Raw genomic sequence first — 57671 nt, 5'->3', positions numbered from 1 at the left:
GTCGCTTCGTCAAGGTGGTGACTTGCTCGGTAACTTTTTCGATGATCTGCGCCTTGGTCATATCCACTCCCCCTTACGCCACGAGAACAACCGTACCTTTATTGACCGAGCTAGAAGGCCATCAGGTATTTCAAGCTCACGCCCGGTTGCATATCAAACTTCGGAAACATCATGCTGAGTTTCGAGTCCAGAATTTCGCGGAGAGAAAACCGACGCCTTGGCTCGACGACCTTTGGTTCCCCCTCAATTCCGACCACCTCCGCAGCCAACTGAATGGCGTCTTCCAAGTCGCCCAGTTCATCGACCAGCTTCGCTTCCTTGGCCTGGCGTCCGGTAAAGATTCGACCGTCGGCCAACGCTTGGGCAGCTCGAATCTCGAGGGAACGGCCCTCGGCCACCGCCTCGATAAACTGCTTATGGACATCATCCATCACGGCTTGCAACAAACCTCTTTCGTCCGCGCTCATTTTCCGGAGTGGAGAGCCCACATCCTTATATCTCCCGCTCTTAATGACGACCCCTTCCACCCCGATGTTCTGAAGCAATCCCTCCCGGTTGGCCGTTTCCATGATGACTCCGATGCTTCCAGTCAGCGTCCCGGGATTGGCCACGATCCGATCTGCTGCAGCCGCGATGTAATACCCTCCCGATGCGGCAAGGCTCCCCATCGATGCGATAACCGCCTTGTTGTTCTTGCTTCTGACCCGCTAGACGGCATCGTAAATCTCTCGCGATGGCACGCCGCCGCCCCCGGGACTCTCGATTCTTATCACGATGGCTTTGACGGAAGGATTCTCGCTGAATCGCTTCAGATCCTCAATGGTCGTCTGAGAATCCAAAATGACCCCTTCGACTCGAACCAGGGCGATTCGGTCTCCGGTCGATAGATCAAGGTCGGGGACAAAGAGATTGATTAGGACCAAGACACCCAGTCCCATCGCAAAAAACCACAAGGTCTTCCGCAACAGATGACGTTTTCGCGGACGTTCCGCCTGTGTTGCTTCATCCGCCATCGCTCCTCTCCCGCACCCTCCCTCAACCAAGCCGGCTTAGCTTTGATCTTCCGATTGCGACCGTTTCCGGCTCTGTTTCGCGGCCCGTCCTAGACTCTGGTCAAGCACGCCCTGTGTCGAGTGATAATCATCAACCTGCTTGCGTTCCCAATCCAGCTGATGGTCACGCAGGCTAAGGGCGATTTTGCGTTCCTCTCGATCGACTTTGATTATCTTCGCCGTGACATCATCCTGCAACTTAAACTTTTCTTCGAGCTTCGCGGGAGGTTCAACACCGGATTCGCTGACATGGATCAAACCTTCCACCTCACCGTCCAGTTCGATGAAGATCCCAAAATCGGCGACTTTCGACACCTTGCCGGTCACCGAGTCACCAACGTGATACCGTGCGGGGATCGCCTCATCCCAGGGATCACGGGCCAGCTGTTTGTATCCCAACGAGAGCCGCTCTTTCTCTTTGTCGATGCGCAACACGACCGCTTCCACTTTTTGTCCTTTTTTAAACAGCTCAGAGGGATGCTTGATATGCCTCGTCCAGGACATATCCGAAATATGGATGAGTCCATCGATCCCCTCTTCAAGTCCGACAAAGGCGCCGAAATCGGTCAGGCTCTTCACCTTCCCCTCGATACGGGTCCCGATCGGATATTTGCCCTCAATCATGTCCCAGGGATTCGGAGCCGTCTGTTTCATGCCCAATGAGATTTTGCGGCTCGCGGGATCGACGTTGAGCACCGCGGCTTCCACTTGATCACCGACCGCCACGACTCTGGACGGATGTCGGACTTCGTGCGTCCACGACATCTCAGACACATGCACCAATCCCTCAACTCCCGGCTCAAGTTCCACGAACGCTCCATAGTCGGTCAGGCTGACCACACGACCACGAACCCTGGTCCCAATGGGATACTTGCCGGCGACATTGGTCCAGGGATCCGCACTCTTCTGCTTGAGCCCCAGAGAAATGCGACCCGTTTCACGATCATATTTCAACACCGCGACTTCAACCTTGTCTCCCACAGTAAACAGCTCCGAGGGGTGTCCGACTCGACCCCAGGACATGTCGGTAATGTGCAGCAACCCGTCAATACCACCGAGGTCGATAAACGATCCGTAATCGGTGATGTTCTTGACCGTGCCCTGGATGAGCTGACCTTCCTTGAGATTGGCCAGCGTCGTCTGCCGTTTCTTATCCCTGGTTTCTTCCAACAACACGCGGCGCGACACGACCACATTGCCGCGCCTGTGGTTGATCTTGATGATCTTGAGTGGAAAGGTCTTTCCAATCAGACCATCCAGATCCCGGACCGGATGAAGATCGATCTGCGAGCCGGGCAAGAACGCCTTGACGCCGATATCGACCATCATGCCGCCTTTGATCCGTGAGACAACCTTCCCTTCGATACTCTTCTCTTCTTTGTAGAGCCTTTCCAGTTCTTCCCAAATCTTCATCTTGTCCGCTTTTTCCTTGGAAAGAACGAGATTGCCGTCCGCATCTTCACATTCTTCGATATAGACTTGGAGTCGGTCGCCGACCTTGAGGTTGTGAAGTTCCTCGGAAGCAAACTGATCACTCGGGATCATGCCCTCTGATTTGTAACCGATATCAACGATGACCTTGTCCTTGGTCAAGGCCACCACACGGCCTTCCGTAATCGTGCCTTCTTCCAGGTTACGAAAGGTTTCTTCGTACAATGCCGCCAAGGCATTGCGGTCTAACTGAGCATCGCTGCCGTTGGATACCGTACCCATATGAACATCCTACTCTTCCGACTCTCGTCGGGTGCTGATGGTGAAGTCGCCGGGCTCACTCAGCGTTGTGAGCGTCGGCGGTCGGCCTGTTCGGTGTTTCGGAGGCCAGGTCATCGCTCCCCTTTGGGATGGGAACTTGACCTAAGGCTGCAATGTGCTCGATCACCGTACGACTGACCTGTTGATAGAACTGTCTCGTTTCTGCCTTCTCAGTCTGTTTCCTCGTTTCGAACTGAATAGGAGCTCCGAATCGCACCGTGACCTGACGTAACCGAGGCCAACGAGCCCCCGTGGGAAGTACGTCGAAGGTTCCCCGCAGATATGCAGGAACGACCGGGCATCCCGTCTGCGACACAATCACTCCGATACCAGCCTTCGGAGGCCGAAGGTGGCCATCGCGGCTGCGTCCTCCTTCAGGGAAAATGACCACCACGTTACCTGCCCGAATCAGGTTGATCGCCTTCCCAAAGGCCTCTCGGTCCAGACGTCCCAACCTTACCGGGATCCAGCCCAACGCCTGCAAAATACCGTGCAATACTGGGATCGGAAATAAGTCATTCCGTCCCAAGTACCAGGCCCTTCGACGCATCCCGCAGCCGAGCAGCGGAATGTCGAAGTAGCTGGCATGGTTTGCGGCGATCAGCAGACCTCCGGTCCGAGGAATCTCCCCTTCAACACGATATCGAAAACAAATCCACGCGACGACTCGTGCCAGGCTCCACAAAAATACGTAGAGAATCCCGCTCACGATCCGGTCGACACTGTCGCAATCATCTGCTCCACCACTTGGTCAGGACTGAGAGTAGAGGTATCGATTAACCGTGCATCACCCGCTGGAATCAATGGGGCGATCGACCGGGTCCGATCCCGCCTATCTCGGTCGGATAGATCACCAGATGTTGACTCAACCGTCCCAGCACGACCCGCAGCGACCAGTTCACGATGTCGCCGCGCGACTCGAACGTCTGCATCCGCCTCCAAGAAGAATTTATAGGGAGCGGTCGGAAAGACCTTTGTGCCGACGTCGCGCCCTTCTGCAACCACCGAACCTCTCTGGCCGATCTGACGCTGGATCGGCAGCAGCCATTCACGGACGGCTGGAATGGCCGACACGATGGAGGCCGTTGCCGTGACTTCGGGTGTCCTGAGCTCCCCGGTGACGTCGCTGCCATCGACCGATACCTGCATCGCGCCATTGAGAAACTGCATGTGAATCACGGTGGTCGGCAATAATGTGGCCACCGACTCATGATCCGTCGGACGTATCCCTGATTGCAAGGTTTTCCACGCGACGGCTCGGTATAACGCTCCTGTATCAAGATACAGGTAACCAAGTCGAGCGGCCAATAATCTCGCTACTGTACTCTTGCCCACTCCGGCCGGCCCATCAATCGCAATAATCACTCAACCCCCACACTTCTCGAACCCTCCTATCGGTTGCACGGTTCTCACGCAAGTGGTGTCAACAAATCGACGAGTGTCTGCTCAAAGTTTGGAAATGACGTATCCACGCAGCCCGTGTCGGCAATCGTCATGCTTTGCTCCGCCGTAAGGCCACCGATGGCGAGAGACATGGCCACACGATGGTCTCCATGACTGCGGGCCTTGTCCGCAGCTCTCAACTTGCCGTTCTCTCCACCTCGGCCTAATCCATGGATGATCATCCCGTCCGGCCGTTCCTCAACTACAGCTCCCATGGCCCTCAACTCTCCGCTCATGGTCGCAATACGATCGCTCTCTTTGATTCGGAGTTCCGCTGCTCCGGAAATCACGGTATCCCCCTCCGCCACGGCGGCAGCCACACACAATACGGGAAATTCATCGATCGTTTTCGGAATGAGGTCGTGACCGATCGTCACACCTTTCAGTGCGGATGCCTTCACACGAAGGTCCCCGGTCGGTTCACCGGCCGCTTCTCGCAAGCCCAGAACCTGAATGTCGGCTCCCATCTTCCTCATCACCTCGATGAGGCCGGTTCTCGTCGGATTCATCCCGACATTGTGAATGGTGATGTCGGATCCCTGCACGATCGTTGCTCCGACGATGAAGAATGCGGCCGCCGAGAAATCGCCTGGAATGGTCACATGCACGCCTCCCCAACCGCTCGAAGGTCGCCCTTGTAAGACCAGGGTCCCTGCTTCTTTTGCGAGAGGAATCCCAAAGAACTGGAACATCCGCTCGGTATGGTCTCGTGACAGACTTGGCTCCTTATACCGAGTCTTCCCTTGAGCAAAGAGGCCGGCGAGCAGGAGGGACGACTTGATCTGCGCGCTGGACACGGTCGAGGTGTACTCGATGCCGTGAAGGCCAGCTCCTGTAATCGCCAGGGGAGCCAGTTCTCCGCCTTTACGCCCTCCGATAACCGCGCCCATCTCACGCAGTGGCTTGACGACCCGCCCCATAGGACGCCGTCTGATCGATTCGTCGCCGGTGAGCACTGAGAAGAAATCTTGTCCGGCCAAGAGGCCTGTAAGCAGACGCATCCCGGTTCCAGAGTTGCCGCAGTCGATCGGAGCGATTGGTTCGGATAACCCCCAAAACCCCTTCCCGCAGACGGTTAATTCGGTCGGAGTCTGCGTGATGGGAATTCCCAGTCCCCGAAAAGCCCTCATCGTGTTCAGACAGTCCTCTCCCTGGCAATAGTTCACTATCGTGCTCGTTCCTTCTGCCAGTGCGGTAAGGATGATCGCCCGATGGGTAAGAGACTTGTCGCCAGGAACTGTCGTCATTCCTTTGAGTGGCCGGCCCGGTGTGATCGTCAATGATGTCATGAGTTGCTCGGAGAGGAACTGTTCAATTTTTCACGCTCATCTTTCGCACGTTCAAGCAACTTCTCAATTGCGGCTGCATCCCCACGTTTGATCGCTTGCTTCAATTCTTCCAGGGCCTGTGCATACCGGTCGATATAAGCCACTACATTATCCCGATTCCACAAGAAAATGTCTCGCCACATTTCAGGAGAACTCGCGGCGATCCTGGTGGTATCCCGCAATCCTCCCCCAGAATGGCCGGCAAGGTCCAAGGAAGGCACCTGCTGATCACGAAGCTCGGCCAGGGCATTCATAAGTGCAAAGGCAGCCACATGGGGTAGATGACTGACCGCACCCAGGATTTGGTCATGCAGATGAGGATCCATTGTTAAGACAATCGAACCGGCCTGTTCCCACAGTTGCCGGATTCGCTCCAGTGCCGTGGGATCCGTTCGGTTCGTCGGGGTCAGAATGCAGCGCGCGCCCGTGAACAGCTGATCCGACCCGGCAGCGACTCCTGTTTTTTCCTTTCCTGCGATCGGATGGGCCCCCACGAAGTGCACGCTTGTCGGCAAAGCCGATTCCGACCGTTCGACCAAGGTTCCTTTCACACTGCCCACATCGCTGACGATCGCACCAGGAGCCAGACAGTGCGCCCATTCATGGAGGTGCCGCTCATAGGTATCGACAGGTGTCGCAAGGACCACCAAATCCGCACCACGCACACCCTCTTGCGGATCGGCAACGTACCGATCAATGGCTCCGAGCGCGACCGCTGTCTTGAGATTCTCGATACGCCGTCCGACGCCGACAACGCGACCTGCCAAGGCTTTTCGCCGAAGGATCATGCCGAGCGATCCCCCGATCAACCCCACTCCAATGATGGCAACCTGCTTGAAATGAACGGACATACCTGCTTTACAGCTCTCTGCCTACAGCCTTCGCGATATTTTTGAGATCAGTCATCAAGGCTTTGAACTTTGAGGGCTTGATGGACTCTTCACCGTCACACAGTGCGCATTCTGGGTTCGAATGAACTTCGATGAGCAGGCCGTCGGCCCCGGCTGCAACTGCGGCCTTTGACATCGGAGCGACGAGATCCCACTTCCCAGTGGCATGGCTGGGGTCAACGATAACCGGCAGATGCGATAGCTCTTTTAATGTGGGAATGGCCGCGAGATCCAGTGTATTGCGATATTGAGTTTCGAACGTGCGAATGCCCCGCTCGCACAGCATGACGTTCTGGTTACCGCGTGACATGATGTACTCGGCCGACAGGAGAAACTCTTTGATCGTCGCCGACAGGCCCCGTTTCAGGAGTACCGGCTTGTCGTACGCGCCGACTTCCTTGAGGAGCTCGAAGTTCTGCATGTTCCGAGCGCCGATCTGAATGATGTCCGCCTTTTCGAGAAAGAGTTCGATATCCCTCGTGTCCAAGATCTCACTGACGACCGGCAACCCGGTTTGTTTTCTTGCTTCGACTAAGTAATCCAACCCCTCGCGACCCAACCCTTGAAAGGAATAGGGCGACGTTCTGGGCTTATAGGCCCCTCCACGAAGAATTGTGGCTCCGGAAGCCTTCACTTCATGTGCAATCCCCACCGTAAGCTCAAGTCGCTCGACCGCGCAGGGTCCCGCCATGATGGCCAGTTTTTTGGCCCCGATCTTAACCCCGCTGACGTCGATGATAGTGGCTTCCTTTTTAAACTCACGACTGACCAGTTTCCAGGGCGCAAGGATCGGCAGGACACTTTCCACGCCGGGAAGCGCCGTCAAGGGCTGATTGTGCAGGATGCGGTCGTCTCCGATGACACCGATAATGGTACGCTCCTGCCCGGTGGAGATCTGCGATTTCAAGCCGAGATCTCTCAATCGGTCGATAATATGGTCAACTTCGCTTTCCGATGCTTCTGGCTTCAACACGATAATCATAATGTCCTCGCTAGTTCTTCTCCTTCTCCATGCAAGACTTTCTCGAGGGCTTGGAGAAAGGCGGCATTTTCGTCGGGCTGACCGATGGTGACACGAAGCATGGTTCCATCGATATGGCGCACAATAATCCCCTCTCGCAGCAATGCTTCAAACACCGGTCGCCCACTTTGCTTTGCATCAAAATAGAGAAAATTCGTCTCGCTCGGGACCGAAGTGATGCCCAGCGCACCCAACCCCCGTTCCAGCTGTTCCATCCCAGCCACGTTAACCGTCCGGCTCTTGGCCACATGTTCGTCATCTTCCAACGCAGCCAGCGCGGCTCTCTGGGCGAGACTGTTGGCATTGAACGGAGGGCGAACTCTATTGAGAAGGTCGATGATCTCTAACGTGCTGATGCCATACCCGACGCGCAATCCCGCCAACCCATAGATTTTAGAGAATGTTCTTAACACGATCGCGTTCCGCCCCTGTTTCACGTAGGCCATCGCATCGGGAAATCGAGGACTACGGACATACTCAAAGTACGCTTCGTCAAACACGACGACGACATCTTCAGGCAATTTTGCCATGAGTCGATCGACCGCTTCTGCGGATACGATGGTCCCGGTCGGATTATTTGGATTGCAGAGAAAGAGCACCCGCGTTCGTGGCGTGACAGCCCGGGCCATCGACTCAAGATCATGGGTCCAATCGACAAGAGGCACGACCACCGGCTTTCCATGGACGGCAGTAACCTCCATTTTATAGATGACGAACGTGTGATCGGCCATGATGGCTTCATCACCCGGAGTCAAGAACGTCCTCGCCAACAAGCCAAGGATCTCATCGGACCCGTTGCCTAGAATCACCTGCTCTCTTGCCACTTTCCAACGATCGGCGATCGCCTGTCGAAGTCGATAGGCACCCCCGTCCGGATATCGATGCAGCAGATCCTGCGCACCACTCAGCGCTGCCAATGCTTTGGGTGAAGGCCCGAGTGGATTTTCGTTGGAGGCAAGCTTGATGACCCGGGTAAGCCCAAGCTCTCGTTGAAGTTCATCGATCGGTTTACCTGGGACGTACGGATTGAGCGAGAGGATATCTGGATGAACCTGGAGCGCCATGGTCAGTTATGGATTGGGTAGGAACCCAAAATCTTCATGAAGAGACAACGTCCCTTTACTTCCTCCACCGCTCTATGGACGCGCTCCTCATTGATATGGCCTTCGACATCCACGAAAAAAATATACTCCCAAACCTTTCGCTGGGAGGGACGAGATTCGATCTTGGTCATGTTGATTCCGTGAGAAGCAAACGGGCGGAGGAGATCATACAGGGCACCGACTTTATCCTTGACCGACAACAATAACGACGTTTTATCTTTCCCCGTTCGTTCGGACGGCTTCTGCGACAGAATCAGGAAACGAGTAAAGTTGTTGAGGTTATCTTCGATGCGGGCCTTAATGACTTTGAGGCCGTAGAGCTGGCCTGCTAATTCCGACGCAATTGCAGTCGAGGCTGGTTCATCGATGCACAGTTCGGCTGCCCGAGCGGTACTTGCCACTTCAACCGCCGGCACATGAGGAAGATTGGTCTCCAACCAATTCCGACATTGTGCAAGGGCATGGGGATGAGAATAGATTTTCTTCACATCCTCGATGAGTCCGGATTTCGAGAGAAGGTGATGTGAGACCTCTTGAAGGACCTCCCCATAGATCGTCAAATTGGAATCGATAAACATGTCGAGCGTGTGATTCACCACGCCCTCCGTGGTGTTTTCAATCGGCACCACGCCGAAATTGGCTCGACCGCGCTCAACCTCGCTGAACACCTCTTTAATACTATGAACGGCCATATATTGGACCGACGAACCGAACTTCTGCATGCAAGCCATGTGGGTAAAGGTCGCTCGCGGTCCCAGATACGCGACCTTCTGCGGCGCCTCCAGCGACAAGGAAGCCGACATGATTTCACGATATACCGATCGGATGGCCTCGCTAGGAAACGGGCCCCTGTTGAGCTTCGTTAATCGTTCGGTAATTTCAGCTTCTCGGCCCGCAGTATGGAAGTTGGCTGCTGGATCCTTTTCTTTCTTCAGCTTGCCGATTTCGATGACGCTCTTCGATCGTTCATTGAGCAACCGAACGATTTCGTCATCGATCCTGTCGATCTCTTTGCGATGTTCAAACATATCTCTTGGCATGGTGAGCCAAACCTCTGACGCCAGATCCGGGAGGACTACCTCATCCCTGTGACGGGAGGGGGGTCACATCGGCAAGTGGAGAATTCTACAGGAACGGTGGAATCTAATGCAAGGATAGCGCTTGGATATCAGGAGCTTCCAAGCATTCGAACAGACAGCGCTTACATCAGCAAGGGAGAGGGCCGTTTAAAGTGATCGTAGGCTAAGCGAGTTACTTGTCGTCCACGGCCGGTACGATCCAGGAAACCGGCTTGGATGAGGTAGGGTTCATACACATCCTCGATGGTCCCCTTGTCCTCCTGGACTGCGGCAGCCAAGGACTCCACACCGACGGGTCCCCCATGGAACTTCTCGATGACGGTCAGCAGGATTTTGCGGTCCATCTCGTCAAAACCTGCCTCATCGATGCCAACCCAGGCCAATCCCTCCTTTGCCACCTGTTCGGTAATATACCCATCGGCCTTGATTTGGGCATAGTCCCTGATCCTTTTAATCAGCCTGTTCACGATCCGCGGTGTTCCGCGCGCTCGACGCGAGATTTCCTCCGCACCAGCCCGATCAATCCCAATACCTAAGACCCCGGCTGAGCGCGTCACAATCGCCTCTAGTTCGGTCGGCCTATAAAACTCCAGCCGATAGACTAAGCCGAATCGATCCCGCAGCGGGGACGTCAGAGAACCGGCCCTGGTCGTCGCCCCCACAAGCGTGAAAGGAGGCAAATCAAGCTTGACCGTTCTCGCGGCGGGTCCTTGTCCGATCACCAGGTCCAACTGAAAATCCTCCATGGCTGGATACAGGGCTTCCTCAACGGACGCGGGCAGCCGGTGAATCTCATCGATAAAGAGCACATCATGTTCCTGAAGATTGGTCAGAATCGCCGCCATATCGCCGGCATGGGCTAGGACCAACCCTGACGTCGACCGCAACGTCGACCCCATTTCCTTAGCGATAATATGGGCGATGGTCGTCTTCCCGAGACCGGGTGGTCCGTAGAAGATGGCATGGTCGAGTGCCTCTTCCCGCTGCTTGGCTGCTTCGATACAAATTCGAAGCGATGCCTTCATTTTGTCTTGGCCGACGTATTGATCGAGCGTCTGCGGTCGAAGAACATTCTCCTGACCCCGCTCTTCGTCCGTAGCACGATTGGTTACGAACCGTTCAGTCATGCTGCGAGCCTCTGTCTACTTGCTCTCCTGCATCCGTTGATACTTTGGGGGAGGCGGCAGAGCCCCCTGTCCAGGCTGGGCTGTGCTACCGCAATCAGGAGGACATCTTTTATATCCCTGAGTCGAGTCGGGAAAATTCTGCTCCATTGTTTTCAACTGACATTGTGCCAGCCGGCCACCGTCTTTGCTCCCGCACCGAACAGGAACTGAGGAACTCCCGATTTCGGCATACCCATCAGGGCAGGATCCGCACACGCCCAGCATGTTTGCTCCCAGCGGCACACATTGTACGAGCGTCGGATCGCTGTCTTTGCAGATTTCCGGGGATTGGGTGACGCCGGTCGTCGCATAACCATCCGGGCAGGCTCCGCAGGTCATTCTGATACTTTTCGGCTCCGTGGCCTCCTGCGCGATACTCCGAAATGGGAACACGACCACGAGAATGGCCCCGATCGAGACGCCGTGCACGAGCATCTTGCCGATGTTCTTCACGCTGAGCGGCATAGACTTACCCCCTTGCTAGCTCCATAAGCCCTTTGCGGATGAGCTCTTTCAGCGTTAATGACCCTGTCGCCGCCTTTGTCACCCGCTTCAAAGCTTCCTTGGTATCCTGGGAACGATAGCCCAAGTTTACCAGAGCAGAGAATGCGTCCTCGTACAGGCCATCCCCTTCAGGGGCATCAGGGGCAGTGGTTTGGAGCCGAACACCCTGGATTTTGTCCAGCTTGTCTTTCAGCTCAAGTGCAATACGCCCCGCCGATTTCTTCCCGATCCCGGGAACAGTCGCAAGCTTTTCGACATCCTCAGACTGGATCGCATGAACAAGATCCGTGATCGACAGACTCGAAAGCACACTGAGGGCAAGTTTCGGACCGATGCCCGACACGCTCGTCAACAACAGGAACGATTGCTTCTCACTTTGGGAGAGAAAGCCGAAGAGCTGAATCGCATCTTCGCGGAGATGCGTATGAATATTCAGCGCCGTGACTTCGTCAAGATTCGGCAGGGAATAATAGGTGCTGAGTGGAATATGAACTTCGTACCCGACCCCCTGCACATCGAGCGTGAGGTGGGTAGGTGCCTTGAATGCCAACCGCCCCGTGAGAAAGGCGATCATATGGTTTCGTTATCCGATGGCAAGAACCATGGTGGTGAGCTGGGTTATCCCGCCGCAGCTGCAGCGACTTTCTCCATGACCTCATCCGGAATATCGAAGTTTGCGTGGACCTTCTGGACATCATCATGCTCGTCCAACACTTCCATCAACTTCAGCATTTGCTCAGCAGACTTCTCTTCCAGTCTGATCGTATTCTGAGGAAGATACGTAATTTCCGCAAGCGTCGCTTCGATCTTGGCATCGACCAACGCTTTCTTCACCGCCTCAAAATCTTGAGGACTGGTGAGCACCTCATAGCTCTTCTCACCGACCTTCACGTCCTCCGCCCCGGCGTCGAGAGCCAACGAAAGAAGCCCATCCTCATCAACCTTCCCCTTCTCAATCGCGACGAGCCCCTTCTTATGGAACTGCCAGGCGACGGCGCCCGCCTCCGCCATATTTCCGTGATTTTTCGTCAGAAGACTCCGAACCTCCGCCACTGTCCTGTTCCGGTTGTCGCTGGTGATTTCCAGCAGGAGTGCCGTCCCGCCGGGCCCATATCCCTCTAACGAAAATTCCTCATAGGTCACACCAGGTAGTTCACCGGTCCCCCGCTGGACGGCTTTCTTCATGGTGTCGCCCGGCATGTTGGCTTCCTTGGCCTTGGCAATCGCCAGACGCAGCCGGGGATTCCCGTCGGGGTCACCACCGGACCGAGCCGCAATGGTAAGCTCCCGGATGATTCGCGTGAAGATCTTTCCGCGCTTTGCGTCCTGGGCCCCCTTGTGCCGTTTGATCGTAGCCCAGTGACTATGTCCACCCATATACTTCCTCCTCTACCGGCCCGATCTTCTAGGCTGGTTAGAGATGTCTGGTGCATCTACAATGACTGTGAAGGTGTAGACGTAGCACAGGCTTCGGAAAGGTGTCAATTATGTCGGAAGCCGATCCGATCCATCTACTCAAAATACAAGAGAAGCTGAATGCCGATTGCGATCACAAATCCCCCCCAAGCCATTTCCCACCTCTTCACATGATGATGCGAGGCGTCGGAAGTCCACGAGACCATCGCATTCGATACGGCAGCCCCGACACCGAGGCTTCCGAGAAGTGCATGGTGCAGCTCGATCGTGTGATTCCCCGGGTGATTCCCATGTGAGTGGGCAAAGAGCATCAGCGCTCCGGTCAGGCCAAAGAATAGCATTGGAGCCGCCCAGGCCGGATGGCGAGCCCAACCGATTCGGCGAAGCGTCTCACTCACCGCAGCAGTTGAGGCAAACACTCCATAGAATTTATGCTGGAGAATTTCCGGGTCTTGTCCGGAAAACGTCTGCACAAAACTCAGCGGCCCGATCGGCCAGGCCTGATGGTCACTCCAGACCAGCAGATAGGCTCCGATAACCCCGAGTGCGCTTGGCAGAATGAGACGAGTCCAGAAAGGCAGCTGGTACCGCAACGCATGCCCTAGCTCAGCCAGCCCAAACAGCAGTACGAATAGCCCGGCAAAGTGATGGTTGAACTCAGAATAGGCAACGCCTTGCGCAGACCCCTCCCATCCTCCCTCGGCATGTTCGCCGTGCGGATTGTTCGTTGTACCAGGGGCGATGGAGATTTGATGATGCTCCGGCGAGGATTGGGCGCGCACATCTGCCCTCCAGGGAGACTGCACGACCATGAGTACCAGAACAAACAGCAAACAAGTCCACTGCTTCATGCGAGAACTACCGAACGAATGCACGCAAACAATCCGAAGGCCCATCCGGGAGGCCGAATGGGCCTTCACGATACCTGATTCATGCAGCTCTCGACTACATGAATTTCATGAACTTGTCCTTGGCCTCGTCCATCACCTGCGCGGTGATGGACGACATCCCTCGTTCCTTTGCCAGCCGCTCGATTTCTTTTCGCGCCATGGGACGGATGAAGTCTGGGATATTGTCGAGCCGTTGTTCAGCCTCCCGTGACCAGGTCATCCCGTTCGGCGAATCGTTCTTCGAATCATCCATGACTTGCAGCGTGATGGTCTTAAATCCATGCTTGCGCGCATAGGCCTCCACACTGCCCTGGACCATCGGTTTCACGAAGGCGGGAAGCCGGTCAAGCTTCTCCTTGGCATCTACGGTCCAGGTGAACTCGGAGGAACCTGCGCTCGTGCCGTTCCCCGGCTTGCCGCCGGCCGTCAGCCCCATCTCGGCTACCATCGCCGAGAACGGACAGCCGCTCGTTTTTTCCCCACCTTTGGCCGGAGATGCCGCTGCGGCGACAGGCTGGCCGCCCTGAATCTTCTCGTTGAGATAGGCCCCCATCTGGTTCGCATCGGCCGATGCCTCATCCTTCAGCCTCCCGCGAGTCATCTCGAAGGGTTCAGCTGCAGCAGTCCGTCCGCCGAGGCTCACACCGAGCGAGCTGACCATCTGCGTTTCTCCTGGGTTGGTGATCATGGAGAATTTGGCGCCGCAGGATGGACAGCCAAAAAACACACCGAGCGATCCTTCGCCTGGTTTCTCAACCTTCTCGAAGGTCATGTAGGTTTCACAGTTGAGGCAAACAAATTTCATAGTGACTCCTCTCTCACAGCCGCACAACGATCACAGTTTCTCTGCCAACACCTTCTTGTAGTCCAGCAACGTCCTGATGCGACCGGCAATTTCCTGGTACCGTTGAATCGTGGGATAGGTTTCGTCAAGCAACGGGGCTCCCTTATCGAACGTGCGGGCAAGTGTGCGATCAAACGGAATCCGCCCGAGGAGTGGGAGATCGAGCACCTCGCACATCGCTTCGGTATTGCCCTCAAATAATTCATTCAACTCGCCGCAGGACGGACAGCGGTATTCGCTCATGTTTTCGACAATCCCGAGCACCTTGATGCCCATATCGCGCGCATAGGTGACGGACTTCTGCACGACATCGGAGGCGACCTCTGAGGGTGTCGTCACCACAATTGCGCCGGCCAAGTCGGGAATGAACCCCGCGATGACCGGAGGCTTGTCCGCTGCGGCACCTGGAGGCAAATCAGCGAGCAAAAAATCCAGCTCGCCCCACAGGGCATCGGCCAGAAACTCTCGGATGACGTTCATTTCCATAAGACCGAGCCAGACCGGGCTGACATCCATCGGCCCTTTCCACCGGACGGGGGAAGCGTCGTCCAAGAAGAAATCCATTGAAGCGACCTTTACCCCGAGAGGTCCCACAGGAGGAATGGCTCCTTCCGGCGTCATGGTCAATGATTGCCCATGAAGCCCCAACATGCGCGGCACACAAGGACCGTTCAGGTCCACATCGAGCACCCCCACTTTGGCGCCTTGACGGGCGAAGGCCAGTGCGAGATTCACGGTGGTCATGCTTTTCCCGACGCCGCCCTTCCCGCTCATGACCACGAGCTTGTGCTTAATACCGGCCATCCGTGCACGGACCTGCTCGGTCTGCTCGGTCATCTGCTGAATGACCTTGGCATCGTCCGAATATTTCAATTTCCCAAGGATGGCTTTCAGGTCCTTCTCAGGCGCCATATCCCCACCGCTTAAGATCGTCTAAAATTGCAATTAACCTACGCTATCACAAGGATTTTCGGTGAGTCAAACGCGGAGGACGGAGAGGCAAAGGCGAGCGCATGGAGTACGAATCGCGGACGATAAAGTCTTCGATGTCCTGAAGATCGTTCCCGACGGTCAGCGACCAACGGAGTTGCGCCATCGGCCGATTCTTTCTTTCAGCTCGTTGTGGGTGAGGACCCGGCCCTCGGCGACATCCCCGAAGCCTCGCTCCACCTGTTGTTTGAAGAACGGATGGATGTGCTTTGTGATTGACAGAGGGGAACGTCAACCGTAGGCTGTCCACCCATCAGGAGTGCGAAATGCGAGCGATCTCCTTGCGGGGCACCTCACGTTCGACCACCGGTTCGAGGCGACGACTGCTGCGGCACATGGCCGTGCTGCGTCGGCAGTTGCCGATCCTCCAGACCAAATATCATGTACAGACGCTTGGTGTATTCGGCTCGTATGTTCGCGGCACTTCTCGGAAGGGAAGCGACCTGGATCTGCTCGTCGAATTCACCCAGACGCCGAGCTTGTTTGAATTCGTAGAGCTAGAGCAGCGGTTGTCGAGATTGCTAGGCGTCAAAGTCGATCTAGTGATGAGAGACACCCTCAAGCCCTTGATCGGCCAACGGATACTCAAAGAGCTTGTGGGCCTGTGACCGCGAAGCGAGAGCACCTTGACTACCTGTCAGACATTCAGGAAGCGGTGAGCAGCATCCTCGCGTTTACCGAGGGGATGACTTGGGAGCAGTTCGCGAGGGATCAGAAGACGCTCTATGCGGTGGTGCGGGCCTTCGAGATGATCGGTGAAGCGGCTAAGAAGATTCCCGTGCGCCATCGCCCAATTCTTTCTTTCACCTCGTTGTGGGAGAGGACTCGGCCCTGGGCGACATCCTTGAGGCCTCGCTCCACCTGTTCTTTGAAGCACAACTCTTCCGTGGTTGTGCCAGTGCACATATCATCCGGTAGTTTTCTGATCAGTTCCAACGCTTCGGCTTTGGCCTTGGTCATGTGATTCCTCCCTCATCGCCAGTATTGATCAGGCTATGCCCGGCTGCGCGAAAAAGCAGGCATGCCGAGACGTGAGACATGGCAAGCGAGAGAGACCGTGGTCATAGGGGCAAACAAGTAAGAGCGCACCGGAAACTTGAGGCCGAGATCGTCCTCCTCATTATTTATAAGTCGGTAGTCATACAAGACCGCATATGCATAGGATCTCGGGGGCTTCATCGGATGCCGTGGCCTCACGGGATAGAAACAGCATATGCGGGAGCCTAGCAGAGCACGGACTCGACGGAGATCGTCGTTCGTAGACCGATTGTAGGGGGCAATTTTTCACGGGTGAATCACAAAACACCCAGTTTGGCTCTTGGCAGCCAAGACAGTTGCTGACCACATTCATTGACCACAAAGAGTTGCGAGTGCGAACGAGACTCCTTAACAGTGCCTCCCCTTTTGTCGGCCCCTTCTGGTTACTTAGAGTGTAATCCCAACATGATAATGTCCGGTTTCACCACAGTAGAAATGTCCTCTTCATTGATAGACTGCCCGTTCTCACAAGGAGGACGGGATGGTCGGAGAGGACAGAGTACTTATGAGTGGGAAGGAACTGCGGCGGGTCCATGTGATCCGCCAAGCGTTGGAGAAGCAGATCACCCAGGAGAAGGCGGGGGAGCTATTGGGGCTGACGGAGCGTCAGATCCGGCGCCTCCTGCGACGAGTGGAGCAGGAAGGCGACCAGGGGCTCGTCCATCGCGGACGCGGGCAGCCGTCGAACCGGCGGATTCCCGAGCAGAGGAAGGCGAAGATCTTGAAGCTGTACGAAGAGCGGTATGGGGATTTTGGGCCGACGTTGGCGACGGAGAAGCTAGCGGAACGGCACCGACTCGAGGTCAGCGCCGAGACGCTGCGGGGCTGGCTGATGGCGAAGGGGGTGACGCACTTTCGGCGGCGGAAGCGCCCGCATCGGGCCTGGCGGGCGCGGAAGGCGCATGTTGGGGAACTGGTGCAACTGGATGGCTCCCATCATGATTGGTTGGAGGGGCGCGGCCCGCAGTGTGTCCTGATGGCGTACATCGACGATGCGAGCAGTCGCGTGTTTGCCCGGTTCTATGAGTACGAGGGCACGATCCCGGCGATGGACAGCTTTCAGCGCTACGGGCGGCGCTATGGGTTGCCACTGGCGCTCTATGCGGACAAGCATACGACCTACCAGTCGCCGGCTGAGCCCACGGTGGCGGAGCAACTGGCCGGGGAGGAACCTCTGAGTCAGTTCGGACGGGCGCTGGACGAGCTGGGGGTTGAGCTGATCGCGGCGCACTCCCCCCAGGCCAAGGGGAGGGTGGAACGGCTCTTCAAAACCTTTCAAGATCGACTGGTTAAAGAGCTGCGCCTGGCCGGGATCGCGACCATTGAGGACGCCAATCGCTTCGTGGAGGGGTATCTGCCCATCTACAACCGGCGCTTTGCCGTGGCACCGGCGCAGTCCGCCGATCTGCATCGACCGACGCCACCGGCCCGAGAGCTGGACGGGAGCGTGTGTCTCAAGACCACTCGATGTGTGCGCAAGGACTTCACGATTGCGCATGAGAGGCAACTCTATCAAATTCACGGCACGATTCGGGCGCGGCACGTCCTGGTGGAACAATGGCTCGATGGGACGATGCGGCTCACGCACCAGGGGCGGGCGCTCGATTTTCATGCGATCGCGGTGCGGCCCTCGGCCCCCGGAGTGGACGTCAACGCGGTTCGGCGACCCCGGCGCCCGGTCGCGCCGAAGCTGGACCATCCGTGGAGGAAGCGGCTGTTGCCGAAACGAGGAGAACACGCGGCGGTGGTCGGAACATAAACCGGACATTTCTACTTTGGGAAGAAGAGGACATTTCTAAATTGGGTTGACATTCTGGTTACTTAGAGTTGACACCCCCTGCCCACTAAGTTAGCCTCCTCCCAAGTTCTTTCCTCAACGACCTCCATGGTCACTGTCGAGAAAGAAACTCTCCGGTCCATCCCAAACTCAAAATACCGCTTCGCTCGCCAGTTCTTCCGGAATTTGAGGAAGCTGGATCTTGCCTCATTTGCTCAGAACACGATCGTACTCTTGAGCATGGCTGGGTGCGCGAGTCTTGGGACTCTGAATACCCTGCAGAGTTCGCTTGGTCAAGTTCAAGACGGGAACGCCAAACCACCCGTCGATAGTGATGCCACGTTCCGCCAGGGTGAGAATAGGGGCTTCGCGGACGAACGCCCCTATCCCAGCGGGAGAGACATTCCTGCGCGTTGTCTAGCCCTCTCTGGAGGTGGGGTTCGCGCTGCCGCATATGGGCTGGGCGTCATGAAGGCGCTAGGTGAACATGATCAACTTGATACTCTGGATATTATTTCAGGGGTCTCCGGTGGAGCCTATGCTGTAGCTTGGTACTATTCACACCTACGTGCTTCAGAGGAGAAAGCTTCCAGTAAGGATGCATTTACAAAGGAGAAGTTGAGACCCATCTACAGATCTGCAAGGTCATTCAACCTCATAGCGTTATTAAGTGTTGAACCTATATCCTGGGCAATGCTTCCCGCACTTTACGGGGCAAGCGTACCCTTCATGATACTGCACACGTGGTTTAGACCAGGCGCAAGGCCCCCCTTGAGTGAATTTTACGAATCAACGTTTCTACAGGAGTACTCGCCAGTGGGCCTTCATCACATGCCATTGGACGAACTCAGGCCGTATGTGGTTGGACATAAGCTGCCACGACCAATCTTTAACTTAACAATCCAGGACAGAAATACGTCTTGGAAATCTGCTCGTGGTCAAATATTTGAGGTGACACCCTTTGATTTTGGCACCCCCCTGGATGGATATGCGTCGGATCTCGAGGACAAGGTTACTTTAGGAAAGTCTTTCAATCAATGGAACCTTAAAGAGGTAGTAGCAATATCGGGTGCTGCCACCGCTACACCTCTGTTTCGGTGCGATGACGAAACTTCGGGGTTGAGGTGTTTTTTCCAAAGAGTCTGGGCCTACGCTCGAATGTACTCGGGACTGACTTTAGGAAGAACTATTTGGTCACTGGATCCGAAAAAATATAACGAGTGGAACTACTTCCTTCTTTCTGATGGAGGTCATAGTGAAAATCTGGCGGCATATGGGTTGTTCCGTCGACATTGCCGTGACATCACAATCGTGGACGCTGAGGAAGATTCCTCCTATCAATTTGAAGGATACAGCGTTCTTCAGCAAGTGATTCGAGAAAGGCTAGGTGAGGGCTTCAGCATCTCGGAGATAGACCAGCGCCTAGATAACCTCAAAAAGCCCGAAAGCATCCCACAAAATGGCTGGGAAACCCCAATCATGAGATCGACAAGCGTAGATGGGAGATCAGTCCTCTATCTCAAGCTTTCGTATCAGGAACGGCCAGACAGAGAAGTCCGCGACGACTCTAACAAGCTTGCAAATGGTTGCATTCCTGGTACGACGACGCAGAGCTCTGACTTCTACTCTACCAAGCGCTTGGTTGCCCATGCCCGCAATGACAGAGTGTTTCCTATGTATTCCACGTGGAATCAGTATCTCGACAGTGACCAGCGAGAAGCTCTGATGGATCTGGGGTATGCGCATATGAAGGCAGTCCGCTGCGAGGGCTGGCAGGACAAAACACCGGCAGCTTCCGGTTTCCCGCTGCGATGAAAGTTGATCGAGCACAACATAAGTGGGTCAGATCTTGATCTGTGCATCACCAGTTTCCGTGGATGCACGATGCGACTGCTCGTCGAATAGTGTAGGCGTCCGACGCGCTTGACCTCACGCAGGCTATCGTAGCTGCGTCGAAATCCGTCGGGCCTGCGAGGACGACATCGATGTTCGGCGGCGGTTTTTCTTCGGTCTTGCTCATATGGATGGCGATGATAGGAGTCGGGTGGACGAGAATCAGTGACGAGGTGCCCATCGAACACTTCACCCCACTACGCAACATCCGGTTAGGCCGATTCTCTTGCACCGTCAGGTGACAGTCAGTTACGCTAGGAACATGCTGCTCGATCGGATTCGGATTGATCCACGTGTCTGCGGTGGGAAAGCCACTGTTCGAGAAGATGAATTGGGGTCTGATCTTGAATCGTGCATGCGTGTATCTCTCCATAGTCCCCCTCACCGGCGGTTACACATGGCTCCGAACATCCATACGCTGGTGCAGCACTCGAACGATCCGAATACCCTGTCCGCAGGCATGTAAAAGATGATGTGGGAGTGATACTCCCACCGCCGGAGTCCTCGCGCGAGTGCATCGGCCTGACGTCCCTGCGCCGGCTGCTCCGCTAAGATCTGAAACTGTTTCTGCAGGCCCAAGAGATAGACCTGCGCTTGGTCCAGTCCGAATCGGAGGATCGTGTATTCGTAGATGGCATCAAGATCCGACGCGGCTTTTGCGGAGAGACTATAGACGGCCATTCGCTCTCAACCGCGCTTCGACGTCCTTCATGATCTGCGGTACGCTTCGGTCACTGACGCCGCTGTCCAGCCCTTCCTGAACCGCGTGCTTCAATGCCTGGAATTTTGCGCGGTCCTGATCGCGCCGGATGAGATCGCGGATGTACTCGCTGTCGTTCGTGAAGTGGCCGCGCTTGATCAGTGCCTTGATCCATTTATCCTGTTGTTCTGTCACCGTGATCGTCTTTCGTGTGGTTCCCATATCGGTACCTCCGCTCATGTCATACTATTGGTGCAGTATAGCACTGCTTCGCATACAGGAGAAACCACTCCGGGTCGCTACCGTGTCCAATGTTCCCCTGTGACGCTGGATCACGGATTCCCTAACTGGGATCAGAGCTTGATACGTGCATCAATAGGGTTTTGGAACGTTCATGAGGCCGCTGATCGTCGAGTAGTGCAGGCGTCCAGCGCGCTTGATCTCAGACAGGCTACCGTGGCTGCATCGAAATCCGTCAGGCCTGCGAGGACGACTTCGGTATTCGGCGCTGGTGCTACTTCGGTCTTGCTCATATGGACGGCGAGGACCGGATGGGGTGGCCAACCTACTAGATGACCAGAAACGCCCCTTCTCGGTCGGCGGCAAATTGAAGAAGGTCGCTGTGGCGGAGTCGCAGAAGTTGTTCAATGGTGGCAGTCGAGCAATTCCCGCAGCGGACCCAGATCACTTTGGGTGGATGGCCGAAAACGAAGCTGCGTTGATGGAAGTCTGCATCTTTGGTGAGGAGCATGAAGCCATGTTGGGCGGCATACTGCCAGATAGCCTCGTCACTGGCCTCAGCCAACCCGACGTTTCTGACGTGCTGCGATTCCGGGTATTCCTTTTGAAGCGCGTGCAAGAGCCGGTGGGACAGGTTTTGATCGAAGAGCAGTTTCACCGTGACGGGAACGACACGAGTTTGCGTTCGCGATCGGCAGCGAATTCAAGACATGCGCGAATGTCTTCCCGCGTAAGGTCTGGAAAATCGACGAGGATTTCGGCCTCGGTCATGCCGGAAGCCAGGTATTCCAGGACATCATATACTGTGATGCGCAATCCACGGATACAAGGCTTGCCGCCCCGCTTTGCCGGATCAAGGGTGATACGTTCTTGGTAAGACATGGAAGGCAGCGTACTCCAGGGGTGCCGAAAGATCAAGGAACGGACCGGACCACGCCAATAGGCCAGCAGTTCTTCCACATTACGCCGCTCGAGCTGGAGCCTCAGAAGTGACAGACGTTCGATTCGCTGGCTTCGCTAGATCGACTACTGGAAGATCGACCTGGCCTCGAGGGCCTGAGCCAGGACGCCCCGGCGCTTCACTTCGTCGAGGATGGGAGAGTAAAATATCAAACCCTGACCCTTATCTCATTGACTTATCTCATTGACTCTTATCTCATCGACCGGATCACCATTGCGCACCCCGATGCCGAAGCCAGGGCTTGTACGGATGTCGCGAGAAGGAGATTATCCATGACACATGAGGACGCACCTGTGGGATGTCTCCTTTCCCGCCGCGAGGCTGTGGCCCTACTGGGCATCACGGGCGTGCTGTGGCTCACGGGCGGCCTGCACCTCCGGCGAGCGCTTGCCGATACCGGCGGATTGGCTTGCGTCGTCCGGCCGGAGCAAACCGAAGGGCCGTATTTCGTTGACGAGCGCTTGCATCGGTCCGACATCCGCTCGGATCCCGCTGATGGATTGGTCAGGCCCGGGACTCCATTGGCTCTCACCCTTGTAGTCTCTCGCGTCAATGCCGCAGGCTGTCAACCTCTCCCGGGGGCTCAAGTCGATATTTGGCACTGCGATGCGATGGGCCTCTACTCCGACGTGCGTGATCCGGGGTTCAATACGATCGGCCGGAAGTTCTTCCGCGGCTACCAGATCACCGATGAGCTCGGCGAGGTCCGATTCGTCACCATATACCCCGGTTGGTATGAAGGCCGGACGGTGCATATCCATTTCAAGATACGGACCGCCCCAGCAGCTCCACGAGCCTTTGAGTTCACGTCGCAAATGTATTTCGAAGACGGAGTGACGGATCGCGTCCATGCTGATCCGCCCTATGCCGCGAGAGGAATGCGTACCGCGCGAAACCTGCATGATCGGATCTTCCGGCGTGGCGGCGATCAACTCATGCTGGCTCCGGCAGCAGCGGCCGATGGCTATCAGGCAACGTTTGCCGTCGGCCTCCAGTTCCCGTGAACAGCAGCGCGGACGGCTGAACGTCTCACGTCGCCTCATGCGCTGGGATTGCTTGTTCCGACACAAAACCCTGCGAGAGGCCTTGACGGCAAAGGCGGGTTGATTGGTACATTCTGTCCGACCGATGGCGTGAGTTCACATGAAGGCCTGATCCCCACTATTTGTTCATGGAAATCCCTGGTTTCATCGTCTTGCACGCTCAGGCTCGTTGGTATTGCGTCGTGCTTCTTGCTTGCCAGCTTGTGGGATGCACGACGACCGACCGGCCGACCTCGGCGCAGCCGCCACAAGTGCAGATAGTCGAAGGGCTGACTCTGAAGCTGTGGAGCGAACCCTCGCCGGCACGTGTGGGCACGAATCAGATTTTTTTGGAAGTCAACGCACCTACAAGGAAGGCCACGGTCAAGAGCGATGTCCTGCTCACCTTTCAATCGGCAGAAGGGACGAAGGCCACAGTCCGAATGCGGCCTGTCCCGGGGAGTTCGATATCTTCAGTGCCATGGTCGAATTCGATTCCGCCGGCAAGAGAACCTTCACGGCCATGGTGCAGAGTGCAACCCAACGGCCTGCGATTGCCCATTTTCAGTTGCCGGTGATCGCCTCGGACGAGGCTCCATAAGCACATATTATTCTGGAGCGCTCCTAAGTGTACCGGCCCATTCGACCGATCAGAGAGCAAGAGTCCGCCCGAGGTGGAATAACGCGGGCTACTTATCGAATGAACAGATCAGTGACAGAAGCACGAGCTGTTGGCCACGTGCGAGTCCGATGACCCCAGGGGCGACTTCCCCTCCCTTGAAGAAACCTCCACCTGGTCCCGTCGATTCGTCGTAACGGTATTCCAAACGGAGGAGCGCGCTGGTCCATTCCCGCACAAACTGGTATTCCAACGTCGTCGTGATCGCCCTGAGCAGTTGTTGCGACCCGGTGATCCGGCCGTCGGGATCCCAATAGACTTCAGGCCGGAGCGCCACACTCCAGGTCCCTGCACGTTCCACCGAGCATTAAAGGCTGCACCTGTCCAGAATGTTCGAGGGTGGCCGACTTGCTCGGCGGCATTCTCGGTGCCGATGTCATAGCTGATCGCCGGGACGACTGGTTTTCGTTGCCATTCCAGGATGCTGTCGGAGAAGAAGCGCCAGAACTCGAGCGCAGTGTTGGCTTGATCTGGACCATAGTACAGGTTTTGGGTGAACGTGAGATCGGGGCGCTATTTCCAGGCGACCTGGGTCCCGTAGCTCAATTGATCATTGATATGGGAGAGGTAGTTATACCCATTGATCGCATAGAAGCCAACGTTCACTGTGTCACTCACAGGATACCGAACCCGGAGTCCAAACATAAAATAGGGAGCGTTGTCCGCTATGTAGGGGCGCGTATAATTCAAGTTGTATTTCGCATAGATGGATTCGTACCCGATGTAACTGTTGAATCCTCCCGCTGTGACCACCAGACCTTTTCCCATGGGGATCAAATACGACACATTGGCACGAGAGAAGTCCCGCAGGGTATCCGCGCCGGAGATCGGTTTGTCCCGTTCAGGGACCGGTTGAGGGACCAGCCCATCCGTGTCATATCCTGCTTGGACCGCCAACTCCATGCCCCATGGGGACGACAGAGAGATGTTCTTCTTGACGTAGGCTAAGGCCATATTGGGAGCAAACTCATTGACCCGCGACGTGGTGGTCTTGCTGCGCCATTGGTGATTTTCTGGAAAATTGAAGTCCACGGCATAGCCGAGATCGAGGAAGCCCCCATAGTGCCAGCCGGAACTGACAGGTCCGGTATCCTGACTCTGAGCCAGGAGTGGGATGCAAAGAAGAGTGCAGAAGAACAGCCAGATCCACGCTGCTTTCTGTAACCACGTCACAATGAGAAGTTCCCCCGAGCAGGTTCCCGATCAGAGCGGGCGTCAGGATTGGTCAACGATGAACCACTGGAGATCGACGATTGGGGGAGGTATAGACCAGGACTCGTCGGATGAGTGTGGTTGAATAGGGTATCAACGATCCAAACCAAGGAGAAGGCTGGGAGAATGAATTTCGTGGTCGGTCGCAACGACAATCCCCCGACTAACAGTGGGAGGACTTAGCTTCGCGAGGAATTACCACAGTTTCATTATGTCCGACAAGTTACGAGTCCTATTCATGAACTCTCACCAAGCATCCTCGGTTTCGAAGCCATCGCGACGTTCACCCGGACCTTGGACGACTTCGGAATATGGGCGGTATCGTTCGTGATGCCGGTCTGACCGTTGACGAGTTCAGGGCGTTGCTACAAGGGATCAACGATTCAGAGAGAAGCGGCCGTGGCGCAGAAGAAGCCGGTCTGATCGTGAGGTTAGATCGAATACTGGAAGATCGGCTTGGCCCCGATGGCCTGAGCGAGAACGCCCCGGCGTTTCAACTCGTCGATGATGCGAGTGGTCGCGGCGTCGAAATCCGTGGGGCCGGTGAGGACGACATCGGTACTCGGCGGGGACTCTTCTTCGGACTTGCTCATGTGGACGGCGATGACCGGTGCGGGATGCACGAGAGTCCTGATCGCCTGGGAGGCCTCTCGATAGACAGGACCGAAGGGATTCGTGGTGGAGACGACGATGAGGCCCGTGTCGGTGAGAAGGCGTGCTACTTCGCCGTAGCGCCGTGCCATCTCCGCCGTCTGCCCTCGTTCTTCTTCGCTGAGATCGGCATCCAAACCGCGGCGCAGATTTTCTCCATCCAATAAATAAGCATGGCGTCCGTCCGCCACGAGGCGGCCTTCGAGCTTTCTGGCCAAGAACGATTTGCCGGTGTGTCGTCCACCGGTAATCAGAACGACTGCCGCCCGATGGCCGTACTGTTGCGCACGATCCTCAACCGTGACTTCGCCCTTCACCCAGGCAAAGTCGCGCCGTCTGGCTTCTTCACGGAGAAATTCCTGATCGTCGTGAACCAGCTCTGTGATGATCCCGCCGCCGGCGATATCGTATTCGTCGACCAGGACAAAACGCCCAGTAGCTTCGAACGACGCAGACAGATCGAACGCGACCGGCGCTTTGGTGCGCAAGGTCAATTCCGCCACTTGGTTCTTGCCGATGCTGTTGCTGCCCTGTTGCTGAGCGAGGTCCATCGTGTCGATGATTCGATGGATGGCTGCGACCTCGCAGTCCACTTCTTTGGTCGCCACTCGCAAGAGATATTTACGCCCTTTTTCCAACGGCCTCTTGCCGAGCCAAAACAGGTTGGCACGAAAGGCCGTGGAGACGAGGGGCAAATGCTCCTGGTGCGAGGCGACTTCGCCGCGTTCGACAAAGATCTGTTCATCGAGCGTCACGCCGATCGATTGGCCGGCCTGGCCTTCAGTCGGTTGCGGCTCGACATTGAAGGCCTCCACCGTTCGAATATTGGCCCGCTTGTTGGAGGGCGAAAAGACAAGGTGATCGCCCACTTTTAGACGTCCGGCTGTAATGCGTCCGGTGATGATTCGGCGCGCATCGAACTTATAGACGTCCTGCACGGGCAGTCGAAGGGGCTGTTCCGAACGAGCCGCTTCCTTCTTGAACGCACCGAGCGTTTCCAGGACGGTGGGACCGCCGTACCACGACATCTGCTCACTGCGGTTGGCGATGTTATCGCCGAGCTTGGCACTCACTGGAATGAACTGCGACGGCACGGCTTTGAACTGTCTGAGAAATTCTCGGTACTCTTTCTCAATCCCATCGAACACGTCCTGTCGGTAGGCGACCAGATCCATCTTGTTGACCACCACTGCAAACTGCCGGACGCCCAGCAGCGACAGGAGATAGCCGTGTTTCTTCGACTGCTCCCTGACGCCTTCCAAGGCGTCGATGAGCAGCAGGGCAGCCTCGGCACGCGCAGCGCCGGATATCATGTTCTTGAGGAACTCCTTATGCCCCGGCGCATCGATGATGATATATTGCCGGCCCTTCCACATGAAAAAGGTGCGAGCCGTATCGATCGTAATCCCCTGCTCTTGCTCTTCGAGGAAGGCGTCGAAGAGGAAGGCATATTCGAATTCCTTCCCCTGTTGCTTGCAGATAGCCTGTACTTTTTCCAACTTGCCGTCGGGCAGCGAGCCTGTGTCGGCGTAGAGCCTGCCCAGTAGGGTGGACTTTCCGTGATCTACATGGCCGACGATCACGATGTTCAAGTTCTCAGATGGTTTGGTATCGGGGGTCGTCATACTCATTCCATTTCGCAGAATGCTCAAACGAGCAGACCAGCGAGGCCGCAAGGGAGAAACAACCGGAGGCGTATTCTCTAGAATACGTTGAGGATTGTTTCGATCTGAGAACGAAGCTGGACGCTTGTTTCAGCGTTCTGCCTACATGTATCCATCTTTTCGCAGTAGCTCCATTCCTCGTCCTTCGTCCTGTGCCCGTCCTGACCGCTCGGCCACCGTGGTATGGCGGAGTTCTTCGATAATGTCGTCAACGCTCTTGGCGGTGGATCTGATCGGCGAAGTACAGGGCGCGCAACCCAGGCTGCGATAGCGCGTGCCGCCGCCCTTGTCGAGATATAGGTCGATGAAGGGAATCTGTTCGAGCTTGATGTATTCCCAGATATTGATCTCGGTCCAATCCAGCAGCGGATGGATGCGAATGTGCGTGCCGGGCGGAAAGGTTATCTTGTATTGATCCCACAGCTCCGGTGGTTGATCGCGGAAATCCCAGTCCCCATGTTTGTCTCGGGGAGAGAAATAGCGCTCTTTGGCCCTCGTTCCCTCTTCATCGGCGCGGACGCCGAGGATCACGCCGGTGTAGCCCTTATTTTCAAGCAGTTGCTTGAGGCCGTTTGTCTTCAGCGCTGTGCAGCAGACCACGCGACCCATCATGTGGTTCATCCCCGCCGCCAAGGCTTCCTTGTTCTGGCCGACGACCAAATTCAATCCCCACTCCCGAGCGAGACGGTCGCGGTACTCGATCATCGCCGGGATCTTGTAGCTGGTATCGACATGGAGGAGCGGAAAGGGCACGTGCCCGAAGAAGGCCTTGCGGGCCAGCCAGAGCAGGACGGTTGAATCCTTGCCCATCGACCAGAGCATGGCAAGGTTGTCGAAATGTTTATAGGCTTCTCGAAGGATGTAGACGCTTTGATCTTCAAGTTGCCGAAGGTGTTTCATAGGCTTCTTCCGTAGGCCCTACACTGCGACCGGCTGTCGCACCAATTCATCAAGTTTACGAGCCGCCGCTCCTCCATCAAGAGCGGCGCGTACAACCGGGAAGCAGGTCGACAGAGACGCCCCTTTGCCCGCCGCATAGAGCAACATAGCCGCATTCATGAGCACCCAATTTCGCGGCCCACCCTGCACCTGATTCTGAAGAATACGCCTGAGCAGATCTGCCTCTTTCTCGCGTTGATTAGGTGGAAATCCTGCCATCTCCCCTGATGGGACAAACGCCAGCCCAAAATCTTTCGGAGCCACTCCCAGCGGAGTGATGCGGTCATCGCGCAATTCCAGCACTCTCGTCGCCATCGATGCCGACAACTCCGGATCGCCCTCGACACCACGGATCACCAGGGCGCGTGGGCATCCAAGGATTCGCAAGGCTTCGGCTGTCTTTTCAAAATGCGGCGGATGCGTCAATCCCACGACCTGCACCGCTGCCCGCGCCGGGTTCAGAAGCCTGGCGATCGGATGGAACACATTCCTGACCCCCAGCTCTTGACGCATTTCTAGGAACCGATAGAGGGGCGGATGGTACAGTCCGATATCCAGATAGGCAAAGCCTTTCTTGTTCACGTCTTCGGAGACCAGCCTAAGATCGGCATCAACCGGAATGCCCAAGGCTTTCAGCACTCCGGCACTGCCGGGTCGGCCGGGAATGCCGTCATAGCCGTGCATCATGACCGCAGCGCCCGCTGCAACTGCCACAATGGACGCGGCAATAATCGCGTGAAACGTGTCCTGCTTCCCGGCATAGGTCGGAACATCCACCAAGGCCAAGTCCCGTGAGACAACGAGAGGCGGCACGTACTGTCGAGCAGCGGACGTCAGTGCCGCCAATTCGGTAACCGACTCCATCTTGAATCGCATGGCAATGAGAAAGGCACCCACTTGCGCCGGCGAGGCCTCACCTTCAATCAAAGCCTTCATCGCCTGTTTGCACTCATCCCACGTGAGGTCCTTGGAAGCTTTCGGGCCCTTTGCAATCTTGGCGAGGAGATCTTGAATCGGCATGTTACGACTTATGCAGTCCGCACTCGGTCTTGACAAAATTCTTCCAGCGACCGGCCCGCGGATCATCGCCGGGTTCCACTGGTGCGGTGCAGTGAGTGCAGCCGATGCTGGGATAATGCTGATCGTGCAGCGGGTTGTAGGGAACTTCGTAGACCTTGATGTAGGTCCAGACATCGGCCAAGGTCCATCGGGCCAGGGGGTTGACCTTGACCAATCCAAATCTCTGGTCCCACTCGATCAATCCGGCATTCGCACGAGACGGGGCTTGATCACGCCTGATTCCGGTAATCCATGCGTCGTATCCCCGCAGAACACGGGTCAGCGGTTCGACTTTGCGCAGTCCGCAGCACTGGTCCGGATCTCGCGCCCACAAGGCTTCGCCGTACGATTCTGCTTGCTTTTGTGGTGTGAGCAATGACTTTACCTGGATGACCTGCGGCGACCGAAGACCGTACTGCTCAATCACTCGGTCCCTTGTGGCATAGGTTTCAGGAAATAAGAAATCGGTATCGAGGTAAAACAACGGCACCGAGGGATTGATCCGATGCACCAAATCGACAAGCACGACATCCTCAGCCCCGAAACTGCAGGCCAGAACAATCTTCTCGTATCGTTCAATGGCAGCAGTCAATATATCTTGAGGCTGCTTCGTCTCAAACGAAGCGCTCCATGCTTTGAGCTCTGCGTCCAGTTCGGAATGTCCATTACCAGTCATGGCAAATCAGATCCCCTTACCCTTCGACCTTCTCGACCAGAATCCGATAATGCGATGCTTCCGGTTCCAACGCTTCCTGTATCAGCAGCTTATGTCCGTCATTCTTAAGACTCATCGGCACGTTCTTGATCGGTTCACCCGCATCGAGCCACACTTCCAACTGTTCGCCGGCGTCCATCATCTCCAGTTTCAACTTCGTTTTGACATAGTTCATCGGGCATGCGACACCGCGCAAATCGTAAACAGGCGCACCCGTTACAATTGGAATAGCTGGTTTGGTTTCAACTGGCGCAGGCGCAACGGGAGGCTTTTCTTCTGTTACCGCCGACAGCTTCAGATCCTTCCCCATCTGATCAGTCGCCGCACGGCACGCCTCAACGAAACCCTTGGCAAATGTCATCTTCTCCCCGGCTGATTCGACCGACGTCTCTTTCGGACCTAGATCGCCGACCTTCTTGCTCAGATCTCGATAGACGAATGGCACAACACCTTTCTGTGCAATCCTGCTGTCGAACTCGATGAACGTTTCGGAGTCCGTCGAGGGCTCCAGTCCTTCTGTCACCAGCATTGCCTTAGCGGCAGCCAGTACGGCTCGATAGGATTTGTTCACCGATACCGAATATTGATGCTTCTCAATGAGTAGCTTCGCCTGGTAGAGCTCTTGATCGGCCTCCAGAATGCCGTTTTCGATCATGTCCAGCGCACCGCCAGCACATTCGCCGGGACCGAGATCCTCAAGGATAAATTCTTCTTCTCCCTCCCAATCATAATAGAAGGTTGGATCCTCTTTATAAGACGGCACGATGGTGTACGGAATCAATTCGTCTTTCAGCTTGCTCTTCCCGACGCGCGTGATGAACTTCGGTAAATTCTCGTTCACTTGCCGATCACGCCGGTACAGGTCGATCAAATGAGAGATCGCCGCCGGCACGGCTTTTGCCGGCAACTTCACGGTCATCTGGCCGATCTTTGCAGTGCCGTTCACCGAACCACCGAGATGCAATTCATAATGCGGCGCGACGTGGTCACCGAGGCGTTTTCCGACTCCATGCAGGCCGATCGTTGAAATGTGATGTTGTGCGCAGGAATTATGGCATCCGCTGATTTTGACATCGACCCCTGCCAGATCTTCCGGCACACGACCGGCCGGAAACACCTCGGCCAGCGCTCGCGCAAGGCCTTTGGAGGACGTGATCCCGAGCCCGCATGTATCTGTGCCGGGGCAGGCAATAATGTCTTCGACCAGCTCGGCTCCGGGATCTGCCAATCCATGTGACGTTAGATCATCGTATAAGTGCTGGATCTGATCGGTAGGAACCCATCGGATGACCAGGTTTTGATTGATCGTTGTGCGAAGATTGCCGTTCGAATAACGTTCAGCCAGGTCAGCGACGAATAGCATCTGTTCGGCCGTAATATCTCCCATGAACAGCTTGATGGCGGCTGTGACATACCCATCCTGCTTCTGTTTCACAACGTTGGTCCGGTTCCACATCTCGAAGGGCGTCTCGTGGCCATTCCCATGAGATCCGTTCCGATTCCCGTCGCCGTTCCCAGCTCCATTGATCAAACCTTTGCGGGTCGGCATGATGAGTTTTGGCTCGTCCTGATGCTGAAGAAGAGTCAAAGATCCGTTTTTTGGGAGCGAATGACCCATAGCCACGTAGGCTGTTTCCCAGCGTCGTTTGAACTCCTCGAAGCCCAGCTTGTCGATCACGAACTTCATCCGGGCCTTGTTGCGGTTTTTTCGATTGCCGAGGGTATCGAAGACTTTGATGACGGCCTCAATACTAGGAATCAGTTCCTCCATTGGAGTGAACTCACGGAGCAGTTGTGCAATCCGTGGAGTAGAGCCCAGTCCTCCACCAACCACCATCCGAAAGCCGATCACTCCGTCCGCTTGTTTCACCGCCAACAAGCCGATGTCATGGATCGGCGTCAGGGCGCAATCGCGCGCACAGCCAGAGAAAGCGATTTTGAACTTTCGCGGCAGACTTTGATTCAAAGGATTCCGCAGTAAGTGATAGGCGACTGTCTTCGCATAAGGAGTCACATCGAATACTTCTCCCTGGCACACTCCGGCGAGGTGACATGCCGTCACATTCCGCACGGTATTGGCACAGGCCTCCCTGGTGGTCAGACCAACTTCAGCAAGTCCTCGCATGACACTCGGCACATCCTTCAGCTCGACAAAGTGCATCTGAATATCTTGTCTCGTCGTGACGTGGCCGACTCCGGTCGCATATCGGTCGGCGAGCTCCGCCACACGTCGCAGCTGATTCGCGCTGATACCGCCGAACGGGATCTTGATACGGACCATTTGCACACCAGGCTGACGCTGACCGTAAATGCCGTATTGCAGGCGGAAAGGCTTGAAAATATCGGTGGGCAGCTCTCCGCCCAATGTTCGCAGGGCTTCAGCCTCGAAGGTTTCTATTTCTTCCAGAATGGCCGGCGGAATGGGATTCGTGACAATTTTGGGGATAGTGAGGGATTCAACTGGGTTCATATACCGATCTCCTTGCCTCCTCAAGAGAAGAGCCTTCTAAGTCAAATGTGGTACATCGGATTGCGCTGGGCATCGATCGTCCGTAGACGCAGTGCCAAGTGTTCGACTGTAATGTTTTCGAGAACTTTCCGTTCCGCCTGCTGAACTTGCTGCCAGACGTCATCTAACAGCAGCTCCGGCTTGCTCGCATGGCGATCCCGTGTCTGTTGCCCGACAGATGAGCGATGAAAGACCGGCCCTTCCAACGCCTCGAATATATCGGCGATCGACATCGCCGCCGGCTCATGCGTGAGGAGATACCCTCCTTGGGCACCTCGTTGACTTTCTACTAAGCCGGCCTTTTTCATCGCGTGGAGAACTTGTTCGAGAAAACGGACGGGAATCCCGTGGCGCCTCGCGATCGTTCGCGCTTGAATCGGGGCTTCGTTTGCATGTATCGCAAGATCAACGGCTACCATAATTCCGTATGTCGCACGTTTGGACACTTTCATTCTTTACTATTCCGGTAGGGATTTGAGTATATACATTGTTCGCTCACCCCCTGTCAAGGTGACAGGAGCATGGCAGATTAAGATGATCGGCATTATTGGGTTGGAAGATATGTTGGAGATGAAGTTGAAATTCGTGCTCGAGCCATAAACCAATTTACTTACTTATTTAATGCCCGCAAAGCGATACGGGAAGCCGGTCGGAGGGACGCCGCGTCCATAGAATCCAATTGACATCGCTTACGCCCTCGGCAATAATCCGCCCTCTTCTTCTGGTGGTGCCTTCATGTCTGTGCCGTCATCCTCATTTACTATCCTGTTATTCACGAATGATACGGCCGTGCAAGCCCTGGTGAGGCAGGTATTCAAGGACGCCTCCGTTACGATCGCTCGAGACGCTTCGACCTTTCAAAGGGAGTTGCGAAAACATCGGTTTGATGCCGTCGTGATGGAGTCGCAAAGTGGGCAGGAACCGATTGGCGTGCTGAATGATCACCTTGACCCAGCTCGCACCCTTTGTATCGGAGGGTCTAGGGCTGCCTTGAAAAAGACGCTGAGAACGATCCAGCTGATGAATCAGCCAGACAGCCCTCCACAGAACAAAGCCCGCGACGCCTCCCTCGAAAGTTACTTAGAGACAAAAATGGGTGAATTCGTGAAGGGAATGAGAAATGGATCGGCTAAAAACCTCCATCCGATCCTGATTTCCGCCGTGGAACGTCCTCTCATCACGTCGGCTCTGCGCGAGACAGGAGGCAATCAAATACAAGCGGCTGAACTGCTCGGACTCAACCGTAACACCTTGCGAAAGAAAATCGTGAGTCTTCACATTCCCTTGAAACAAACGAAAGCGAGGACGAGTCGGCGTGGCTGAACCGGACTTCCAGAGATGAGTTGCGGGCGTACTTTCCATACCAACTCTCAACACTCATGAAGGAGGAATAGTATGACAAAGGAAGAGTTGATCGCAAAGATGGCCGCATCAGCAGGAATTACGAAGGTTGCAGCCGGAACCGCCCTTGAGGCATTCACCGGGGCGGTGACTTCCTCGTTGAAAAAGGGGCAACGCGTCTCCCTCGTCAATTTCGGCACCTTTACGATTTCAAAGCGAAAAGCGCGAATGGGAAGAAATCCACGGACAGGTGAATCACTCCGAATCCCGGCGGCGAAGGTCCCGAAGTTTTCAGCAGGAAAAGAGCTTCGCTCTGCCGTGAGGTGACGTCGCGCAAACTGACGGGTGTCTGACCCAAGACATGTAAGGGATGGTCGCACGTCTTCCAGACGTGCTGAAGGAGTGCGCCCTTCTCTTTCGTTTCCTTGACACGGTCAACGAGGCTATATTAGCATGCCTCCTTTTCGATAGGCGCGTAGCTCAGGGGGAGAGCGCTACCTTGACACGGTAGAGGTCGACGGTTCAAGACCGTCCGCGCCTACCATTCAGCTCGAGCTACCGGTCAGTCTCTTAGAGACTCGGTGTCCGTTATGTTTGCACTGCGGATCAAATCCATAAGGCATGAAGATATCAGTTAAAGACGGTCCAAGCGGTGACATTCAGACTGGGGAAACGGTCGGTGACGCTCTAGCTCAGCTAGGACTCACAAACCGCGATATTTTGGCAGCCAAAGTCGAAGGAGAGATTGTTGATCTGTCACGTCCTCTTTCTGCAAGTTCGATCGTCGAACCACTGAGGTTCGACAGTTCAGAGGGCCGCGAAGTATACCGCCACAGCAGCACTCATATCATGGCTCAAGCAGTCAAGGAGCTCTTCCCTGCTGCACAACTGACCATCGGTCCGGCCCTTGAAGATAGCTTTTATTATGACTTTGCCTTCGAACGGCCCTTTACTCCCGAAGACTTAGAGCGAATCGAAGAACGCGCTGCCGAGATCATCAAGCGTAATCTCACCATCACAAGGCGGGAGTTTTCAAAACAGGACGCCATAGATTTTTTCAAGGGCCGTGGCGAGCACTACAAGGTCGAGCTGATTCAAGGTTTCCCCGATGGAGAGCCGATCACCGCCTACACACAAGGAGACTTCGTCGATCTCTGTCGCGGGCCTCATCTCCCTACCACCGGTTCCGTTGGGACCATCAAATTGCTCAACACGGCCGGGGCCTATTGGCGCGGCGATGAACGTAATCCGATGTTACAACGGATCTACGGAACATCGTTTCCGACGAGAGCGGAAGTGGATGCCTATCTGGCCCGGCTGGAGGAAATTAAGCGGCGCGACCACAGAAAAGTCGGGAAAGAGCTGGATTTGATCAGCATTCAGGATGAAATCGGACCCGGATTGGTACTCTGGCATCCGAAAGGCGCGGCAGTCCGCCTGTTGATTGAAAACTTCTGGCGAGAACAACATATTCGAGATGGGTACCAGCTGGTCTATTCGCCTCATACCGCACGTCTTGATCTCTGGAAAACCAGTGGGCACCTCGATTACTACCGCGAAAACATGTTCCCTTCGATGAAGCTGGAAGGCAGTGAATACCAGCTGAAACCGATGAATTGTCCGTACCATATCATGATCTATCAGAGTCATCTTCGCAGCTATCGAGACCTCCCCATTCGCTATGGGGAACTGGGAACGGTCTATCGCTATGAACGGACCGGTGTGCTGCACGGGCTCATGCGGGTGCGAGGATTTACGCAGGATGATGCCCATCTTTTCTGCCGCCCGGATCAGATGGAGCAAGAAGTCAGCCGGGTCCTGGACTTTACATTTTTCGTGTTACGGACATTCGGATTCCATCAATTTGAAGTGTTTTTATCCACGCGGCCCAAAGAATCCGTGGGTGGTGATGAACATTGGACCTTGGCCACCAGCGCATTGGAAGCGGCGCTGAAAAACCGTAATATCTCCTTTCACCTTGATCCCGGAGGAGGAGCGTTCTACGGACCGAAGATCGACATCAAGATCAAAGATGCGTTGGGCCGCTCCTGGCAATGTTCCACGGTGCAAGTTGATTTCAACAATCCGGAGCGGTTTGAACTGAATTATATTGGTGAGGACGGCAAAGCCCATCGCCCTATCATGATCCATCGCGCCCTGATGGGATCCATCGAGCGCTTTTTCGGCATTCTGATCGAGCATTACGGGGGCGCGTTTCCGACCTGGCTGGCTCCGGTGCAGGTGGTGGTCATGAACATCACCGACCATCAGCAAGACTACGCCGCAGCCGTCGTCGCGCAATTGAAGGCGGTCGGGTTCCGTGCCGAAGCCGATCTTCGGAACGAAAAAATCGGGTTTAAGATTCGTGAAGCAGAAAAGGCGAAAGTCCCGTTCATGTTGGTGGCGGGGAATCGCGAAATGCAAGGCGGGACTCTCTCGGTACGAGGCCGAAGCGGGGCAAATTTAGGGACTAAGACAGTGGCTGAGGTGTTGGATCTCCTGCAAACTGAGGTCGCACACACACAGCGAGACCTTCAACACACACATTAAGAAAGAGGTGGCCTATCGTTCCCAAACTACGCGTGAATCGTGAGATCCGAGTCCGAGAAGTTCGAGTAATCGGCCCGGAGGGAGAACAGCTCGGTGTTCTCCCGACACCGGATGCCTTTCGTCAGGCTCAAGAAAGCGGCTATGACCTGGTGGAAGTCGCCCCCAACTCCGTTCCCCCGGTCTGTAAGATTATGGACTTTGGGAAGTACAAGTACGAGCTGAGCAAAAAAGATCATCAAAGTCGGCGTCACCAAAAGTCCACCCAAGTCAAGGAAATCAAGTTGCGCCCACGGACCGATAAGCATGATCTTGAGATTAAGGTCCGTCAGATGAAAAGCTTTCTAGAGGAGGGCAACAAGACCAAGGTCACCCTCACCTATCGCGGACGAGAAATGGCGAACCAGGAGATGGGTCGGGCAGTGATGAATTCCGTCATTGAACAGTTGGCCCAAGCCGGCACCATCGAGTATGCTCCTCGGATGGAAGGACGCAGTTTGATTATGATCGTGGCTCCGAAACACTAACGTACAGTGCAGTAATTGCTCAACTAAGGGAACCTCCAACATGAAAATGAAGACGCATAAAGGAACGAGCAAACGATTTGCTAAAACAGGAAGCGGCAAGATTGTCCGCCGCAAAGCGGGCAAACGGCACATCCTGACTAGCAAGCGACACGACCGGAAGCGCCGCTTGAGCGGAACCGCGGTCGTCGACCCAACGGTCGTTTCAGCGTTGAATCGTCTCCTGCCGTACGCATAGTCAGTGATCGTGTGGTGTTGTGAATTTCAGGACCCAAAAGGAGTAATGAATCATGCCTCGCGTAAAGGGTGGACCAAAAACTCGGCAGCGGAGAAAGAAGCGGATCAAGTTGGCGTCGGGACAATACGGCGGGAAAAGCCGCCTTTTTCGCTCGGCGACAGAAAGCGTTGATAAGGGCTTGACCTACGCATATACAGGTCGTAAGAACCGAAAGCGGGACTTCCGGCAACTGTGGATCGCTCGCATCAGCGCGGCAGTCCGGGCACAGGGCATGACCTACGGTCGGTTCATCAATGCCCTTAAGAAGGCCAATGTCGCGTTGGATCGCAAGGTTCTTTCCGACATGGCGATCAAGGACGCCGCGGGGTTTGAGCAACTCATCGGCCTCGCCAAGCAGCACTTGACCCCTGCCACGGCATAACTTCACGCGTTCGATAGAATGTTCGACGGATGGGAAAGCGACAATTGTCGTTGCCCTTCCGTCGTTTCCACCCTCCCAAGCGTCGCCAACTGCGAAAGATTCACGTCGAAGGCCACAACCGGCATGGCGATCTGCCAACGTTCGAGGACTTCCGGATGGACTTCGCCGATAACGCCGACGGACTTGCCCGAGACGAGAATGCGGCCTGCACGGCCTTCTAGAAAAGACGGATGCTGCATCGGCTCAAGACTGTACTCCGTGCCGAGATAGTACAACAGGACATCGAGACACGAGTGGATTTCTGAGAAATGGGTCGTGGCGTGAGCGATCAGGGCGCCCAAGACCGTTTCCGTTCGAGAACCCAACTCGTGGGTCCCATCGGGAATCGCCACATCACCGGCTTCGAAGAGGCGATGGGGATAGAACGCCCGGCTCGAGGCGGCTTCGATGCGCAGCAATGAGGGCAACATCCATTGTCGGAGGCAAGAGAAACTCAACGACATGACATTGTCGACGTCCACTGTCCGTCCCCATTCGGTGCCATCGAGACGCATAAATTTTGAGTATTGGTCCGGTGAACCGAGAATGTTCGAAATGATTTCCTGAAACCCGAGCCCCACCATCAATTCTCGGGATCGATCGGACAGTTGTTCAATAGCGGATAATCCGCCCACCGTAAATTGCGCTGGCATGATCGGGGTAAACTCGTCATAGCCACGACCCATCGCAACGTCTTCGACCACATCCATCATATGCATCAAATCGTGCCGATACGGTGGGAGCTTTGCTTTAACCGATCCCTTTCCTGCCGACACGCTGTACCCATACGCCTCAAGAGCCTGCTTCACGACTGTCTCGCCGAGCTCCTGGCCCAGAGCCTGTTCAATCGCTTCGATTCGAATCGTTTTTGGTTTTCCGAAATCGTGAGGTGTCCTCACCCGTTTACCCAGCATCGTGCCCGTCGGATATCGTATTTCCACCGGCTCGATGGTCGCGCCACGGTCGGCCAAATTCGTCGAGAAGATGTTCAGTGAAAGTATCACCATGAGTAGATCCGTCCCGGTCACCTCGACGAAGAGCTCATCATCACCCGCCCGTACTTCTCCGATTTCCCGGCTGTTAATGATCGGCGGGAACGATAACGGCTGATTCTTCGCATCGCGGAGGATAGGGAGCAGACTTTTGACGGCCAGAATAGGTCCGTACTCCAATCCCTTGGGATGAACCATGAGAATTTCAGACAGGGTCATCGTCGCTTCCATACCCAATGGGGTAAATCGCACTTCGTCCGGCTTCACCAGTTCATACGTCACAGGAAAGGTAATATTCCGCAGCTGATAGATTCCGATCGAGACGGTCTTGCGCTTGCGCCCAAAGATGTCGGCCAGCTTCTCCTGCGTTTGAATCAGCTGAGCCAACCCCTTCTCGGTCACCCGATACCCCTTAGCCGTACAGGCTGCCACGTACGGGCGTACTTGCTCCATACCGGGTTTCACGATCAGATAATGCGGTGACTTCGGTTCTTGAGCGAAAAAAGAATAGGGCTTCAGCCCGCCCTGTTGCTTGATGCGAATTTGTCTGGCAATCCCCTCGCAACACCAGAGGTCCGGCCGGTTGCTGTCTTGGAGCTCGATGCGTAACTCTCCGGTTTCAGGGTTGTGCCCCTTCAACTCGCCCTTGACGAGCATGAGCCACTCTTCCAACTGTTCGATCGAGACCGCTCGACTTGCAGTTCCGGCCCCGTTCAAAAGGGATTCCAAGTCGTCCTTGAAAACAGTGATGGTGGGCATGAGGTACTTAGAAGGCTCCTCTGGTCGTGCGGATCAATTCCAAGTTATCCGTGAAGAGTTCGCGTATGTCATGGATGCCCAACGCCACCATCGCCATGCGATCGAGCCCCAACCCCCAGGCAATCACCGGCACAGTGACCCCGAGCGGCAACGTCACCTCGGAACGAAAGAGCCCCGCTCCGCCGAGTTCCATCCACCCCAGGCGTGGATGCCGCACGTGCAACTCGACCGACGGTTCGGTAAACGGAAAATAGGCCGGCAAGAACTTCACTTCCTTAGCTTGTGCCACTTCCCGGGCAAACAAATTCAGGAGCCCCAACAGCGTCCTGAAGTTGATGTCTTCTCCCAGCACGATTCCCTCCACCTGGAAAAAATCCGTTGCATGGGTGGCATCAACCTGGTCATAGCGAAAACACCGGGCAATCGAGAAATACTTCCCAGGAATGTGGGGAGAGGCGGCAAGCGTTCGAGCCGAAACCGCCGTGCCCTGACTCCGCAACACCAAACGTCTGGCCCGGTCAACATCGAAGGAATAACCCCACCCCGTGGAACCAGTTCCTGCGCCGTTCTCATGCACCTTGGCAACACGCGACAAGAATGGCTCGTCCACGGCGGTGGTATGGCTGGGCTCCTTGACGAAATAGACGTCATGAATGTCCCGGGCTGGATGGAATTGCGGCATGTACAGGGCATCCATGTCCCAGAACTCCGTTTCGACCAGCGCCCCCCGCATCTCTTGGAAACCCATGCTCACAAGTTTGGTTTTGACCGTATCGAGAAATTCGCGATAGGGATGTTTCTTTCCAGTTCCGATACGAGGTGGGCGCAGACTGATGGTGTACTTTCGAAATCGCTTCTGGCGCCAACTCCCGTCCTTCAACAGGTCTGGAGTCAACTGTGAAACCTCTTCCGCCACCCCTTGCTTCAACAGTTGTTCGGCTGCGCTGGCGCCATCCGTGGATAATATGAATGAGCGCGCCACTCGCTCGTCAATCCGAAACGGCTCTTTAGCATTGCCACGTTTCACGGCAAAGTCTTCAATGACATGACGATGGGCTTCCGTAAAACTCTTCAGCTCCTTCGGTGAGTCATGTATTTCTCCCAGGAGCATTCGGATTGCCTCAGCCGTCGGGCTCTGGCGTCCGGTCGTTTCGACACAGCCTCCTTGAATGATCAGGAGTGCCCCTTCCTTCTTGAGTCGTCCGACGGCTTTGCTGACATCGGAAGGATCGAGTCCCCCTTGGGCCTGAAGATCGGGAATGGTCAGTCGCGTCCCCGTGCCAGTTGCTTCACGCGCGGCAGCCAGAACTCGCTCGAGAGGCGAAGCAGTCAGGTAATACTCCTCCCCAATCTTCGTCAGCGACACCATGGGGGTCACAGTCTCTGTCTGGATTGCGATCAGCGATTTGGCAAGCAGCCATTCCACGGCCATGCTGAGTTGCGAAGGCTCTAATTCAGCGGCTGCGGCCAACTGCTCGCTGTCCAAAGCGGTCCCAGGCAGCCCTGCACCCAACGTCGTGAGGACTTTGATTTCGAGGGGATGAAGGCTGTCGATGACTGTGGAGATGTCCACCATCAATGGCCTATCGATTGACCGCTGCGCGGGGCGCCGGTTGAACGACCGTCTCTGCGACGGCTCTCATGGCTGCGATCGTCGCCGTATAGTCGTGTTGAGAAAAAATAGCGGAACCTGCCACAAGAGCCGTGGCGCCGGCAGCCACGATTTCCCTTGCGTTGTCCACCTTCACCCCTCCATCTACTTCAAGCAGGGCCCGGCTGTTGATCCTGTCCAATAGCGTCCGTGCTTCAGTGATTTTCTTGAGTATCGATGGGATAAATGTCTGCCCACCGAATCCTGGATTCACCGACATGATCAACAGCAGATCGACATCCTCCAAGATCTCTTGGAGCAACGAGAGGGGAGTGGCAGGATTTAACGTCACTCCGGCCTTGACTCCCCGTTCCTTAATCGATTGAACCGTCCGGTGAAGATGTGGACAGGCTTCAACGTGAACGGTCAGATAATCAGCGCCCGCTTCAGCAAACTCAGGGATGAAGGCATCGGCGTTGGTGATCATCAAATGAACGTCGAGCGGTAGCTTCGTGACTTTTTTCAGGCTTTCGACGATGGGCGGCCCCACCGTCAGGTTCGGAACGAAATGACCGTCCATCACATCGACATGCAGCAGGTCGGCACCCGCTCGCTCTACGGCTGCAACTTCGTCGGCCAAGCGCGCGAAATCCGCAGAGAGAATCGAGGGCGCGATGTAAATCGGATGACCCATCACTCGTTCCTCCGCAAGCGGATGGCATAAAAACCGTCCATCCCGAAGCTATTACCCATAGTGGAGAGCGCACCTTGGTCTGTCATAAAAGGAAGCGCGATGGCGGGAAGCCACGGAGCCACGGATTCACGCATCCATCCTGGATAGGCCTGGCAAAAACGGCTCACGACCTCTTCGGTTTCTTCCGTTTCCGTTGAACAAACACTATAGACCAGCACTCCACCAGGTCGCAAGCAAGTAGCCATCGAGTCAAGGATTTCGGCTTGAAGTTTCTGGTGCCTGGCGAACGCCAAACCGTCCTTCCGCCATTTCGCTTCAGGATGCCGACGCAACACGCCCAGGCCGCTGCAAGGGGCATCCACGAGGATGCGATCGAACAGCGGCCCATCACGAACGTTCGATCCCTGCGCAATCATTCCAGACCATTCGGACGGATTTCTCACATCGCCGACGATCGGCACGACGCTCTGAACGCGCAATCTTCCACAATTTTGTCGCAGCAAGTCCATCCTGGAAGTCTTCCGATCGACCGCGTAGATCGTTCCGCGATTGCCCATGAGTTCGGCAAGGTGCATCGTCTTGCCGCCCGGAGCAGCGCAGGCATCCAACAGGGTTTCTCCCGGTTGCGGATCCACGATCGGAGGTATGAGTTGAGCCGCCTCGTCTTCGACATAAAAATCTCCTGTCTGGAACCCCGGCAACGACGTGACATCCTGGCCTTTTCCCAGCACGACTCCTACCGAGCTGAAAACGGCAGGGCGAGCAGCAACATTTCCTTGCCTCAATCGCTCCAGGAACTCTTCCCTGGTTAGTCGATTGGAGTTCACTCGAAGCGTGACACTTGGGATCGTGCTGCTTGCTCGACAAGCAGATTCTGCTTGTTCAAACCCCATTCGATCAAGCCACCGTTCGGTCAGCCATTCAGGGATTCCATACTGGACGGACAGAGATCGGGCCGGGTGTACGGCTGGATCCGGAAAAGGCGGCGTCGGTACACGAATGAGGTTGCGCAGGACTCCGTTCACCAACCCACCCCAATCGCGTCCCAGTTGTTCGGCGTGGGATTTGGCTAGTCGGACGGTTTCGTTCACCGCTGCCGAAGCAGGGATGCGATCGAGAAACAACAGCTGATAGGCGCCAAGCCGCAGTAACATTTGAACGACAAGAGGCAACCTGTGGAGAGGTTTGGAGAGTACGGCGTCAAGTCTCCAATCGATCGTCTCTTGCCGCCGTAAGACCCCATACACCAGTCCCATCACCAACGACCGGTCACGTGGCTGCGGAACCGCCGCGGCATGTTGCTCGATGAGTTCATCGAGTGCGCCATCAGTTCGTTGACAGGACAGAAGGATAGAGAGAGCAATAGATCGTGGAGAAAGCCCCCGCACATCAGTACCCACCTGTCTTTCGCCAGTCATCGTCGGAGCAAGGAGAAGACTACTGTTGTGAAGAGAAGAGTTATGCAGTCGATGAACCCAGTTGTCCGCCGGCCATGACGCGGTGTCCAGCCAAAAATTGTCCGACCGACATGCGTTTAGAATTGGCAGTCTGAATTTCGCGGATGTCGAGAAGACCATCGCCGGTCGCCACCACGATCGCCTGCTTATTCACCGCGACGATCGTACCAGGTTTATCGGTCGCAGCACCCATATTCGGAACCGCCTTCCAGATATTCCAACGCTCCTGACCGAAAAACGTATAGGCCCCCGGCCAGGGAGAAAGCCCTCGCACTCGATTGCCAAGCGCCGTTGCCTTCATCGCCCAATCGATCAGGCCGTCCTCCTTTTTCAAGAGCGGCGCCAAGGTCGCCTGTCCGTCGTCCTGCTTCGTTTGTATCAACGTCCCGGCTTTCAGTTGTGTGATCGTGTCGACAAGCAGTCTGCCACCCAACTCCGCCAGACGAGGTGCCAATGTCCCAGCCGTATCGTCAGGCAAGATTGCCAACTTCTCCTGGAGCAGCATCGGCCCCGTATCCATTCCTTCATCCATGAGCATCGTGGTAATACCCGTAGAGTTCTCGCCATTGATGACGGCCCACTGCACCGGAGCTGCGCCGCGATATTTCGGCAGCAGTGAGCCATGCACATTCACGCAACCCATTGGGGGAAGTCGAAGAATCGGTGTATGCAGAATGCGTCCGTAGGCTGCGACGGCAATTAGATCCGGCCGCCAGGCTGAAAGAGCTTGCAAAAATTCCGGGGTGCGAATCTTGAGCGGCTGTAGGACAGGAATACCAGCTCGCTCAGCGACAAGTTTCACCGGTGGGGGGACAAGCTGTTGTCCACGGCCCTTCGGTCGATCCGGCTGTGACACCACTCCGACCACCTGATCATCAGATCGAAGGAGCGCTTCGAGCGACGGCACAGCGAATTCCGGCGTACCCATGAAGACAATGCGCATGCCATCGCTTTAACATCGCAGCGGCGAGAATGCAATCGTGCAACACGTCAACTTGACTTGCCGTTCAGCCCTTTGTTAGCATTCCGTCGCGGGGTGGAGCAGCCTGGTAGCTCGTTGGGCTCATAACCCAAAGGTCAGAGGTTCAAATCCTCTCCCCGCAACCAACTCCCATCGTTTTTTCTTCTCTTCTCAAACAGCTATCATTACAACGCGGACCCCCGCGCCACAGCTACAGATTTGTCTATTCAAGACACACGACACAAAATAAGGAGGGGCTGGCCCGGATCGGAAGGCAAAGGGTGCGTCCTTTCCCTGTGACGCTTCTCCGGGGGAATATCGAGGCCGCGCGAACCGGGGAGAAAGCCAATTCATCGGGAGCGACCCGTGCGGCCTCGGTCGGAAACGTTACCTGAACGCCGGAGAAAGAGAAAGGGGGTGAGTTGATGCTCACCCGGTCCCCGTTGGAGTCAATGTGACTTCGCGACCTGGACTTGATGTCCCGGAGAAGAGCAAAGAGTCAATGAACAAGGGGCAAGGGGTTAGGGCTCAATGTCCTGGACGAGACGAAAACCAAGGAGGCCGTTTTCCTGCTCGTGGGCCTCGAACCCCCACCGATTCGAAGCATGCAGATTGGTCTGCTTGATGCAAAAAATGCCCGTAAGGGTAACCCCACCACGGACTACCCGCCCTTTGAGCATCATGTTGCTATATGGACTTGAGCACCACTCGAACACATTTCCCACCATGTCATAGCAACCATAGGGGCTGACCCCGTTGGGGTACTGCGTGACTGGCGTGGTCACACTACGGAAAAAGCTAGACATAGCACCAAAGTAGCTCATGGACCTATGGTTGCATTTTCCTTCGTCGAATTCCTCTCCCCAAGGGAACTTGCGCCCATCCGTCCCTCGTGCCGCCTTTTCCCACTCTTGCTCGGTGGGGAGGCGCTTGCCGGCCCATGTGGCATAGGCATCCGCCTCGTAGTAGCTCACTCCCACCATGGGATGATCGGGCTTGTTCCATTTTGCGTCATTCCAGTATAGCGGACCTGTGATGTTATTTTCGGTCTTCCACTTCCACCCTTCCGGTGACCAGTGCTGAGGATTTTTATAGACACCCGCTGCAATGAAGGCTGCGTACTTTTCATTGGTCACGGGAAATTTGTCGATCCAATAGTCATGACCAATCGTCTCACGAGTTTTCTGCTCACCATACAAAAATGGCCCTTTCGGCACCTTTACCATGTCAGAAGGTAGCTGTTCTGGGGGCTGCATGCCTGTCGGGGACGATAATGATTCCCCTGGTCGAGGTGGGCCGAGTGTGCTTTCCAAATCCCTGAGGAATCGCTTGAATTCGAGCGAGGGATCCCTGAAGTTCCATCCAGCTAGCTTCGCAGCCTGAATGGTTCTGAAACCTAGTGGTTGTTTTACATCATCTATTAGTATGGGGTGTAGAATGTCACGATCGCGCCCCTCATCCGCCTCTTCCTGCACCCATTTCGATTCAATTGAGGTCTTTGACCACACCACCACAACACATCGCGCGTCGCGCAACCCCTGCTCAAGGATTTCTCGCCATGTCTTGCCAGATGGGATCGTGCGATCCCAAAAGACTGACCAGCCTTGGGCTTCAAGTGCCTCCGCCAGTGATCGGACCCGGTCATGATCCTCATTGGCGTAACTGATGAAGATGTCACTCATGTTGTTCTTTAGAAACAGGCTCTACTTGTCACGACTCTCGCGACGCGAGTGTATCCCTACACCACCATTCGGTCAATCCGTTGGAACTCCAGGGGGGGCGTTTGAGAAGTTCAACAGGTTCCTACTCAGTTCCTAGCATTGCAGCTCACGCCGTTAGGGCGATTTTCACCGTGCGACAAAATCGTGACCGAATCGCCTCCCCGCAACCAACTCTCATCTTCTTACCTCTTCTCGACCACTTCAATTGAACATCAACCCCTGCAAGTGAACCAACGGACTCGTCCGTTCGAAACCCGTCACGCCAAAAAGTAGAGGGCTGGCTCGGATATCCGAACCAGCCCTCTAACTGCTGCCCCTGGGAGTAGGGCTACAGATCCTACAGTCTTTAGTACCCTAGTACCCCGCCCCCTTGGCGTTGGGATTCACCTGGCTGGGGAACGGATCCAGGATGCTCTTCGGCGCGTTGTTCCAGATCACGTCCGCCAGATTCGACATCCGGCTCACGATCTGCGCCGCCGCGCCCCCGGCCGCCCCGAACAACCCACACCAAGAGACGTCGGTGCCGCCACAATGCCGACGGAATTCCTAATCGGCGGAACACTGTATTCGAAAGTATTACCCACTCACGCAGGAGGTTAGAGCGAAGAACGCAATTGGGACGGTGATAATTGCAGCAACTCTCTGGTAGCGATATCAAGCAGTCACGAGTGCTTCTCTCCGTTGCTCGATATGCTTCCTGACTTTCACTGACAAAGCTTGTTCGGCAAGCCGCAGCTCATAGGTCTTCTGCAGATTCATCCAGAATTCCGCCGTGGTGTTGAAGAACGTGGCCAGACGCACTGCGGTATCCCCGGTGATGCCACGCTGCCCTTTAATAATTGCCGTAATTCGATTCGCCGGCACGTCGAGGGCCTTGGCTAGTGTGTTGGCATTAATCGGCGAATCTGATGGCTTCATGAACTCTTCCAGCAAAATTTCACCTGGATGAATTGGTCGCATGCCGTTTCTTGTCATGATGTGCTCTCCCTCAGTGATAGTCGGTGATCTCCACCTCGTGGGGACCATCAGCCATCCACACAAAGCAAATTCTCCACTGATCGTTAATTCGAATACTGTGTTGTCCGAACCGATCCCCCGTCAATTTTTCAAGTCGATTTCCTGCCGGTGAGAGGAGATCTTTCAGATCGGCCGCGTTGTCGAGCACCGTGAGTTTCCTCTCGGCCACCTTTCTAAAACTGGAAAACTCCTTCACGGTCTTTCCGGCGAAGAACTGTTCTGTCGTCTTGTCGCGAAAACCACGAATCACCCGACCCACCCTATCATGATTTTATGCTTTACGTACAGCGTATGCGCTAAAATTCCGCCAAAGAGCGTCGCAAAGGATGGAATTCATAGAAGTCATTGCACCAGATAGAAAGTTGCACGGTCATCGATTAACTTGTAAAAGCGAAAACCCGGACGAAAGATCAGGTATTCAGAAACTCTTTCTGACAGTCTCATAACCCAAAGGTCAGAGGTTCAAATCCTCTCCCCGCAACCACTTCTCGACTTTTCCATGCAAACTTGACTGGTCCCGTAAAAGACGCCTCTTGAGGCTTCCGTGAGTATGTGTCGATCGAGCGAGGGACCTGTCCTCGCATTTAGGGAGAGCGTCAACTTGGAAGCAGATTGCACCAAGGAGAATGCGCGATAGAGGTGTACGCCCCTCTTTGAGGGTATGGATTTAATGCTTACTCTACCGATAGAAACGTGATGCCCAATTACGCGCACTAGGACCGTACCGAGTGGTGCATCTTTTGGAGTCAGTGATACCTTAGAGACTAAGGGCAGCACGATGGAACACGTTGTCCAGCCAAGAGAAATCACTACCCTTCGAGGCAAGCTACGGGATACCTGGCTCGCCGATCAATACCGAAGCGTGAAGCGTCGGGTCATGCGTCGGGCGGAAGGCGAGGCCTTCCTGTTGCGAAGCTATTCTCGGATCCATGGCAAACCTCTCAACTTGACGAATCCCCAGACTTTCACGGAGAAGCTGTTTTGGCGCATGATCACCTGGAATCGAGGTGACATGCCCCCTCGGTTTACTCGGCTGGCGGATAAGTATGCGGTACGAGCTCATGTAACAAGCACGGTTGGTGAGAGGTATCTAACCAAGCTTTTATGGCATGGGAATGACCCCCGTGCGATCCCGTTTGAGCTGCTGCCGGCCGAGTACGTGATCAAGCCGAGCCACGCCGCCGGACAAGTGATCATTGTCAAGGGACATGCGGACCGAGATGAGATCGTCAGGACAGTCTCGGGCTGGTTGGCTAGCAATTATTATTGGCATGGACGCGAGTATCAGTACTACGGCATTAAACCCCGTATTGTAATTGAGGAATGTCTGAAAGATCAGGATGGTAATCCACCGCTAGACTATAAGTTCTACTGTTTCAATGGCGTACCTGATCAGATTATCGTCCGCAATCATACGCACGACATTCACCCGATCTTCGATACCTCATGGAATTTACTGGACCTTGTTGTCTCAAACTGTACAGTGCGGCCGTTGATGCCAAAGCCAGTCAATCTCGATGAGATGCTTACACTTGCCGCGAAGCTGTCGGCCGGGTTCGGGTTCGTCCGCGTGGATTTATACAACGTCAAGGGGCATGTCTATTTTGGAGAGCTCACCTTTACTCCTGCAGGAGGAATCATAAAATATACTCCTGAAAGCTGGGACTTGAAGCATGGGAAGGAATGGGAACTGTCATTAGATGTGAAACCAGAACTTGACATGACGGATAGCAGCCTCACATTCACGGAAAGTGGGCGAGGACTCTGACGATAGGACTGAAGATCCTCGGATCAAATTTGCAGTATTGGAACTGTCAAAGCAATAGACGTTCATTCTCGATTCTAAACATAGGCAGGACGTGGTCATGCAACAAGATTCCCATCACACTCCGCTCAGTGGGGACGAGGCCATCCCCAACAGCGATACGCGCCTGTGGAACCCCCTGTCGGTCGATCCAGTGGCAGATAGGTTCTCGAGCTACGCGGCTTTCGAGGGGACAGCGGTTACTAGACCGCTTGCACCTGAGCTACCGGTCGACGCCGAGCTCGTCAATGCTCATGACCAGCTCAGACAACAGATCTTGGGCCAGTTCTACCCGTGTACTGGTGCCATTTCTGCATTTAACCAAAGGAGCTATCGCTTCGGATTATACCCGGAACTTGCCAGTGATAGCGCGGTGCGCGCCGTCTGCCATGATCTGTATTGCTTTTTGCGTGAATTCCCATCCGTCGATAACCATTTTATTACTTTCATTTCAATGTTTCGTGGGCCATTGATCGAATCGGAACAACACTTTGAGGATTTGCTGTGGACTCAGCTTCAGGCCATGCACTCCGTTGACTCCGAGTTCTTCGCCTGGGACTCCACGGTGGTTGACGACCCTGCCAGCCACCACTTTTCATACAGCATCGGCGGTCGAGCTATGTACGTCATTGGAATGCACCCCAAAGCCTCGCGTCTCGCACGAACCCGTCCATACCCGACCATGGTGTTCAACCTCCACCAACAATTTGAACGCTTACGCGCGCTCGGAAAGTTTGAAACCATAAAGCAAACCATTCGGGCTCGCGAGATGGTAAACCAGGGTTCGATCAACCCAATGCTGACCAGCTTTGGCGAAAATTCTGAAGCACGTCAATATTCCGGCCGGGCCGTTCCAGGTGATTGGTCTTGCCCTTTCCGCTCTCATAGGAATGACACAACGTGACTGTTTCTGCCACCATCCGCATCCCGCCACAGAGTGGTCGCTCGTTTAAGATCAAGCAGGGTCAAGTATTACGGGTCATCGACCCTTTCGGCGAGCAAGTCTCCGACCTTTTTGCGTTCAACGAGCACGATCATGATTGCCGGCTTTCTTCAGGTCGTTCGCTGGACTATGCGGGCCGAATCTATCTGACAACAGGCGACATTCTCTATGCAAACAACAGCAAACCCATGTTCACTATTGCTGAGGACACCGTCGGCCTACACGATTTCCTGCTGACGCCATGCAGCCAGGAGATGTTTGAGATCCTTTACGAGCACAAAGGCCATCATCCGAGCTGTTTTGAGAATCTCCTTCTTTGCCTGAGGGAGCACGGCATCTCAGAAGCTGAGATCTCTACAACGTTCAATATCTTCATGAACGTTAAGATCGACCCCCAAGGGAAATTAACTGTCGGCGTACCACTGTCAAGAGCTGGTGACCATATCGACCTGCGAGCCGAAATGGATATGATATGTGGACTAACAGCCTGTTCCGCTGAAGGGTCAAACAACGGTCAGTTCAAGCCGATCAACTTTTCGATCCTGGGTTGATGCGACATAGACTGTTCACTCTCCTAACCTCAAGACCTTCCAATGCTGCGACCATAGAAGCGATTGACAGGAAGTGAGTACCTAAGGATTGACAGGATCAAACACCGACACGCCATTACGCATAAATGACAACTAGACCGGCGTTTCGGACCAGCTTCTAGCCCTTCGGATCAATCTTTTCCCAACCTTCTCGACCTCTAGCCTCTGCTCATCTTTCGGCAGAACAATAATTTCCAAGGTCTTTTGCCAGGGCGGTTTCAAGGTCCAAGTGCAACGGGTGAATGATGGCGCAGGTGCGCATACAGCTCCAGTGGCGTGGCAAAGTTGAGACATTTTCGTGGGCGCGTGTTCAGGCGATGGGCAATGGCGTTCAGCTCCCGTTGGGTGTAGGTCGAGAGGTCCGTCCCCTTGGGCAGGTACTGGCGCAGCATGCCATTCGTGTTCTCGTTGGTGCCACGTTGCCAGGGACAATGAGGATCGGCGAAGAAGACGCGGATCGCGAGTCGTTGAGCCAAGCGTTCGTGCTCGGCCATCTCTTTGCCTCGATCGTACGTCAGGGTTTTGTACAGCGCGGCGGGCACGTGCCGGAGCTTCTTCGTGAAACCCTGACGGGCACTTGCCGCATCTGTCCCCTTCATCCGGGCCAGGATGACCAGGCGCGTGGTCCGCTCCACCAGTGTGCCGACGGCCGAGCCATTGCGGGCCCCCTTGAGAAGATCGCCTTCCCAGTGGCCCTGCACCGTACGGGTGGCCACCTCAGCGGGCCGCTCGGTGAGCGGCGTCATCTTGGGGATTTGGCCCCGTCGATCGGTCCCTCGCGACCGAGGTCGACGCGCCTTGCGCGCCTGCCGCAGGGCTGCCAGCAGTTCGCTCCGCAGGGTCCCACGGGGCAAGACATACAAGCCCGCATAGACGGTCTCGGTCGACAGCTGTTTCGCCATGTCGTCAGGATACGCGCGTCGGAGCCGTCCAGCAATCTGCTCAGGCGAACACCCCTCAGCTAGATACGTCCGCACGTACTGCCACGAGGTTATATTGAAGTCCGTTGAATTTTGAATGAGTGGCTCCTTCTGTGGAATATTCCACGGGAACGAGAACGAAAGGAGCCATCGATGAGACAAGACCCGAGACAACGGAAGCACGCGGTGACGGGTTTGCGGACGATTGCGGGCGAAGGTCGGATGCGGAAACCCTGGTCCGCGTCATCCACTCGGGCAAGCAGGCATTGGACGCGGTGATGCTGGAGATGGGGCGCTTGGTGGCCGAGAGTATCATGCTGATGGAGCGCGAGGAGGTCACGGGGCCGGACTACCATCCGACAGACCCAGATCTCAAGAAGTGGGCGCATGAGGCGGGCTCGATCTATCTCGGCGATCAAAAGGTGTCCGTGACACGCCCCCGGTTGACCCCACTGCTGAAAACGGCGATGCACCGCTTTGTAGTTGGGATAGCACTGGGGGAGGAAATGCCATTGGGCGCCGGTATTGAGGATCCAGAGCACCGCTTCCAAAACCACTCGGGTAGGGACGGGTTTCCGCCCAGGACGGGAATCCGGAACATGTTCTTCGAGAAAATGTTCGCGAATCCGGTCCCATTGGTCATCGCGCAACCGCAGCATGACGGGACTTATAGAGATGAATGTCCGAGCCGTCAACTATTTTGAGATAGGTTCTATGCGTTACGGGACGACCAGTGGGAGCGGGTCAAGGATTTTCCTGCTCGGACGCGAGGGGCATGTTGGCGGGGCGGCCAAGGATAACCGGCTGTTCATTGAAGCGGTGGTATACCGTTACCGCCCCAGGATTGCGTGGCGAGACCCGCCAAAGCGGTTTGGAGATTTCCGAGTCATCCATAGCGTGTCCTTGGGCTGTACAAGCGGGCGTCAAACCCGTGATCCCGCCCAAGTCCAACCGCACGGAACAGCGCGAATACGATCAGGGCAGGTACAAGGCCAGACATTTAATCGAGAGTTTCTTCGCAAAACTCAAGCACGACCGCGCTCTTGCCACCAGATACGGTAAACGCGCCGTCAACTTCCTCGACGCTGTTTATCTCGCCTTCTGGCATATGGCTCAACTGATGACACGCCCTAGAACAACGTATAAATGAACGGAGCAACCGCGGATCCTTGCGTGAAAACGATCAGCGTTCCGAACATCAATAATACCAAGAGGACCGGCAACAGCCAGAACTTCTTGCGCTCTTTCATGAAGGCCCACAATTCGGTCAGAAATTCTCCCATACTTGCTCCTCCTTCGACTAAAGGCATGTACCTCGATTGACGGAACACGCGCTGGGTGTGTAAATGCTTCTGGAGTTCTTTATTCAGCACCCCACGCATCTGAATGAAGAGGCATCGAAAGGTGTGTTATGTAGGACACATACCTTCCTCTCACTAAGCGGAAAGGTCTGCTTGAGCCAACCCTTGTATGACCTCCATGTAGACATCTCTCAAGACAAGAATTTGATACACTTCGGGCGGTTTCTCGTTCGTGCGTTCATAATCACGCAACCCAAGGATAATCATCGCTAGAACTACACACTCAAGATTGATTACGAATGCCTTTGCCGTTCCACGAGCGTCCCCGAGCTGCCTAGTTTTCTGTCATTGAGAGTCTCCACTAAAGCGACATCGACCCTCTGCATTCAAGAGTTGATCAATGCCCGACAATCGCGCACTCTGGTCGTCAATTTTCACGAAGGTCCCTTCCAGTACCTGGCGGTTAATCAGAAACCCGGCTAAACGATTACCTCTGACATTCGGATGACGATCGTGAGCCCAATACAAGTCGCCCTCAGCATGGGCCGTCGAACTTCCACTGCAGTACGCATACCGCCGGAATGCCGGCAATAAGTCAACAAACGCAATGTGTTCTCGTTGAAAGAACTCCGTCAGCCGTTGATTAGGATACTCCCACTGAAGATTGTCTTCCTGTGGTCGCAATGAGTCATAGACCTGAGCAGCCGCTGGGAACATCACGACGAGCATGGTGGCACCTAACGCTTCCACCGCTGAATTCAACTGTCGTAGGTTCTCGAGATGTCCTTCCCAGGCTTGCTCCAGCCAAGGGAATTCGACTACGTCCCGAAAGGCTTCTACCCCAGGAAGCGGAGAGGGCGGTTTTGCAAAGCCGAACCAGGACGCGACGCGCCGTCGAGCTTCAGAATCCTGCAACAGGTTGTACAGGATCGAATGCGCGGCCATCATATCTTTCGCACGGCCGATGAAACCTATAGATTTAGGTTGCGGTTCTAGGGATTTTTTCAACAGTGCCTGTAGGTGCTCATCGGAACGGACTTTGCGACCACCTCTCGTAGGATCGGCCAGTACCGCCTTGCTGACCGCATATCCGTCGATCACCGTTATACTAGGATACAGATAGTCATCAAGGAGATCATTCGTGAAATGCCCGACAATCACCAACCGCGGTCGTCCTGCACGAGCAACGACGTCTTCCAGCTTGTGCAGCTCGGCGCGCGAACCATAGCCTCCGACCCCGCATTTCAGCACTCTCCTACCGAGATGCTGTTCAAGTATTGCTCCCCAGGTTTGCTCAAGCGCAACATATCCCCAGGTAAGGCTATCCCCGAGCAGCAATACATAGCCGTCTTGTGGATCGAATGATCGATCGCGGCAACCCAAACTATTGGAGGAAACCGGAATCGGAGCTCCATACGCATGGATGTAATCGGGAGCCAAGAAACCACCGTCAGAAAAATTTTTAGCAATGTCATAGCCGTTGATTGGGTCTGATACATAGTAGTGCCTAGGTGCCATACCTGTGCGTGGAGGTTTAAAATCGGCAGGGTTCGTATAGCCGACCATGCGCAAGCCTAGCTCGCAAAACAGAATGGCAATAATCATGCTGGTGGCCACAAGAGCCGTATTGCCACATATGTGCATGAGACTTCTCGCCCCTGTACGAATTCTCTCAGTGGCCATTGCATTACTCCAATTCACAAGTATTTCAACACCCGCTTCGATTGCAGTTCACAGGCTCGCCTCAGGCCGATTACGAAAGGACCAGTGATGGCCCGCACCACCGCACGTTTGAGCGTACGGCATCAGGGTTCTTTTGATGGTGCCGCTCGTACGTTCGACCAACCCTGTATGGCTTGGAACAATAGTTCAACGAGCATCGACTCTACAAAGCCATGGAGGCAAGACCACGGTCCAACTGACGCAGGACTGGTATCGCCGATAACCCAAACGATTTCTCCGGGATCCTATTCGGATGTGTGTACTACGTAGTGACCCTAGGCCATATGTCAAAATGGTTATGCCGCTCAAAAGAGTTTCTACAAGGCGCCTGCCTATCGCGTAGGTGCAACATGCGGAGACATTAGCTGTCGTTCTTGGAGCATATGTCCGCCTTTCCTGTTCTTCTAGAATTGGTTTTGCATATGCTGCCGGGGCCGCGGGGCTCTCACAACGCGATAGGTTGTGACTTCCTTGACCATCGCGCGATGCATGGAATCTTTACCCATCAGCCGCATAACAAGCCCCATCGGGGTAATGAGAAGATAATAAATGATTCCGAGGATGATCCTCGTGTTGATCGAGCCGAGAACATGACCGATCTTCATCCAGCCGTAGTGAACCTGTTTCAGACTCTGCGGAACAACCGCACCGAGAACAATGAGCAGACTTGCGAGAATCATCGCCCAAAGGCGAGGCGATTCACTCCGAAACAGGAGAGGCCACAATCCGATCGCGGCAAACACACTCCCAACCAGGAGCCCAAACTGCCGCAAATCTTTCTGGCTAGGTGATTGGTATGATCGATTCATGTTGCCCTCTCCTAGTCTAGCTCGAATTCCTTTTGCCAGTTCGTGTCGTTCGCCAACGGCTTTTGCTGCGATTTGTAGAGGACACAATTCTCCAACACCAACACATCCATTTCGGTGCGCATAAAGCACCGCAACGCATCCTCCGGTGTACACACAATCGGCTCTCCGCGAACATTAAAAGAGGTGTTGACGAGAACGGGACAGCCGGTTTGCGCTTCAAACGATTTGAGCAACCGGTAATACCGCGGATTGGTTGCCTCATGAACGGTTTGAATCCGGGCTGAATAGTCCAAATGGGTGACAGCTGGAATATCGGATCGCGGAACGTTGAGGAGGTCGATCCCCCAGAGGCCGGTCTGTTCGGCCGGCAGCGGTACCCGCCGCTTTTCCTGCACCGGCGCGACCAACAACATATAGGGACTGTCCGTATTCATCTCGAAGAAATCCGATACGCGTTCCCGTACGACCGAAGGGGCAAAGGGGCGGAACGATTCGCGATATTTAATCTTGAGATTCATCACCGACTGCATCTTGGTATTTCGGGCATCCCCGAGGATGCTGCGACCTCCCAACGCTCGCGGACCGAACTCCATCCGCCCCTGCAGCCATCCGACGACCTTGCCCTCAGCAAGATTCTTAGCCACGCGATCAAAGAGCAGCTCGTCGCCGAGGATTTCATACGGAGCATCGACCTTCTTAAGAAACCGTTCGATCTCACCATTGGTATGATTCGGTCCTAGATAACTCCCCTTCATCCGGTCAACGCCCGTCGTGAGCCTCGGCTGATCATCATACCGGTGCCAGGCAGACAGCGCAGCGCCTACCGCTCCACCCGCATCCCCGGCCGCCGGCTGAATCCAGATGCCCTTGAACGGACCCTCTCGTAGAATCCGCCCGTTCCCCACACAATTGAGCGCCACTCCTCCGGCCATGCAGAGGTAGTCGACCCCGGTTTCACGGTGCAGGGTCCTGGTCACACGGAGCATAACTTCCTCCGTTACTTCTTGGATCGAACGGGCCAAGTCCATCTCCCGTTGCGTCAACTTGCTTTCCGGCTTCCGCGGCGGCCCACCGAACACCGCATCGAACTTGCTCCCTGTCATGGTTAGTCCGGTGCAGTAGTTGAAATAGTCCATGTTCAAGCGGAACGTCCCGTCAGGCTTGAGGTCAAGCACTTGATCATAGATCGCTTTGACATATTTGGGTTCGCCATACGGGGCCAAACCCATCACCTTATATTCGCCTGAATTGACCTTGAACCCGGTGTAGTACGTGAAAGCTGAATAGAGGAGCCCCAGGGAATGGGGGAAGGGGATTTCCCACAGCGGGGTGAGAGAGTTACCTTCACCGAGCCACGCCGAAGTCGTGGCCCACTCCCCCACTCCATCCATACAGAGAACCACCGCCTTGTCATACGGCGAGGGATAAAACGCGGAGGCCGCATGCGATTCATGGTGCTCGCCGAACAGCACCTGGGGCAGGTCGGACTTCGTCATCGCCGGAGCGAGCATGAGGAATTCCTTCGTGAGCAGATTGCGGAGAAACAGCTTTTCTTTCAGCCACACCGGCATAGCGGCGACAAACGACTGGAGCCCTTTCGGAGCAAAGGCCAAGTAGGTTTCGAGCAACCGCTCAAATTTCACGAGCGGTTTATCGTAGAAGACGATATACCGGAGCTCCCCCAGAGTGATGCCTCCCTCTTTCAAACAGTAGGCGATGGCATGAGATGGAAAGCCCGGATCGTGCTTCTTTCGCGTAAACCGCTCCTCCTGGGCCGCGGCAACAATCTCGCCGTCACGAATCAGGCACGCCGCACTATCATGGTAGAAAGCCGAAATCCCCAGAATATAACTCACGGCTATCTCCTCTATACCTTGCGGAGCCCTCAGACCCCATCAGCACCTTCGCCCGCTTCCTCGCACGTGGCCTCACCCACCTTCGGCATGCCGCTGCCTAATACAGAACCCAGGCCAGACTCCTTCTTTCTGCCGGAGGGACGCCGGGATACCCGCAGTAACATACAGGGTCATGAGGTCCCCACGCCATCCTCCAGAGGTATAAACAACAGGTGTGGGAATTAGGAAGAGGGCGGTGGCAACCTCGCGGGTGACCAACTCGGCCGGCTGGATCCCGGCACAAAAAGGGAGAGCCACCGCCATGGAGGAGGAGAACACAGGAGTGGGGACCACGTCAAGTCGTGCGCGGTGGAATCATCTGGAAGACTTTGTTCGTGAGCACATCCCGCGATTGATCCAGTCGGTGATGAAACATGGGCTGTATTGGAGCCGCAGTTGCCGCGTCGCAAAGGTATCTGAGGCGGTGTCGCTGAAGCCAACCGTCTGTTTATCAATGCTGTTTTCTGGATTATAAGGACGGGCGCGCCATGGCGCGATCTGCCGCCGGAATATGGCGGGTGGAGCAATACGCACCGCCGTTTCATCCGTTGGCGGGATGCGAACGTGTGGGATAGATTGCTGGAAGTCCTGATCGACACGCCCGATTACGAATGGCTGATGATCAACGCCAGCCATTGTAAGGTGCACCCACATGCCGCAGGAGCCCTCCGGGGCCAATCAGGACATGGGCCGCACAAAAGGGGGCTCAACACCAAGATACATCTGGCCGTGGATGCGCATGGTATGCCGCACAGCGTTCTTGTTACGGAGGGTACCCGAGCAGATTGCACGCAGGCGAGCCGCCTGATGGAAGGCATCGACACCGATCAGCTGGTCGCGGATAAAGG

Annotated in this window: 59 protein-coding genes, 2 tRNA genes and 3 pseudogenes (1 of these 64 running past the window's edge); 18 read left to right on the top strand and 46 right to left on the bottom strand. The window is 55.3% G+C overall.

The genetic code is table 11. The features are described from left to right. The 18 genes and pseudogenes from P0119_16270 to P0119_16185 all read right to left on the bottom strand — a co-directional run. Positions 1-61, bottom strand: the 5' end (the start) of a protein-coding gene (locus P0119_16270; GenBank protein ID MDF0667607.1) for an integration host factor subunit beta. The gene continues 218 nt to the left of window position 1, outside the view; the window shows 61 of its 279 coding nt (coding positions 1-61); its start codon is at positions 59-61; its stop codon lies off the left edge, out of view. 49 nt (positions 62-110) lie between these two features. After that, a pseudogene (sppA, locus tag P0119_16265) lies at positions 111-686 on the bottom strand (signal peptide peptidase SppA). Positions 687-707: 21 nt separating this feature from the next. Next, on the bottom strand, positions 708-1013 hold the full coding sequence (locus tag P0119_16260) for a hypothetical protein (GenBank protein ID MDF0667606.1): 306 nt from the start codon (positions 1011-1013) through the stop codon (positions 708-710). Between the two features lie 36 nt (positions 1014-1049). Then, positions 1050-2765 carry a 30S ribosomal protein S1 gene (locus tag P0119_16255; GenBank protein ID MDF0667605.1) on the bottom strand — a complete coding sequence of 572 codons (1716 nt, stop codon included), beginning with the start codon at positions 2763-2765 and terminating at the stop codon, positions 1050-1052. 55 nt (positions 2766-2820) lie between these two features. After that, the gene (locus P0119_16250) at positions 2821-3513 is read right to left on the bottom strand and encodes a lysophospholipid acyltransferase family protein (protein MDF0667604.1); all 693 of its coding nucleotides are present in this window, start codon (positions 3511-3513) and stop codon (positions 2821-2823) included. After that, positions 3510-4169 carry a (d)CMP kinase gene (gene cmk / locus P0119_16245; protein MDF0667603.1) on the bottom strand — a complete coding sequence of 220 codons (660 nt, stop codon included), beginning with the start codon at positions 4167-4169 and terminating at the stop codon, positions 3510-3512. The genes P0119_16250 and cmk overlap by 4 nt, the downstream gene beginning before the upstream one ends. Before the next feature lie 44 nt (positions 4170-4213). Continuing rightward, positions 4214-5536: a 3-phosphoshikimate 1-carboxyvinyltransferase gene (gene aroA, locus P0119_16240; GenBank protein ID MDF0667602.1), complete on the bottom strand. Its 1323-nt coding sequence runs from the start codon at positions 5534-5536 to the stop codon at positions 4214-4216. Next, positions 5533-6426, bottom strand: a complete 894-nt coding sequence (locus tag P0119_16235) for a prephenate dehydrogenase/arogenate dehydrogenase family protein (GenBank protein ID MDF0667601.1) — start codon at positions 6424-6426, stop codon at positions 5533-5535. Before P0119_16235 ends, aroA begins: the two co-directional genes overlap by 4 nt. 7 nt (positions 6427-6433) lie before the next feature. Further along, positions 6434-7447: a 3-deoxy-7-phosphoheptulonate synthase gene (gene aroF / locus P0119_16230; protein MDF0667600.1), complete on the bottom strand. Its 1014-nt coding sequence runs from the start codon at positions 7445-7447 to the stop codon at positions 6434-6436. Then, on the bottom strand, positions 7444-8550 hold the full coding sequence (gene hisC, locus P0119_16225) for a histidinol-phosphate transaminase (GenBank protein ID MDF0667599.1): 1107 nt from the start codon (positions 8548-8550) through the stop codon (positions 7444-7446). The genes aroF and hisC overlap by 4 nt, the downstream gene beginning before the upstream one ends. 2 nt (positions 8551-8552) lie before the next feature. Next, complete coding sequence (gene pheA / locus P0119_16220) at positions 8553-9629, bottom strand: prephenate dehydratase (protein ID MDF0667598.1); 1077 nt, start codon at positions 9627-9629, stop codon at positions 8553-8555. A gap of 161 nt (positions 9630-9790) precedes the next feature. Next, positions 9791-10795, bottom strand: a complete 1005-nt coding sequence (ruvB, locus tag P0119_16215) for a Holliday junction branch migration DNA helicase RuvB (protein MDF0667597.1) — start codon at positions 10793-10795, stop codon at positions 9791-9793. Between the two features lie 15 nt (positions 10796-10810). Continuing rightward, positions 10811-11299 (bottom strand): hypothetical protein, encoded by a 489-nt coding sequence (locus P0119_16210; protein ID MDF0667596.1) that lies wholly within the window; start codon positions 11297-11299, stop codon positions 10811-10813. Positions 11300-11303: 4 nt separating this feature from the next. Beyond that, complete coding sequence (gene ruvA / locus P0119_16205) at positions 11304-11912, bottom strand: Holliday junction branch migration protein RuvA (GenBank protein MDF0667595.1); 609 nt, start codon at positions 11910-11912, stop codon at positions 11304-11306. 44 nt (positions 11913-11956) lie between these two features. Next, on the bottom strand, positions 11957-12715 hold the full coding sequence (locus tag P0119_16200; protein MDF0667594.1) for a YebC/PmpR family DNA-binding transcriptional regulator: 759 nt from the start codon (positions 12713-12715) through the stop codon (positions 11957-11959). 134 nt (positions 12716-12849) lie between these two features. Further along, the gene (locus P0119_16195) at positions 12850-13536 is read right to left on the bottom strand and encodes a hypothetical protein (protein MDF0667593.1); all 687 of its coding nucleotides are present in this window, start codon (positions 13534-13536) and stop codon (positions 12850-12852) included. 163 nt (positions 13537-13699) lie between these two features. Then, positions 13700-14449: a PCP reductase family protein gene (locus P0119_16190; GenBank protein ID MDF0667592.1), complete on the bottom strand. Its 750-nt coding sequence runs from the start codon at positions 14447-14449 to the stop codon at positions 13700-13702. Between the two features lie 30 nt (positions 14450-14479). Then, positions 14480-15400, bottom strand: a complete 921-nt coding sequence (locus tag P0119_16185; protein MDF0667591.1) for an Mrp/NBP35 family ATP-binding protein — start codon at positions 15398-15400, stop codon at positions 14480-14482. Positions 15401-15744: 344 nt separating this feature from the next. Here P0119_16185 and P0119_16180 point away from each other — a divergent pair, with 344 nt between their 5' ends. Then, positions 15745-16086, top strand: a complete 342-nt coding sequence (locus tag P0119_16180) for a nucleotidyltransferase family protein (GenBank protein ID MDF0667590.1) — start codon at positions 15745-15747, stop codon at positions 16084-16086. A gap of 115 nt (positions 16087-16201) precedes the next feature. On the opposite strand, the gene P0119_16175 is transcribed toward P0119_16180, so the two are convergent. Continuing rightward, the gene (locus P0119_16175; protein ID MDF0667589.1) at positions 16202-16438 is read right to left on the bottom strand and encodes a hypothetical protein; all 237 of its coding nucleotides are present in this window, start codon (positions 16436-16438) and stop codon (positions 16202-16204) included. A gap of 559 nt (positions 16439-16997) precedes the next feature. Here P0119_16175 and P0119_16170 point away from each other — a divergent pair. Further along, positions 16998-18275 (top strand): ISNCY family transposase, encoded by a 1278-nt coding sequence (locus tag P0119_16170; protein ID MDF0667588.1) that lies wholly within the window; start codon positions 16998-17000, stop codon positions 18273-18275. A 126-nt stretch (positions 18276-18401) separates the two neighbouring features. After that, entirely contained in the window at positions 18402-20108 is a 1707-nt protein-coding gene (locus P0119_16165) for a patatin-like phospholipase family protein (GenBank protein ID MDF0667587.1), read from the top strand. Positions 20109-20154: 46 nt separating this feature from the next. Here the strand turns inward: P0119_16165 and P0119_16160 are convergent, their stop codons facing one another. From P0119_16160 to P0119_16140, 5 genes are all read right to left on the bottom strand, one after another. Then, on the bottom strand, positions 20155-20559 hold the full coding sequence (locus tag P0119_16160; protein MDF0667586.1) for a hypothetical protein: 405 nt from the start codon (positions 20557-20559) through the stop codon (positions 20155-20157). 8 nt (positions 20560-20567) lie between these two features. Then, positions 20568-20867: a type II toxin-antitoxin system RelE/ParE family toxin gene (locus P0119_16155; protein MDF0667585.1), complete on the bottom strand. Its 300-nt coding sequence runs from the start codon at positions 20865-20867 to the stop codon at positions 20568-20570. Beyond that, entirely contained in the window at positions 20854-21108 is a 255-nt protein-coding gene (locus P0119_16150) for a type II toxin-antitoxin system ParD family antitoxin (GenBank protein MDF0667584.1), read from the bottom strand. The genes P0119_16155 and P0119_16150 overlap by 14 nt, the downstream gene beginning before the upstream one ends. A 346-nt stretch (positions 21109-21454) precedes the next feature. After that, positions 21455-21784 (bottom strand): DUF5615 family PIN-like protein, encoded by a 330-nt coding sequence (locus P0119_16145; GenBank protein MDF0667583.1) that lies wholly within the window; start codon positions 21782-21784, stop codon positions 21455-21457. Continuing rightward, positions 21781-22086, bottom strand: coding sequence for a DUF433 domain-containing protein (locus tag P0119_16140; protein MDF0667582.1), 306 nt, complete (start codon positions 22084-22086; stop codon positions 21781-21783). Before P0119_16140 ends, P0119_16145 begins: the two co-directional genes overlap by 4 nt. A gap of 273 nt (positions 22087-22359) precedes the next feature. Here P0119_16140 and P0119_16135 point away from each other — a divergent pair, with 273 nt between their 5' ends. Beyond that, entirely contained in the window at positions 22360-23091 is a 732-nt protein-coding gene (locus P0119_16135) for an intradiol ring-cleavage dioxygenase (GenBank protein MDF0667581.1), read from the top strand. Positions 23092-23338: 247 nt separating this feature from the next. Continuing rightward, complete coding sequence (locus P0119_16130) at positions 23339-23710, top strand: hypothetical protein (protein MDF0667580.1); 372 nt, start codon at positions 23339-23341, stop codon at positions 23708-23710. 88 nt (positions 23711-23798) lie between these two features. Here P0119_16130 and P0119_16125 read toward each other — a convergent pair whose 3' ends face one another. From P0119_16125 to P0119_16090, 8 genes are all read right to left on the bottom strand, one after another. After that, the gene (locus P0119_16125) at positions 23799-24089 is read right to left on the bottom strand and encodes a hypothetical protein (GenBank protein ID MDF0667579.1); all 291 of its coding nucleotides are present in this window, start codon (positions 24087-24089) and stop codon (positions 23799-23801) included. A 212-nt stretch (positions 24090-24301) separates the two neighbouring features. Continuing rightward, positions 24302-24961 carry an outer membrane beta-barrel protein gene (locus P0119_16120; GenBank protein ID MDF0667578.1) on the bottom strand — a complete coding sequence of 220 codons (660 nt, stop codon included), beginning with the start codon at positions 24959-24961 and terminating at the stop codon, positions 24302-24304. A gap of 470 nt (positions 24962-25431) precedes the next feature. Next, positions 25432-27276 (bottom strand): GTP-binding protein, encoded by a 1845-nt coding sequence (locus tag P0119_16115; protein ID MDF0667577.1) that lies wholly within the window; start codon positions 27274-27276, stop codon positions 25432-25434. Positions 27277-27417: 141 nt separating this feature from the next. Further along, entirely contained in the window at positions 27418-28215 is a 798-nt protein-coding gene (locus tag P0119_16110; GenBank protein MDF0667576.1) for a sulfate adenylyltransferase subunit 2, read from the bottom strand. 18 nt (positions 28216-28233) lie between these two features. Next, positions 28234-29274, bottom strand: a complete 1041-nt coding sequence (gene trpD / locus P0119_16105; protein ID MDF0667575.1) for an anthranilate phosphoribosyltransferase — start codon at positions 29272-29274, stop codon at positions 28234-28236. A gap of 1 nt (position 29275) precedes the next feature. After that, the gene (locus P0119_16100; protein MDF0667574.1) at positions 29276-29989 is read right to left on the bottom strand and encodes a phosphoadenylyl-sulfate reductase; all 714 of its coding nucleotides are present in this window, start codon (positions 29987-29989) and stop codon (positions 29276-29278) included. A 16-nt stretch (positions 29990-30005) separates the two neighbouring features. After that, positions 30006-32498, bottom strand: coding sequence for a sulfurtransferase TusA family protein (locus tag P0119_16095; protein ID MDF0667573.1), 2493 nt, complete (start codon positions 32496-32498; stop codon positions 30006-30008). A 41-nt stretch (positions 32499-32539) separates the two neighbouring features. Next, positions 32540-32989 (bottom strand): Rrf2 family transcriptional regulator, encoded by a 450-nt coding sequence (locus P0119_16090; GenBank protein MDF0667572.1) that lies wholly within the window; start codon positions 32987-32989, stop codon positions 32540-32542. 283 nt (positions 32990-33272) lie between these two features. On the opposite strand from P0119_16090, the gene P0119_16085 reads away from it, so the two are divergent. From P0119_16085 to rplT, 7 genes are all read left to right on the top strand, one after another. Beyond that, positions 33273-33860, top strand: a complete 588-nt coding sequence (locus P0119_16085) for a helix-turn-helix domain-containing protein (GenBank protein ID MDF0667571.1) — start codon at positions 33273-33275, stop codon at positions 33858-33860. 72 nt (positions 33861-33932) lie between these two features. Continuing rightward, on the top strand, positions 33933-34205 hold the full coding sequence (locus tag P0119_16080) for an HU family DNA-binding protein (protein MDF0667570.1): 273 nt from the start codon (positions 33933-33935) through the stop codon (positions 34203-34205). A 142-nt stretch (positions 34206-34347) separates the two neighbouring features. Further along, positions 34348-34422: transfer RNA gene (locus tag P0119_16075), tRNA-Val, on the top strand. A gap of 77 nt (positions 34423-34499) precedes the next feature. Continuing rightward, positions 34500-36428 (top strand): threonine--tRNA ligase, encoded by a 1929-nt coding sequence (gene thrS / locus P0119_16070; GenBank protein MDF0667569.1) that lies wholly within the window; start codon positions 34500-34502, stop codon positions 36426-36428. 32 nt (positions 36429-36460) lie between these two features. Next, positions 36461-36952 (top strand): translation initiation factor IF-3, encoded by a 492-nt coding sequence (gene infC, locus P0119_16065; protein ID MDF0667568.1) that lies wholly within the window; start codon positions 36461-36463, stop codon positions 36950-36952. A gap of 40 nt (positions 36953-36992) precedes the next feature. Continuing rightward, complete coding sequence (rpmI, locus tag P0119_16060) at positions 36993-37187, top strand: 50S ribosomal protein L35 (GenBank protein ID MDF0667567.1); 195 nt, start codon at positions 36993-36995, stop codon at positions 37185-37187. 52 nt (positions 37188-37239) lie between these two features. Then, a complete protein-coding gene (rplT, locus tag P0119_16055) occupies positions 37240-37608 on the top strand; it encodes a 50S ribosomal protein L20 (protein MDF0667566.1) in 369 nt (122 codons plus the stop codon). Positions 37609-37610: 2 nt separating this feature from the next. Here the strand turns inward: rplT and pheT are convergent, their stop codons facing one another. Genes pheT through fmt form a run of 5 tightly spaced genes read right to left on the bottom strand, consistent with a single transcriptional unit; the run spans position 37611 to position 44083 of the window. After that, complete coding sequence (pheT, locus tag P0119_16050) at positions 37611-39398, bottom strand: phenylalanine--tRNA ligase subunit beta (GenBank protein MDF0667565.1); 1788 nt, start codon at positions 39396-39398, stop codon at positions 37611-37613. Between the two features lie 7 nt (positions 39399-39405). Then, positions 39406-40974, bottom strand: a complete 1569-nt coding sequence (locus tag P0119_16045; GenBank protein MDF0667564.1) for a phenylalanine--tRNA ligase subunit alpha — start codon at positions 40972-40974, stop codon at positions 39406-39408. A 7-nt stretch (positions 40975-40981) separates the two neighbouring features. Beyond that, positions 40982-41683, bottom strand: a complete 702-nt coding sequence (gene rpe, locus P0119_16040) for a ribulose-phosphate 3-epimerase (GenBank protein MDF0667563.1) — start codon at positions 41681-41683, stop codon at positions 40982-40984. Then, positions 41683-43083 carry a 16S rRNA (cytosine(967)-C(5))-methyltransferase RsmB gene (gene rsmB, locus P0119_16035; protein ID MDF0667562.1) on the bottom strand — a complete coding sequence of 467 codons (1401 nt, stop codon included), beginning with the start codon at positions 43081-43083 and terminating at the stop codon, positions 41683-41685. Before rsmB ends, rpe begins: the two co-directional genes overlap by 1 nt. A gap of 58 nt (positions 43084-43141) precedes the next feature. Then, a complete protein-coding gene (fmt, locus tag P0119_16030) occupies positions 43142-44083 on the bottom strand; it encodes a methionyl-tRNA formyltransferase (protein MDF0667561.1) in 942 nt (313 codons plus the stop codon). 87 nt (positions 44084-44170) lie between these two features. Here fmt and P0119_16025 point away from each other — a divergent pair. Then, positions 44171-44247: transfer RNA gene (locus P0119_16025), tRNA-Met, on the top strand. Between the two features lie 375 nt (positions 44248-44622). Here the strand turns inward: P0119_16025 and P0119_16020 are convergent. From P0119_16020 to P0119_16010, 3 genes are all read right to left on the bottom strand, one after another. Next, positions 44623-45783 carry an SUMF1/EgtB/PvdO family nonheme iron enzyme gene (locus P0119_16020; protein MDF0667560.1) on the bottom strand — a complete coding sequence of 387 codons (1161 nt, stop codon included), beginning with the start codon at positions 45781-45783 and terminating at the stop codon, positions 44623-44625. Positions 45784-46476: 693 nt separating this feature from the next. Beyond that, positions 46477-46797: a HigA family addiction module antitoxin gene (locus tag P0119_16015; GenBank protein MDF0667559.1), complete on the bottom strand. Its 321-nt coding sequence runs from the start codon at positions 46795-46797 to the stop codon at positions 46477-46479. Between the two features lie 13 nt (positions 46798-46810). Continuing rightward, the gene (locus P0119_16010; protein ID MDF0667558.1) at positions 46811-47098 is read right to left on the bottom strand and encodes a type II toxin-antitoxin system RelE/ParE family toxin; all 288 of its coding nucleotides are present in this window, start codon (positions 47096-47098) and stop codon (positions 46811-46813) included. 519 nt (positions 47099-47617) lie between these two features. Here P0119_16010 and P0119_16005 point away from each other — a divergent pair. The 3 genes from P0119_16005 to P0119_15995 all read left to right on the top strand — a co-directional run bounded on the left by P0119_16005 (position 47618) and on the right by P0119_15995 (position 50137). Continuing rightward, complete coding sequence (locus tag P0119_16005) at positions 47618-48607, top strand: ATP-grasp fold amidoligase family protein (protein MDF0667557.1); 990 nt, start codon at positions 47618-47620, stop codon at positions 48605-48607. Between the two features lie 97 nt (positions 48608-48704). Continuing rightward, positions 48705-49547: a guanitoxin biosynthesis heme-dependent pre-guanitoxin N-hydroxylase GntA gene (gntA, locus tag P0119_16000; GenBank protein ID MDF0667556.1), complete on the top strand. Its 843-nt coding sequence runs from the start codon at positions 48705-48707 to the stop codon at positions 49545-49547. Further along, positions 49544-50137, top strand: a complete 594-nt coding sequence (locus P0119_15995; protein ID MDF0667555.1) for an urea carboxylase-associated family protein — start codon at positions 49544-49546, stop codon at positions 50135-50137. The genes gntA and P0119_15995 overlap by 4 nt, the downstream gene beginning before the upstream one ends. 257 nt (positions 50138-50394) lie before the next feature. On the opposite strand, the gene P0119_15990 is transcribed toward P0119_15995, so the two are convergent. Both P0119_15990 and P0119_15985 read right to left on the bottom strand, forming a co-directional pair. Further along, on the bottom strand, positions 50395-51279 hold the full coding sequence (locus P0119_15990; protein MDF0667554.1) for an IS30 family transposase: 885 nt from the start codon (positions 51277-51279) through the stop codon (positions 50395-50397). Further along, positions 51168-51755 carry a transposase gene (locus P0119_15985; protein MDF0667553.1) on the bottom strand — a complete coding sequence of 196 codons (588 nt, stop codon included), beginning with the start codon at positions 51753-51755 and terminating at the stop codon, positions 51168-51170. The genes P0119_15990 and P0119_15985 overlap by 112 nt, the downstream gene beginning before the upstream one ends. 48 nt (positions 51756-51803) lie before the next feature. Between P0119_15985 and P0119_15980 the strand changes: the two are divergent. Further along, positions 51804-52246 (top strand): annotated as a pseudogene (locus P0119_15980) (transposase). On the opposite strand, the gene P0119_15975 reads toward P0119_15980, so the two are convergent. The 4 genes from P0119_15975 to P0119_15960 form a co-directional block, all read right to left on the bottom strand. Beyond that, a complete protein-coding gene (locus tag P0119_15975) occupies positions 52227-52379 on the bottom strand; it encodes a DUF5989 family protein (GenBank protein MDF0667552.1) in 153 nt (50 codons plus the stop codon). The pseudogene P0119_15980 and the gene P0119_15975 sit on opposite strands and share 20 nt — an antisense overlap. 363 nt (positions 52380-52742) lie before the next feature. Then, positions 52743-54002 (bottom strand): GDSL-type esterase/lipase family protein, encoded by a 1260-nt coding sequence (locus P0119_15970; GenBank protein ID MDF0667551.1) that lies wholly within the window; start codon positions 54000-54002, stop codon positions 52743-52745. A 521-nt stretch (positions 54003-54523) separates the two neighbouring features. After that, complete coding sequence (locus tag P0119_15965) at positions 54524-54928, bottom strand: SxtJ family membrane protein (protein MDF0667550.1); 405 nt, start codon at positions 54926-54928, stop codon at positions 54524-54526. A gap of 11 nt (positions 54929-54939) precedes the next feature. Beyond that, the gene (locus tag P0119_15960; GenBank protein MDF0667549.1) at positions 54940-56784 is read right to left on the bottom strand and encodes a carbamoyltransferase; all 1845 of its coding nucleotides are present in this window, start codon (positions 56782-56784) and stop codon (positions 54940-54942) included. 390 nt (positions 56785-57174) lie between these two features. Here P0119_15960 and P0119_15955 point away from each other — a divergent pair. Further along, positions 57175-57671 (top strand): annotated as a pseudogene (locus P0119_15955) (IS5 family transposase).

This window comes from Nitrospira sp., assembly GCA_029194665.1.
Taxonomy (GTDB): Bacteria; Nitrospirota; Nitrospiria; order Nitrospirales; family Nitrospiraceae; genus Nitrospira_D.
Note: the sequence above shows the minus strand (reverse complement) of the source record. Positions and strands in the feature narration are given on the sequence as shown.

What these genes read in the sequence shown, in the direction of transcription:
- P0119_16260 (MDF0667606.1), bottom strand. Translation starts at nt 1,013, where the DNA reads ATGGCGGATGAAGCAACACAGGCGGAACGTCCGCGAAAACGTCATCTG.
- P0119_16255 (MDF0667605.1), bottom strand. Translation starts at nt 2,765, where the DNA reads ATGGGTACGGTATCCAACGGCAGCGATGCTCAGTTAGACCGCAATGCC.
- aroA (MDF0667602.1), bottom strand. Translation starts at nt 5,536, where the DNA reads ATGACATCATTGACGATCACACCGGGCCGGCCACTCAAAGGAATGACG.
- P0119_16235 (MDF0667601.1), bottom strand. Translation starts at nt 6,426, where the DNA reads ATGTCCGTTCATTTCAAGCAGGTTGCCATCATTGGAGTGGGGTTGATC.
- aroF (MDF0667600.1), bottom strand. Translation starts at nt 7,447, where the DNA reads ATGATTATCGTGTTGAAGCCAGAAGCATCGGAAAGCGAAGTTGACCAT.
- hisC (MDF0667599.1), bottom strand. Translation starts at nt 8,550, where the DNA reads ATGGCGCTCCAGGTTCATCCAGATATCCTCTCGCTCAATCCGTACGTC.
- pheA (MDF0667598.1), bottom strand. Translation starts at nt 9,629, where the DNA reads ATGCCAAGAGATATGTTTGAACATCGCAAAGAGATCGACAGGATCGAT.
- ruvB (MDF0667597.1), bottom strand. Translation starts at nt 10,795, where the DNA reads ATGACTGAACGGTTCGTAACCAATCGTGCTACGGACGAAGAGCGGGGT.
- P0119_16210 (MDF0667596.1), bottom strand. Translation starts at nt 11,299, where the DNA reads ATGCCGCTCAGCGTGAAGAACATCGGCAAGATGCTCGTGCACGGCGTC.
- ruvA (MDF0667595.1), bottom strand. Translation starts at nt 11,912, where the DNA reads ATGATCGCCTTTCTCACGGGGCGGTTGGCATTCAAGGCACCTACCCAC.
- P0119_16200 (MDF0667594.1), bottom strand. Translation starts at nt 12,715, where the DNA reads ATGGGTGGACATAGTCACTGGGCTACGATCAAACGGCACAAGGGGGCC.
- P0119_16190 (MDF0667592.1), bottom strand. Translation starts at nt 14,449, where the DNA reads ATGAAATTTGTTTGCCTCAACTGTGAAACCTACATGACCTTCGAGAAG.
- P0119_16185 (MDF0667591.1), bottom strand. Translation starts at nt 15,400, where the DNA reads ATGGCGCCTGAGAAGGACCTGAAAGCCATCCTTGGGAAATTGAAATAT.
- P0119_16180 (MDF0667590.1), top strand. Translation starts at nt 15,745, where the DNA reads ATGCGAGCGATCTCCTTGCGGGGCACCTCACGTTCGACCACCGGTTCG.
- P0119_16175 (MDF0667589.1), bottom strand. Translation starts at nt 16,438, where the DNA reads ATGACCAAGGCCAAAGCCGAAGCGTTGGAACTGATCAGAAAACTACCG.
- P0119_16170 (MDF0667588.1), top strand. Translation starts at nt 16,998, where the DNA reads ATGGTCGGAGAGGACAGAGTACTTATGAGTGGGAAGGAACTGCGGCGG.
- P0119_16165 (MDF0667587.1), top strand. Translation starts at nt 18,402, where the DNA reads ATGGTCACTGTCGAGAAAGAAACTCTCCGGTCCATCCCAAACTCAAAA.
- P0119_16160 (MDF0667586.1), bottom strand. Translation starts at nt 20,559, where the DNA reads ATGGAGAGATACACGCATGCACGATTCAAGATCAGACCCCAATTCATC.
- P0119_16155 (MDF0667585.1), bottom strand. Translation starts at nt 20,867, where the DNA reads ATGGCCGTCTATAGTCTCTCCGCAAAAGCCGCGTCGGATCTTGATGCC.
- P0119_16150 (MDF0667584.1), bottom strand. Translation starts at nt 21,108, where the DNA reads ATGGGAACCACACGAAAGACGATCACGGTGACAGAACAACAGGATAAA.
- P0119_16135 (MDF0667581.1), top strand. Translation starts at nt 22,360, where the DNA reads ATGACACATGAGGACGCACCTGTGGGATGTCTCCTTTCCCGCCGCGAG.
- P0119_16130 (MDF0667580.1), top strand. Translation starts at nt 23,339, where the DNA reads ATGCACGACGACCGACCGGCCGACCTCGGCGCAGCCGCCACAAGTGCA.
- P0119_16115 (MDF0667577.1), bottom strand. Translation starts at nt 27,276, where the DNA reads ATGACGACCCCCGATACCAAACCATCTGAGAACTTGAACATCGTGATC.
- P0119_16110 (MDF0667576.1), bottom strand. Translation starts at nt 28,215, where the DNA reads ATGAAACACCTTCGGCAACTTGAAGATCAAAGCGTCTACATCCTTCGA.
- trpD (MDF0667575.1), bottom strand. Translation starts at nt 29,274, where the DNA reads ATGCCGATTCAAGATCTCCTCGCCAAGATTGCAAAGGGCCCGAAAGCT.
- P0119_16100 (MDF0667574.1), bottom strand. Translation starts at nt 29,989, where the DNA reads ATGACTGGTAATGGACATTCCGAACTGGACGCAGAGCTCAAAGCATGG.
- P0119_16095 (MDF0667573.1), bottom strand. Translation starts at nt 32,498, where the DNA reads ATGAACCCAGTTGAATCCCTCACTATCCCCAAAATTGTCACGAATCCC.
- P0119_16090 (MDF0667572.1), bottom strand. Translation starts at nt 32,989, where the DNA reads ATGAAAGTGTCCAAACGTGCGACATACGGAATTATGGTAGCCGTTGAT.
- P0119_16085 (MDF0667571.1), top strand. Translation starts at nt 33,273, where the DNA reads ATGTCTGTGCCGTCATCCTCATTTACTATCCTGTTATTCACGAATGAT.
- P0119_16080 (MDF0667570.1), top strand. Translation starts at nt 33,933, where the DNA reads ATGACAAAGGAAGAGTTGATCGCAAAGATGGCCGCATCAGCAGGAATT.
- thrS (MDF0667569.1), top strand. Translation starts at nt 34,500, where the DNA reads ATGAAGATATCAGTTAAAGACGGTCCAAGCGGTGACATTCAGACTGGG.
- rpmI (MDF0667567.1), top strand. Translation starts at nt 36,993, where the DNA reads ATGAAAATGAAGACGCATAAAGGAACGAGCAAACGATTTGCTAAAACA.
- rplT (MDF0667566.1), top strand. Translation starts at nt 37,240, where the DNA reads ATGCCTCGCGTAAAGGGTGGACCAAAAACTCGGCAGCGGAGAAAGAAG.
- pheT (MDF0667565.1), bottom strand. Translation starts at nt 39,398, where the DNA reads ATGCCCACCATCACTGTTTTCAAGGACGACTTGGAATCCCTTTTGAAC.
- P0119_16045 (MDF0667564.1), bottom strand. Translation starts at nt 40,974, where the DNA reads ATGGTGGACATCTCCACAGTCATCGACAGCCTTCATCCCCTCGAAATC.
- rpe (MDF0667563.1), bottom strand. Translation starts at nt 41,683, where the DNA reads ATGGGTCATCCGATTTACATCGCGCCCTCGATTCTCTCTGCGGATTTC.
- fmt (MDF0667561.1), bottom strand. Translation starts at nt 44,083, where the DNA reads ATGCGCATTGTCTTCATGGGTACGCCGGAATTCGCTGTGCCGTCGCTC.
- P0119_16020 (MDF0667560.1), bottom strand. Translation starts at nt 45,783, where the DNA reads ATGAGTGACATCTTCATCAGTTACGCCAATGAGGATCATGACCGGGTC.
- P0119_16015 (MDF0667559.1), bottom strand. Translation starts at nt 46,797, where the DNA reads ATGACAAGAAACGGCATGCGACCAATTCATCCAGGTGAAATTTTGCTG.
- P0119_16005 (MDF0667557.1), top strand. Translation starts at nt 47,618, where the DNA reads ATGGAACACGTTGTCCAGCCAAGAGAAATCACTACCCTTCGAGGCAAG.
- gntA (MDF0667556.1), top strand. Translation starts at nt 48,705, where the DNA reads ATGCAACAAGATTCCCATCACACTCCGCTCAGTGGGGACGAGGCCATC.
- P0119_15985 (MDF0667553.1), bottom strand. Translation starts at nt 51,755, where the DNA reads ATGCTGCGGTTGCGCGATGACCAATGGGACCGGATTCGCGAACATTTT.
- P0119_15975 (MDF0667552.1), bottom strand. Translation starts at nt 52,379, where the DNA reads ATGGGAGAATTTCTGACCGAATTGTGGGCCTTCATGAAAGAGCGCAAG.
- P0119_15970 (MDF0667551.1), bottom strand. Translation starts at nt 54,002, where the DNA reads ATGATTATTGCCATTCTGTTTTGCGAGCTAGGCTTGCGCATGGTCGGC.
- P0119_15965 (MDF0667550.1), bottom strand. Translation starts at nt 54,928, where the DNA reads ATGAATCGATCATACCAATCACCTAGCCAGAAAGATTTGCGGCAGTTT.